Genomic DNA, 57,671 nt, shown 5'->3' on the forward strand with positions numbered 1-57,671 from the left:
AATATCCAAAACAGCTATTCCTGCTGTACATGCTAGATGGCTTCCGCCAAAAGTGGTTCCTAGGAGTCCATGACTAGCTTCGAATTTTGGGGAAATCAAAACGCCTCCAATTGGGAAACCATTTCCCATCCCTTTGGCAGTAGTGACAATATCAGGATTGATACCGTGGTGTTGAAATGCGAAAAACTTCCCACTTCTTCCATAACCAGATTGCACTTCGTCTAATATAAGAACAGCTTGGTATTTATCGCACATTTTTTCCAAAGCTTGAAAGAATTCGGTTGTTCCTTCATCTAAACCTCCCACACCTTGAATTCCCTCAATGATGACACAGCAAACATCTCCTTTTTTTAATTCGGTTTCCACCAATTCAATTTGGTTTAAAGGCAAAAATGTGACGATTTGCTGCGCGTTTATTGGAGCAACAATTTTCTTGTTATCGGTTGCCGCAACGGCAGCTGAAGTTCTTCCGTGAAAAGAATTATCAAAAGATAGTATTCTAGATTTATTCGTGTGAAAAGAAGCTAGCTTTAAGGCATTTTCATTGGCTTCAGCCCCTGAACTACACAAGAATAAACTGTAATCTTCTAGACCAGATGCCTTTCCTAGTTTTTGAGCCAATTCTGTTTGCAATGGATTCTGAATCGCATTCGAATAAAAACTCAATTGGTCCAATTGATTTTTAATTTGTGCTACATATTCCGGTTGCGTGTGCCCGATGGAAATAACTCCATGGCCACCATACAAATCTAGGTATTCAACTCCGTTTTCGTCAGTAATGGTGCAATCTAATGCTTTTACAGGAGTGATGTTATATAAAGGGTAAACGTCAAATAAGTTCATTTTTGTAATTATTTAATTCTTCAATCTTTTAATTGTTTTTAGAAACCAGATGGTTTCAAATGCAATCCTGTAGTTTCATCCAATCCAAACATTAAATTCATATTTTGAATGGCTTGTCCAGAAGCACCTTTTACTAGGTTATCAATTACTGAGGTTATCAATAAACGGTTTCCTTTTTTCATTAAACTAATAATGCATTTGTTCGTTTGCACTACTTGTTTCATATTGATGTTAGTTGTAGTAACAGTTACAAATGGCTGGTCTTTATAGAACGCTTCGTATTTGGCCACTACATCTTCTAAACTTTCCTCAACTGTTGTGTACAGTGTTGCGAAAATTCCTCTTGCAAAATCCCCTCTGTTGGGAACGAAAATTAATTCGTTTTTATAATCAATTTGTAATTGATTGATACTTTGGTTTATCTCTCCTAAATGTTGGTGATCAAAAGCTTTGTAATGCGACATATTGTTTGCTCTCCAACTGAAATGTGTAGTTTCTGATGGGCTGACTCCAGCTCCCGTGCTTCCCGTTGTGGCATTAATATGAACATCATTATTCAATAATTCATTTGCTGCAAGCGGTAATAAAGCGAGTTGAATTGCTGTAGCAAAACAACCTGGATTAGCGATATATTTAGAGGTTTTTATACTGTTTTTATTCAGCTCAGGTAAGCCATAAACAAAAGATTTTCCTTGAAATTCTTTGTCTTTTGTCAATCTAAAGTCATTTCCTAAATCGATGATTTTTGTAGCATCAGAAAACTGATTTTGTTCTAAAAAAGAAATTGATTTCCCGTGACCTAAACACAAGAAAACAACATCAACGTCTGTATTCACTGTGTCGGTAAAATTCATTTCGATATCACCCATTAAATCATGGTGCGCTATAGAAAGTGGTTTTCCAGCATTGGTTGTGCTATAGACAAAATCAAGTTTTGCATTAGGATGAAACATCAATATTCTAATAAGTTCACCTGCGGTATATCCCGAACCTCCTATTATTCCAACATTAATCATAAGTCAAGTCGTTTACAGATGAAAATATATTTTGAGCGTTTCCTAAAATTTTGATGAATCCTTTAGCATCATCTGACGTCCAAGCGTTGTTCATTTCTCCATACTGACCAAAACCTGTATTCATCAAATCATTATCTGATTCAATTCCGTCCAATGAGAAATGATATGGTTTTAAGGATACAGTTACAGTTCCGTTTACTGTTTTCTGGGTGTCTTCAAGGAAAGCCTCGATGTTTCTCATTACAGGATCAAGGAATTGTCCTTCGTGAAATAACATTCCGTACCAGTTTCCTAGTTGTTCTTTCCAGTATTGTTGCCATTTACCAAGGGTATGTTTCTCCAATAAATGGTGTGCTTTGATAATAATTAATGGAGCAGCAGCTTCAAACCCAACTCTCCCTTTAATTCCGATTATTGTATCACCCACATGCGTATCTCTACCTATAGCGTATGCATTAGCTAATTTTTCAAGGATAACAATGTTTTTTACCGGAGCGTTTTTAGTTCCGTTAATACCAACTAATTCCCCTTTTTCAAATTGTAAAGTCACTTTTTCTTCACCCTCTTTTTGCAATTGAGAAGGGTAAGCTTCACTAGGTAAAGCTTGATGAGAAGTTAAGGTTTCTTTACCACCAACACTAGTTCCCCAAAGTCCTTTATTGATTGAATATTGTGCTTTTTCCCAAGAATAATGCACACCGTTTTTTGACAAATAATCCACTTCTTCTTGTCTTGATAATTTCAAGTCTCTGATAGGAGTTATTATTTCAATTTCGGGAGCTATGGTTTGGAAAATTAAATCAAAACGGATCTGGTCATTTCCTGCGCCAGTACTTCCGTGAGCGATAGCTTCTGCACCAACAGATTTGGCGTATTTTATAGCTTCAATAGCTTGAAAAACTCTTTCTGCACTTACTGACAGTGGATAGGTGTTGTTTTTTAGAACATTACCATAAATTAAGTATTTAATAGCTTTGTCATAGTATTTATCTACGATAGTAAGGTTTGCGTGTTTTGCACTACCTAATTCATAAGCTCTTTCTTCAATAGCAGTTAACTCTTCATCATCAAATCCACCTGTATTGATTAATACAGTATGAACCTCATATCCTTTTTCGTTTTTTAAATATTTTAGACAGTATGAAGTGTCTAAACCTCCACTATATGCTAATACAACTTTTTTCATTTTATATGTTTTTAAGCTTTTTACTAATTAATTTCTAATAGTTATAAGCTGATTTATTATTTTATTTGTCCTCTAAGAAAAGAGCTTGTTTTATCTTTTTTAACCTATTCCATATCCGGACATTAAATGGATGTTTTGGCGGGATTTTAAGTTTTTCTTTTGGATCGTAAAGCATTCCTGTACACAAGCACATTTTATTGTCTTTGCTTTTTAGAATTTCGTAATTAGTACATGTTTGACATCCTTTCCAAAAGCTTGGATCTGTTGTCAATTCAGAAAAAGGTACAGGTTTATATCCTAAATCCGAATTAATTTTCATTACTGCTAAACCTGTAGTAATTCCAAATACTTTTGCATCAGGATATTTTTCTAATGAATACTCAAACACTTTAGATTTAATTTGTTTTGCTAAGCCTAAGTTTCTGTAATCAGGATGTACGATAAGACCTGAATGGGCCACATACTTTCCGTGCTCCCAGCTTTCGATATAACAAAAACCTGCAAATTTTCCGTTGTCTAATGCAATTACTGCATCCTTGTTTTCCATCTTTTTTTGGATGTATTCAGGAGTTCTTTTTGCAATTCCAGTTCCTCTCAATAGAGCAGATTCTTCAATAGTATCACATACTATTTGCGAATATTTAAAATGCTCTTCTTGTGCTATAATTATTGAGATATTCATTTTAAGATATAAATAATTGGTTAAAAAATGAGGTGTAAAGTTTATACCAAAAATCAAAGTTATTGATTTTTAGTTTATTAATTGCTATATAAGACATTGTTAAACAAGTTGTTGAGTTTAAAAATAAAAAATGGTTACAAGTAGATTTTGGATATAATAATCCAATAGTAAATAATTGAAATTTCAAAATAGAATATAGAAAAAATGAATAAAAATAGAACGAAACAGTCGTTGGGTACTATATAGATAGTATCCGTACTTCGGGAGAAGCCGTAGGTCTGTTTATCCGTGAGATAGAAGTTATATTTACACTTGTATTATTCATTGGTACAAATGTACACTAATTTTTGATTCACAATATCAAATTGATGTTTTGTAACAAAATCATCAGTCAGTGTTATTTTTTATAACAAACAAAAACTCCTCCAAAAAAAATGTTTTTCAAGGAGGAGTTCAATGCTATATGGGATTGTTTATTAGTTTCTAAATTTATTTCGACTAATAATATCTTTTAATTTTAATTTTAAATCTTCTCCAGTATCATAAACCATTTGTTCATTAGAAGGAAATGGAACAGCTCTTCTATCAAAATTAGAGTAATAAGAATCATCAGAAGCACGTTTGTCTCCTTTATAAGTGGCATACATATTTTCAAAAACAAACTCCGTTGTCAGTGGAAAAGATTCTAATAATTGATTATTTTTAAAATTCACATAATCGACTTTAGCGTTAATTTGACACGCCTTAAACTGATTGAATTCATAAATGCTAACGCGAATGGTTTTGAAATTATCTACTTTAATAGCGTTACCGAGGCTGTCTTTTATCACTTTTCCTTTGCTGTCAACAAGTGTTTTTACTCCGTCCTTTATTTGTTTTTCCTTGATGAATTCTTTCTCTTTAATTTGCTCAGGGGAGATATTAATTTGTCTGAAATTAACAATCAATCCATAATCATATTTTGTCCCTTTTTGTAAGCTGCTATGATAAACGGTCCATTTGTCATTTAAACCGAAAGTACTAAAATCTAAAAGATCATTTTCTAAACCAACAGGGATTACCATATTCGTTTCGTTTTTCATAGATACGTTAACGAAATCAGTTCCCTTGAATTGAGCCTCGTCCATCAATTTTAAAACATCTCTATAGTTTGGATTAATTTTATTTAAGTAAACTAGATCATCGTACGCTTTTCTATAATCCATTTTATTATTGGAAGATAATAAAGTTTTGGTGTTGGCATACAGGTATTTTGACAATGTATTTTTACTATCAATTATCTGACTGTTATAATTGTTAAAAGGGAATTTAGCATTTCGACCTTCCTTCATCAATTTTAATGGCAATAGTGGAGTAATTAATTCCTGACGGTTGTTTAATTGCAAATAAAGATTGTAAATTTTTTCAGAATTTGCAGGATTGCCGTCTTGTGTCAATAAATTTAATGAGTTCAAATCTCTTTCTTTCGCTTTTGCAAATGCTTCTTCGAGAAGGTATATATAATCTTGTTTTCCTTTTTTGTCTTTATTGGAACGTAAATTTGACACAGCATTATCAATAGCTTCATCATAATTTCCTGAAGTCAACATATTACGGGTTTGTTTTACACCGCAAGAAAGAATAAGTACAATTAAAGAGAGTAGGAGTATAGTTTTTTTCATATTCATTAAGTTTAAGCAAATATATTTTTTAAAACTTAAAATTCAATTATGATTCCATAAAAAAACCATCAAACCTTAATTTGATGGTTTAATATTCAAGTGTAATTGGTCTAATTTTAGTTGGTGACTTGAATTAAAATTAATGTCCTCCAGCTATTTTAGCATCAAAATTAATTCCTTGACTTTTAAGAATTCCGCTAACTTTCCAAGCATAAAACACTAAATAAAAGAAGCATAAAACGCCCACAATATAACTGTTTTGAATTCCGATACTTTCTGATACATATCCTTGAAGCCAACTTATAATTCCTCCACCCATAATCATCATAATAAGGAAACTACTTCCTTGACTGGTGTTTTTTCCTAATCCGCTTACCGCCAAAGTAAATATACAAGGCCAAAGTGTACTACAGAACAAACCAACACTTGTTATGGCATATACACTTACCATTCCACTTGTTGCCATTCCTATTACAAGTGCTACAATACCTAAAGATGAAAATATAAGCAACATTCTTGCGGGATTTCCTTTGCTTGTAATATCGGCAGCAATAAGTACTAATATGATTAATCCATAAACATAAAAAGGAGTTAGATCGTGTTTCGCGATTGCATTTACAGCTAAGAACACTCCAAAAGCTAAATATGGAGCTAAAAAGCGCAATATTTTTCGCAAACTCAAATCGTTTGTAAATGCTTCAACAGCACCTGTCCAACGACCAATCATTAAACTCGCCCAATATAAAGAAATGTATGGAGCCACATCTTTTGTTAGAAAACCAAGGTTTGTCTCCATATAAGCAGGCAAATTACTTGCTGTTGAAACCTCTACACCTACATATACAAAGATTGCAATCATTCCTAAAACTAATTGTGGATACTGCAATGCTGATTTTTTAGTAATTGCAGCATCATCAGCAACTTCAATTATTGTTTTTGGTTTGTCAGGTAAAGATGAAAATTTTAATAATATGGCAACTAGTAAGAAAGCCAATCCTAGTACTAAATAAGGAATCTTTACACTTTCAATACTCATATTAGTATTGCTGTTTGTATTAGTTCCAAAAATGGCAAAACTGACAATTAATGGACCAATAGTTGTTCCAAGATTGTTAATACCTCCAGCCATAGTAAGACGTTGAGATCCTGTGGTAATAGGACCTAAGGCAATGGCTAATGGATTTGCAACAGTTTGTTGTAATGAAAAACCCAATGCAACTATAAACAATCCCGATAACATCAATGGAAATGAACCCGTATTTGCCGCAGGGTAAAATAATAAAGTACCTAATGCAGAAATGGCTAATCCTAAAGCTAATCCATTTTTATACCCTATTTTATTTACTAAGTCTTCTTTTATAAGTACCGAAACTCCCATATATATTAAGGAACCAACAGTGTAAGCGATATAAAAGGCTAGAGATACAAGTTGACTTTCTCCTTGAGAAAGATCGAATGCTTTTTTAAATACGGGAATTAAAATGTCATTACTGGCAGCAACAAACCCCCAAAAGAAGAATACGATAGCTAGGGGGATAAATTGCCCCCATTTTGTTTGTGAATTTTCTGAATTCATAATTAATTAAATGGTTAATTTTTTGTTTTAGTTCAGGGTAAATATATTAGTTAAGTAAATAATAAAAAAATTATTACGTACAAAAAATATACATTTTAAACCAACAGTGTTATTTGTTCCACCAACAGTTATTTTCCAAAGTAATTGCATAAATTAAAACTTGTTAGTTTTGGTTTAAGAATGATGATCGTAATAAGAGTGTTTTTAAATTTAGATGAAGATTTAACTCTTGTTTGATACAGTGTCTTGATGCTTTTTAGAGATGTAATTATTAATTAGATTTGATGATTTTTCCAGAATTTTATTTTAAAAGCATTTTAAACCTAACATAAGTTCAAGATAGTAAATCAGTATTTTTTTTGTACTTTTGCAAAAATTTTATAAAAAGACATTCATGTTAACAGTTAATAATTTATCAGTTCAGTTTGGCAAACGAATTTTGTTTGACGAAGTAAATACCACTTTCACTCATGGTAATATTTATGGAGTTATCGGAGCTAACGGTGCTGGAAAATCTACCTTTCTTAAAATAATTTCAGGCGAAATGGATCCTACTTCAGGACACGTTCATTTAGAGCCAGGAAAACGTATGTCGGTTTTGAATCAAAACCACAATATGTTTGACGAACACACAGTTTTGGAAACCGTAATGATGGGGAACAAGGTTTTGTACAAGGTCAAAAAAGAAATGGACGAACTCTATTTAGATTATAACGATAAAAATGCGGATAGAATAGGGGAGTTACAAGTTCAATTTGAAGAAATGAACGGTTGGAATGCAGATTCAGATGCTGCTTCCATGCTATCCAATTTAGGGATATTAGAGGAACATCATTATACTTTAATGGGAGATCTTGAAGGAAAAATAAAGGTTCGTGTGCTTTTGGCTCAGGCGCTTTTTGGAAACCCTGATTTACTTATTATGGATGAGCCTACCAATGATTTGGATTTTGAAACTATTGCTTGGTTAGAGAATTTCTTGGCAAACTATGAGAATACTGTAATTGTTGTTTCGCATGACCGTCACTTTTTAGATTCGGTTTGTACGCATATTTCTGATATTGATTTTAGTAAAATAAACCACTATTCAGGAAATTATACTTTTTGGTATGAATCTAGTCAGTTAGCTGCTAAACAAAGAGCGCAACAAAACAAAAAAGCAGAAGAAAAGAAACAAGAATTAGAAGAATTTATACGTCGTTTTAGTGCGAATGTGGCCAAATCAAAACAAGCTACCTCTCGTAAAAAAATGATTAGTAAATTAAATATATCAGACATTAAGCCATCGAGTCGTCGTTACCCAGCGATTATTTTTGACCAAGAGCGTGAAGCAGGTGACCAGATTTTGAATGTACAAAATTTAGGAGCATCAATTGATGGAGATGTTTTATTTAAAGGTGTTGATTTGAATATGGCTAAAGGCGATAAAATCGTTCTTTTCTCTAAAGATTCACGTGCAACTACCGCTTTTTACGAAATTTTAAACGGAAACCAAAAACAAGATTCAGGGGAATTTGATTGGGGTGTAACTACTATCCAATCGTACTTGCCTGCTGAAAATCATTCTTTCTTTGAGAATGATTTGACTCTTGTAGACTGGTTGCGTCAATGGGTAAAAACGGAAGAAGAACGTGATGAGGTAAATATTCGTAGTTTCTTAGGGAAAATGATTTTCTCTGGAGAAGAAGCTTTAAAAACCTGTCGAGTATTATCAGGAGGGGAAAAAGTTCGTTGTATGCTGTCTCGTATGATGATGCAACGTGCTAACGTACTAATGCTTGATGAACCTACAAATCACTTGGATTTAGAGTCTATTACTGCGTTTAATAATTCATTAAAAAACTTCAAGGGTTCAATAATTTTTACCACCCATGACCATGAGTTTGCACAAACTGTAGGTAATAGAGTAGTGGAATTAACTCCAAAAGGTGTGATCGACAGTTATATGACTTTTGATGAATATTTAGAAGATGAAAAAATTCAGGAATTAAGAGTGAAAATGTATTCTTAAATTGAGTTTCAAAAATAATATTAAACCCTGAGTACTAACTCAGGGTTTTTTTATACTTTTTAAATTTCACCAAAGTCTTTGTTATCTTTTTAGTTCAGAATTAAAAAAAAGATGTGTTAAAATAGATAAAATTGGTATAAATAAAAGAATAGAATATCTTTGACTAAACCAATTGTAGATTTCGATTAGAATTTAATAAATGATATTATTTTCGAGGTTTATAATATATAAATCATAAAACGGAATTTGTATATTTGCAAAACCAAACACAACCCTTTACTATGACCCAAAAAGTATTGCTCAATTCCAAAGAAGTCAATATCATTCTAAATCGTTTGGCTTGTCAGTTAATTGAAAAACACCTTGATTTTTCGGATACGGTTTTAGTTGGAATTCAGCCAAGAGGGACTTTCCTGGCGGAACGTCTAAAGGAATTATTAGAAAAAGAATACAACACACCCGAAATTACTATAGGTTATTTAGATATCACCTTCTTCAGGGATGATTTCCGTAGAACCGATAAACCATTAGAAGCCAATAAAACCAAAATTAATTTTATTGTCGAAAATAAAAAAGTCATTTTTATTGATGATGTTTTATTTACCGGTAGAAGTATTCGGTCAGCCTTGACTGCAATACAGTCTTTTGGAAGACCTTCTGAAATAGAATTACTGGTTTTAATCGACAGACGTTTTAGCCGTAATTTACCAATTCAGCCTGATTATAGAGGAAGACAGGTGGATGCTATAAACAACGAGAAAGTAAAAGTGAACTGGAAAGAAAATGAAGGGGAAGACGGTGTTTTTTTAATTAATAATAATCAATAAATAAAGATGAGCGAACTAAGTGTAAATCATTTATTAGGAATAAAATACATTAACAAGAATGATATTGACCTTATTTTTGAAACCGCCGATCATTTTAAAGAGGTCATCAATCGTCCTATAAAGAAGGTGCCTTCCCTAAGGGATATTACTATTGCCAACATATTTTTTGAAAATAGTACAAGGACTAAACTTTCTTTTGAATTAGCTCAAAAAAGATTATCAGCAGATGTTATTAGTTTTTCGGCAGCACAATCCTCAGTTAAAAAAGGAGAAACGCTAATAGATACGGTTAACAATATTCTTTCGATGAAAGTGGATATGGTGGTGATGCGTCATGCTAATCCCGGTGCTGCTTATTTTTTGTCTAAAAACGTTAAAGCTAGTATTGTAAATGCTGGGGACGGTGCACATGAACATCCAACTCAAGCTTTACTTGATAGTTATTCGATTAGAGAAAGATTAGGAGATGTAGCCGGAAAAAAAGTGGTTATAGTGGGTGATATATTGCATTCGAGAGTGGCGCTTTCTAATATATATGCCTTGAAAATGCAGGGAGCTGAAGTGAAAGTTTGCGGGCCAAAAACCTTGATTCCTAGATATATTGAATCTTTGGGAGTTACAGTGGAACCTAATTTACGCAAAGCCCTTGAATGGTGTGATGTAGCCAATATGTTGCGTGTGCAAAATGAACGTCTTGATGTCAATTATTTTCCTTCAACTAGAGAATATGCTCAGCAATACGGATTAGATAAAACTTTATTAGATTCACTGAATAAGGAAATCGTAATTATGCATCCAGGACCAATCAATAGAGGAGTAGAGATAACCTCTGAAGTAGCCGACTCACAACAATCCGTGATTTTAAATCAGGTTGAAAATGGTGTGGCAATAAGAATGGCTGTAATCTATCTTTTAGCTTCAAAAATTCAATAATATTTTCAAATAATACTTAGTTTATAAGAACTGAGGAATTCTAAAAATTAATAGGTTATGAAAGTAGATCAAAAAGGACATACAACAACAATCAAAGATACTCAGGGGGATTTATCTTCGTTTATAAGTAAAATTACCAGTCAGAGTATTACATTTGAAAAAACCAATTTGATTATTGATCTTTTACCTTATGATTCATTAAAAGTAACTGATATTAAATTATTTTCACCTCTTTCTAAACAATTTAATAAAGCCAAAAAATCATTTGTAATTGTTGTTTCAGATACTGATTTTAATGCGATTCCTGAAAGTTTAACGGTTGTCCCTTCTTTGCTTGAAGCTCATGATATTATTGAAATGGATGAGATTGAAAGAGATTTAGGCTTTTAGAATAAAAGTATATCCCAATAAAGTTATGGGTTAAAAAACTAACTCATAACCCATAACTAAACGAATGAAACTAACCATACTCGGTTGCTATGCTGCAACACCTCGTACTTTTACCAATCCAACTTCACAAATTTTAGATATAAAAAACAGATTGTTTCTTATAGATTGTGGAGAAGGAACACAAGTACAACTTCGTAAAAACAAAATAAAATTTTCTAAAATTAACCATATCTTCATTTCACATTTACATGGAGATCACTTTTTTGGATTGATAGGTTTAATTTCTACATTTATGCTGCTAAATCGCACAACTGATTTACACATTTATGGGCCTAAAGGTATAAAGGAAATTATAATGCTTCAATTGAAATTATCTAATTCATGGACAAGTTACGGTTTGTATTTTCATGAATTAGTTTCAAAAGAGAGTGAAGTTATTTTTGAAGATGATAAAGTATTAGTTAAGACGATTCCTTTAAAACATCGTATATATACCAATGGTTTTCTTTTTCAGGAAAAGAAAGATAAAAGAAAGCTAAATGTTGATGCTGTGCAAACTTATGAAATTGAAGAATGCTACTTTCAAAACATTAAAAACGGAAAAGATATTGTACTTGACGATGGTAGGGTTATTGAAAATGATAAATTAACGTTTGATCCCGTTGCTCCTATGAGTTACGCATTTTGTTCGGATACGGCGTATGATGAAAGTATTATTCCAACAATCAATGAGGTGGATGTTTTATACCATGAATCCACTTTTTTAGAGTCAGAATCTGCCTTGGCTAATAAAACGATGCATTCCACCGCTAAAGAAGCGGCTACTATAGCATTAAAAGCAAAAGTTAAAACATTAGTTTTAGGACATTATTCGACACGATATGAAAGCATAGATAAATTTAAGGAAGAAGCGATAAGTATCTTTCCAGAAATCCTTCTAGCGAACGATGGTAAATCATTCGAATTTAAGAATGATAATTTTTAAAATTAGGCTATTATAATCTAACAATATAAAGAATGGAAGATTTAAGTAATTATAGAAAATCATATGAAAAAAGCGAATTATTAGAATCTTCTATTCCAGAAGATCCAATTAACCTTTTTAACAGATGGTTTCATGAAGTGGAAGATTTTGGAGGCAATGAAGAAGTTAATGCTATGACAGTTGCTACAATTGGTTTAGATGGCTTTCCAAGGTCTCGTGTTGTTTTGTTGAAAAAATATACAGAAGAAGGATTCATTTTTTATACCAATTATAATTCCGAGAAAGGGAAGGCTATTTCAAATAATCCAAAAATATGTCTGTCTTTTTTTTGGCATAGTATGGAGAGACAAGTGATCATAAAAGGAATTGCTGAGAAGACATCCGAAATCACTTCTGATAATTATTTTGATTCAAGACCAGATGGGAGTAAATTAGGCGCAATTGTTTCTAATCAAAGTACTGTAGTTTCTTCAAGGTTATTTTTAGAAGACAATTTAAAACAATTAGAAAAGGAATTTGAAGGTAAAGTAATTGCAAGACCACAACATTGGGGAGGGTTTATTGTAAAACCTATAGAAGTTGAATTTTGGCAAGGAAGAGCCAATCGATTGCATGACAGAATTAGATACAGCTATCAAGACGACTTTTCTTGGTCTATTGAACGATTAGCTCCATAATACGATTTATTATAAATTTTTAACCGCCTTTTGGCGGTTTTTTTTGTTCTTAATTTTTTTTGTTATTAAAATATTATTAACATTAACTGAAATTCAAGTTAAAGAAATACAATTTTTAATCATATTGTAAGAAAAAAGTGTTTTATAATTAATTTTTGTGTAGTTCATCGATTAAATTAAGTTATTAAACGATAATAGATGTAAGTTTGAGAAAGAAACAAAAGCAATTTTGATTATTAATATTAAAGAAGTTTGCCCCACAATCTACTTTAAACTTAAACTACTTATTATGAAAACAAATTTACTTAGAACAGTATTGTTCGTGGCTATGTTATGCACTTTGAATTCCTGTTCAGCAGATGCCTCAGAAGATACAACAGTAGAAGCGAAATCTCAAGTAGTTGTTAATTACGAATATAACTCTATTGAATTGGAAACAATGAGTATGATCAATGCTTACAGGGTAAGTGTTGGATTAAATGAGCTAAAGCAAATAAATCATATATCTCATAAATCAGAGGAACATGATAATTATATGATTGCAAATAATGTTGTAAATCACAATGATTTTGTTGCTCGATCAGAAAATATTATTAAGCTTCTAGGGGCTAAAACTGTAAGTGAAAATATAGCTTATAACTTTAGCACACCAGAATCGGTTGTAAAAGCTTGGCTAAACAGTCCTTCACACAAAGAAAACATTGTTGGTAATTTTACACATTTTGGAATTGCAATTAAAGAAAATCCTGCTAACGGTAAAAAATATTATACAAACATCTTCGCTAAAATATAATTTTAATTCCTATAATAAGGCTGCCTTCTCACAAAGGCAGCCTTTTTTTTTGTTATATAAGGGATTATAGTTTAATTCAATTCTTAAAAAAAAAACAGAAGTCCATAAAACTTATAGATTGCCTGTTTAAAGAGATTTAATAGATTACTGATAACCGCTATTATATAATTGAAGGGCAGTTATAAGAGCAAAAAATAGATTTAAATCATAAATATAACTTGATTATTATTAACAATTGCTCTTTCAAAAAAGGAAGTTTATAAAAACAGAAACCTCGGAAAAAAAATTCCCGAGGTTTCTGTTTTTATAAAGTAGTCTTGTAAATTATAAGTTTAAATTATAGTATTATAATGCAATAATAATAAATTCGCTACGTCTGTTCAATTGATGCTCTTCTTCTGTACATTCAATATCGTCAGCGCATTTATTTATTAATTGTGTCTCACCATATCCTTTTCCAGTTAATCTTTTTGGATTCACACCGTTTTTAACAAACCAACTAATTGTCGATTTTGCTCTTCTGTCAGATAAAGATTCATTGTATTTATGCGAAGCTCTACTGTCAGTATGCGAACGAATATCTAACTTCATCGTTGGATATGATTTTAATACGTCTAATATTTTTTCTAAATCTAATGCTGCTTCTGAACGGATATTTGATTTGTCTAAATCAAAATAAATCATTTTGATTCCGAAACACCTTCCTAAATCATCTCCATTAGTTACTTTACACTCTTCCTTTTCAAGAGTTATAGGTAAATTAGTTTTACCATTTTCAGAAACTATAGTTACTTTTTCTTCTTTTGATGTATAATCGGTTTTTTGAAATCTTAAAATATAAGTTTTACCACATTCTACAGTAAAGGAATATATTCCTTTTGCATCTGAAACTGTTGTATTAACTAAGTTAAATTTATTATCATATAAAGTAACCTTAGTATTTGGTAAAATTTGTTTTGAAACTAAATCAGTTATTTCTCCATATAATTCTTGTTCACAAGAAAGTTTTTTGGTTTCTAAGAATTTGTAAATATCATCATATCCTTGTCCGCCATCCCTGTTAGAAGTAAAAAAACCTCTTCGAGATTTAGTGTCAATCAAATAAGCAAAATCATCTTTTGGAGAATTAATATCGCCTCCTAAATTTCGAATTTCATTTAATGTTCCATCTAAATTTATTTTAGACATAAACACATCAAGTCCTCCTAGTCCCGGATGTCCATCTGATGCAAAATATATTTCGTTTTCATCATTTACAAACGGAAAAGTTTCTCTACCCGCTGTGTTTATCTTTGATCCTAAATTTTCAGGGGTGCCAAAGCTTCCATCTACATTTATTTTTACTTTAAATATATCGGATTGACCTAAGGTACCAGGCATATCAGAAGCAAAATACAAAGTGTTTTCATCTGAACTTAATGAAGGATGAGCTGTACTGTAATTATCATTATTAAATGGAAGTTCAGTTATGTTTTCCCATTTTCCATTTTCAAGACTTGCTTTGTAGATTTTAATTAAAGTAACATTATTAGCATCTTTTCCTTTTTTACCTCCATTATAATTATTTCTAGTAAAATACATAGTTTTACCATCTTTAGTAAAAGTAGGTGTAGACTCATTATACTTAGAATTAATTTTTTCATCAAATTTATCTGGATTTCCAGGAGTCTTTGATTCGTCTAAATCGGCAATGTATAAATTTGTAAAATATTGGTTAGTCCAAGTGTGTTTTCTTTGTGTTAAACTACCTGTATCTCTAGACGAAGCAAAAACTATTTTATTTAAATAAATAGCAGCTCCGTAATCTGAATATTTTGAATTAACTCCAGCATCTTGTATTTCATATCTTCCTGAATTTGCTTTTATTTCATCTAGGTAATTCTTGTTTTTCTGGAATAGTTTAGACCTATCATCGTTTCCAGATAATTGATTAAATTTCTCCATCATTAGATCTGCCTTGGAATTTTCACCTATAGCTCTTAATGATTGCGAATATCTGTAATAATACTCGGAATCTACCTCTGATGTAAGTGTAAATAGCTCAGTATACCATTTGGCCGCACTTTCTAGTTTGGCATTGAAGTAATATGCGTTTCCTAATTTCTGAAACATTGCCGCAGATTTATACCCTTTTTCTGCAATTCTCTCATATGTTTTTATGGCATCTATATAAGCATAATTATCATATTTTTTGTCAGCTGAAGTTACTTTATTTGTTTGTGAATAACTGTTATAAGAGAAAGTACTTAATATAGTTATGTATAGAATGATATATTTTTTCATGTTAATTATATTAGAAGAATCTTGGAGTGGTTATTTTTTTATCCTTTTTGAATAATTCATAGCGTAGAAATATCTCGTGTGATCCCGAATTATAATTTCCTAATTTAGTAGTATCAAGGTCATATCCGTATCCTATGTATATAGCATCGGATACTTGGAAACCAGCCATTGCACTAAAAGCAGCACTCCATCTGTAAGCAAGTCCAACAGAGAATTTATCGTTAAACATAAAATTTCCTGAAACATCAACCTGAAGTGGGGCACCTTGAACCATTTTAGTAAGCAATGCAGGTTTAAATTTTAAAGTATTATTTAAATCAAAAACGTATCCTGCTATTAAATAATAATTTATTTTTTCTTTGAAAATTGCTACTTCACTTGCATCATAACGATTACTTTCAATAAAATTAGGAACTGATAAACCGATATAAGCTTTGTTGGAATGGTAGTAAATACCCGCACCAATATTAGGTGAAAATCTATTGTTAAAATTATGTAGTTTTGGATCATCTTCCGCAGGGTTTAATCTTGTAACATCTAAATTAAATACATTTGCTGTTCCTTTAACTCCAAAAGAAAGTTTAAAATCTTCAGAAGTTGGTATGGAATAAGACAAATCTGCTGAAAAAGTATTTTCATTAGTTGGGCCTATTCGATCATTAATAATAGAGATTCCTAAACCTAAATTACTTCCATTTATAGGGGTATTCATTGAGGCTGTATTTGTAACTGGTGCGCCATCTAAACCAACCCATTGAGTACGGTGCAAGGCAAAAACACTAAGTACCCCTCTAGAACCGGCATATGCTGGATTTACATTAATGGTGTTGTACATATATTGTGTAAATTGTGCATCCTGTTGTGCAAAACTTGCAATAGTTGTAAACATCAAAACGATTGAAACTAATTTTATTTTCATAGTAGATATTTGAAATTTTTTTAAAGAATTCCATTTTTATTTGAAATCCGATTTAGTTTTAAAAAGCAATTTTTAAATACCTAAGGGGTTTTTGCCCCTCAGGTGTATTAGATACTTATCTTGTTAAATATAAAAAACCGTCTTTTTTGTTGGTTATTATTTTATTATTTCCGTCAAATGAGGTGTAATTCAAGATATAAAAGTAAGTTCCTGTTGGTAAACTAGTAGATTGAGTAATGGTAGTCCTACCTTCTGAATAACCTCTAAATGCTTTATTTACATTGTCATAGCCTTTAGTCTCAAAAACTAAAACTCCCCAACGATTATATATCTCAACAGTATTATCAGGGTAGCAGTTTGTATCTTCTATATTATCTATAAGAAATGTTTCATTGATTCTATCACCATTTGGAGAGAAAGCATTATGAACAGTTATAGTTCCACAACCTAATACAATAGACTTATCAATTTCTACAGTTCCACTTGCTCCTATCGGTTTGTTATCAGGCGTAAATCCATTTGCATAAGCGATATTGACTACTGAATCTTTAAATAAGTCACTTTCTGTAATCGTATAGTTTTGAATAAATTCTTTAGAAAACCCAGGTTCTAAAAGAGATATAATGCTATTTAAACCTGTTAAAGGATCTGTAACTACTATATTGTTAAGTGAAACATTACCCGTGTTTTTTACCTGTATAGTATAAATGATGACTTCACCAACACTACTATAACTTGTTGTATTAGCCGTTTTGATAACAACCAATCCAGGATTCTGATCCAAAACAGTAATAGTACACGGAATACAAGTAGGATCCACCACACAAGTAGTACAAGGAGTTGGATCGGTAGAAGTACCCGTTACTTTTGGACCTTTTGGAGGAGTTCCAGTAGCCGTAGCCAAATTGTAAACAATTCTAGCATCGATATCCGCTTGAGTAATCGTATGGATAGCCGTAAAAGTAGTACTGTCAGAAGCACCAGGAGCAAGAGATACAATAGGACCTCCGGTCACCACCGCGTTATTATCAGTTACCGTTACGTTAGTCAAAGCTACATCACCAGTATTCGTTACCACGAAGTTGTATTTCACTACATCTCCAATGTTAGTTTTACCGTCATTGTTCACATCCACATAAGTGCCGTCTTTAGTAATTTTTATAGAAGGATTTTCAGGTAAAACAGTAATAGTACACGGAATACAAGTAGGATCCACCACACAAGTAGTACAAGGAGTTGGATCGGTAGAAGTACCCGTTACTTTTGGACCTTTTGGAGGAGTTCCAGTAGCCGTAGCCAAATTGTAAACAATTCTAGCATCGATATCCGCTTGAGTAATCGTATGGATAGCCGTAAAAGTAGTACTGTCAGAAGCACCAGGAGCAAGAGATGCAATAGGACCTCCGGTCACCACCGCGTTATTATCAGTTACCGTTACGTTAGTCAAAGTTACATCACCAGTATTCGTTACCACGAAGTTGTATTTCACTACATCTCCAATGTTAGTTTTACCGTCATTGTTCACATCTACATAAGTACCGTCTTTAGTAATTTTTATAGAAGGATTCTCTGGTAAAACAGTAATAGTACAAGGGATACAAGTAGGATCCACCACACAAGTAGTACAAGGAGTTGGATCTGTTGAAGTACCCGTTACTTTTGGTCCTTTTGGAGGAGTTCCAGTAGCTAAAGCCAAATTGTAAACAATTCTAGCATCGATATCCGCTTGAGTAATCGTATGGATAGCCGTAAAAGTAGTACTGTCAGAAGCACCAGGAGCAAGAGATGCAATAGGACCTCCGGTCACCACCGCGTTATTATCAGTTACCGTTACGTTAGTCAAAGTTACATCACCAGTATTCGTTACCACGAAGTTGTATTTCACTACATCTCCAATGTTAGTTTTACCATCATTATTCACATCTACATAAGTACCGTCTTTAGTAATTTTAATTGAAGGATTTTCAGGTAAAACAGTAATAGTACAAGGAATACAAGTAGGGTCAACCACACAAGTAGTACAAGGAGTTGGATCTGTTGAAGTACCCGTTACTTTTGGTCCTTTTGGAGGAGTTCCAGTAGCCGTAGCCAAATTGTAAACAATTCTAGCATCGATATCCGCTTGAGTAATCGTATGGATAGCCGTAAAAGTAGTACTGTCAGAAGCACCAGGAGCAAGAGATACAATAGGACCTCCGGTCACCACCGCGTTATTATCAGTTACCGTTACGTTAGTCAAAGTTACATCACCAGTATTTGTCACCACGAAGTTGTATTTCACTACATCTCCAATGTTAGTTTTACCGTCATTGTTCACATCGACATAAGTACCGTCTTTAGTAATTTTAATTGAAGGATTTTCAGGTAAAACAGTAATAGTACAAGGGATACAAGTAGGATCCACCACACAAGTAGTACAAGGAGTTGGATCGGTAGAAGTACCCGTTACTTTTGGACCTTTTGGAGGAGTTCCAGTAGCCGTAGCTAAATTGTAAACAATTCTAGCATCGATATCCGCTTGAGTAATCGTATGGATAGCGGTAAAAGTAGTACTGTCAGAAGCGCCAGGAGCAAGAGATGCAATAGGACCTCCGGTTACCACCGCGTTATTATCAGTTACCGTTACGTTAGTCAAAGTTACATCACCAGTATTTGTTACTACGAAGTTGTATTTCACTACATCTCCAATGTTAGTTTTACCATCATTGTTCACATCTACATAAGTACCGTCTTTAGTAATTTTTATTGAAGGATTTTCAGGTAAAACAGTAATAGTACAAGGAATACAAGTAGGATCCACCACACAAGTAGTACAAGGAGTTGGATCGGTAGAAGTACCCGTTACTTTTGGTCCTTTTGGAGGAGTTCCAGTAGCCGTAGCCAAATTGTAAACAATTCTAGCATCGATATCCGCTTGGGTAATCGTATGGATAGCCGTAAAAGTAGTACTGTCAGAAGCGCCAGGAGCAAGAGATGCAATAGGACCTCCGGTCACCACCGCGTTATTATCAGTTACCGTTACGTTAGTCAAAGTTACATCACCAGTATTCGTCACCACGAAGTTGTATTTCACTACATCTCCAATGTTAGTTTTACCGTCATTATTCACATCTACATAAGTACCGTCTTTAGTAATTTTAATTGAAGGATTCTCTGGTAATACCGTAATAGTACAAGGAATACAAGTAGGATCCACCACACAAGTAGTACAAGGAGTTGGATCTGTAGAAGTACCCGTTACTTTCGGTCCTTTTGGAGGAGTTCCAGTAGCCGTAGCCAAATTGTAAACGATTCTAGCATCGATATCCGCTTGAGTAATCGTATGGATAGCGGTAAAAGTAGTACTGTCAGAAGCACCAGGAGCAAGAGATGCAATAGGACCTCCGGTCACCACCGCGTTATTATCAGTTACCGTTACGTTAGTCAAAGTTACATCACCAGTATTTGTTACTACGAAGTTGTATTTCACTACATCTCCAATGTTAGTTTTACCGTCATTGTTAACATCTACATAAGTACCGTCTTTAGTAATTTTAATTGAAGGAAGATTAACTCTAACAGTAACCGTAGCAGAATCACAGTTATTAGGATTTAATATTTCACAGATTTTGTATACCAAAGTATAATCACCGGCAGGCGTACCCGCAGCAACATTTACATTAGTTCCAGAAAGCGTGATACCAGTATGTGTAGCCGAAACAAAAGTGGTGTTCACCTTAGTTGGATCAACCAATACACCGTTCAGTTTGTCATTAACCAATACATTAGTGAAAGCAGTTCCGCCAACAAGTCCGTTAACTGCTGTTCCGTTATCATCGATTGCATCGATAAGAGCAGGGTTCACTTTAACAGTAACCGTAGCTGAATCACAGTTATTCGGATTTAATATTTCACAGATTTTGTATACCAAAGTATAATTACCGGCAGGCGTACCCGCAGCAACAAGTACATTAGTTCCAGAAAGCGTTATTCCAGTATGGGTAGCCGAAACAAAAGTGGTATTCACTTTAGTTGGATCAACCAGTACACCGTTCAGTTTGTCATTAACCAATACATTGGTAAAAGCAGTTCCACCAACAAGACCGTTAACCGCCGTTCCGTTATCATCGATTGCATCGATAAGAGCAGGGTTCACTTTAACGGTAACCGTAGCCGAATCACAATTGTTAGGATTTAATTTTTCACAGATTTTGTATACCAAAGTATAATCACCGGCAGGCGTACCCGCAGCAACATTTACACTAGTTCCAGAAAGCGTTATTCCAGTATGTGTAGCCGAAACAAAAGTAGTGTTCACTTTAGTTGGATCAACCAATACATTGTTCAGTTTGTCATTAACTAATACATTGGTGAAAGCCGTTCCGCCAACAAGACCGTTAACCGCCGTTCCATTATCATCGATTGCATCGATAAGAGCAGGGTTCACTTTAACGGTAACCGTAGCTGAATCACAATTATTAGGATTTAATTTTTCACAGATTTTGTATACCAAAGTATAATCACCGGCAGGCGTACCCGCAGCAACCAGTACGTTAGTTCCAGAAAGTGTTATTCCAGTATGTGTAGCCGAAACAAAAGTGGTGTTCACCTTAGTTGGATCAACCAGTACACCGTTCAGTTTGTCATTAACCAATACATTAGTGAAAGCAGTTCCACCAACAAGTCCGTTAACTGCTGTTCCGTTATCATCGATTGCATCGATAAGAGCTGGATTTACTTTAACAGTAACCGTAGCTGAATCACAGTTATTAGGATTTAATATTTCACATATTTTGTATACCAAAGTATAATCACCGGCAGGCGTACCCGCAGCAACATTTACATTAGTTCCAGAAAGCGTGATACCAGTATGTGTAGCCGAAACAAAAGTAGTGTTCACCTTAGTTGGATCAACCAATACACCGTTCAGTTTGTCATTAACCAATACATTAGTGAAAGCCGTTCCGCCAACAAGTCCGTTAACCGCCGTTCCGTTATCATCGATTGCATCGATAAGAGCAGGGTTCACTTTAACAGTAACCGTAGCTGAATCACAGTTATTCGGATTTAATATTTCACAGATTTTGTATACCAAAGTATAATCACCGGCAGGCGTACCCGCAGCAACAAGTACATTAGTTCCAGAAAGCGTTATTCCAGTATGTGTAGCCGAAACAAAAGTGGTGTTCACCTTAGTTGGATCAACCAATACACCGTTCAGTTTATCGTTAGTAAGTACATTGGTAAAAGCCGTTCCGCCAACAAGACCGTTAACCGCCGTTCCGTTATCATCGATTGCATCGATAAGAGCAGGGTTCACTTTAACGGTAACCGTAGCTGAATCACAGTTATTCGGATTTAATATTTCACAGATTTTGTATACCAAAGTATAATCACCGGCAGGCGTACCCGCAGCAACAAGTACATTAGTTCCAGAAAGGGTTATTCCAGTATGTGTAGCCGAAACAAAAGTAGTGTTCACTTTAGTTGGATCAACCAATACATTGTTCAGTTTGTCATTAACTAATACATTGGTGAAAGCCGTTCCGCCAACAAGACCGTTAACCGCCGTTCCATTATCATCGATTGCATCGATAAGAGCAGGGTTCACTTTAACGGTAACCGTAGCTGAATCACAATTGTTAGGATTTAATTTTTCACAGATTTTGTATACCAAAGTATAATCACCGGCAGGCGTACCCGCAGCAACATTTACATTAGTTCCAGAAAGCGTTATTCCAATATGTGTAGCCGAAACAAAAGTAGTGTTCACCTTAGTTGGATCAACCAATACATTGTTCAGTTTGTCATTAACCAATATATTAGTGAAAGCCGTTCCGCCAACAAGACCGTTAACCGCCGTTCCGTTATCATCGATTGCATCGATAAGAGCTGGATTTACTTTAACGGTAACCGTAGCTGAATCACAGTTATTCGGATTTAATATTTCACAGATTTTGTATACCAAAGTATAATCACCGGCAGGCGTACCCGCAGCAACATTTACATTAGTTCCAGAAAGCGTTATTCCAGTATGTGTAGCCGAAACAAAAGTGGTGTTCACCTTCGTTGGGTCAACCAGTACACCGTTCAGTTTGTCATTAACTAGTACATTGGTAAAAGCCGTTCCGCCAACAAGACCGTTAACCGCCGTTCCGTTATCATCGATTGCATCGATAAGAGCTGGATTTACTTTAACGGTAACCGTAGCTGAATCACAGTTATTCGGATTTAATATTTCACAGATTTTGTATACCAAAGTATAATCACCGGCAGGCGTACCCGCAGCAACATTTACATTAGTTCCAGAAAGCGTTATTCCAGTATGTGTAGCCGAAACAAAAGTGGTATTCACTTTAGTTGGATCAACCAGTACACCGTTCAGTTTGTCATTAACTAATACATTGGTAAAAGCCGTTCCACCAACAAGACCGTTAACCGCCGTTCCGTTATCATCGATTGCATCGATAAGAGCAGGGTTCACTTTAATGGTAACCGTAGCTGAATCACAGTTGTTCGGATTTAATATTTCACATATTTTGTATACCAAAGTATAATCACCGGCAGGAGTACCCGCAGCAACATTTACATTAGTTCCAGAAAGCGTTATTCCAGTATGTGTAGCCGAAACAAAAGTAGTGTTCACCTTAGTTGGATCAACCAATACATTGTTCAGTTTGTCATTAACTAATACATTAGTAAAAGCCGTTCCACCAACAAGACCGTTAACCGCCGTTCCGTTATCATCGATTGCATCGATAAGAGCAGGGTTCACTTTAACGGTAACCGTAGCTGAATCACAGTTGTTAGGATTTAATATTTCACATATTTTGTATACCAAAGTATAATCACCGGCAGGCGTACCCGCAGCAACATTTACATTAGTTCCAGAAAGCGTTATTCCAGTATGGGTAGCCGAAACAAAAGTAGTGTTCACCTTAGTTGGATCAACCAATACATTGTTCAGTTTGTCATTAACTAATACATTAGTAAAAGCCGTTCCACCAACAAGACCGTTAACCGCCGTTCCGTTATCATCGATTGCATCGATAAGAGCTGGATTTACTTTAACAGTAACCGTAGCTGAATCACAGTTATTAGGATTTAATATTTCACATATTTTGTATACCAAAGTATAATCACCGGCAGGCGTACCCGCAGCAACATTTACATTAGTTCCAGAAAGCGTGATACCAGTATGTGTAGCCGAAACAAAAGTAGTGTTCACCTTAGTTGGATCAACCAATACACCGTTCAGTTTGTCATTAACCAATACATTAGTGAAAGCAGTTCCGCCAACAAGTCCGTTAACCGCCGTTCCGTTATCATCGATTGCATCGATAAGAGCAGGGTTCACTTTAACAGTAACCGTAGCTGAATCACAGTTATTCGGATTTAATATTTCACAGATTTTGTATACCAAAGTATAATCACCGGCAGGCGTACCCGCAGCAACAAGTACATTAGTTCCAGAAAGCGTTATTCCAGTATGTGTAGCCGAAACAAAAGTGGTGTTCACCTTAGTTGGATCAACCAATACACCGTTCAGTTTATCGTTAGTAAGTACATTGGTAAAAGCCGTTCCGCCAACAAGACCGTTAACCGCCGTTCCGTTATCATCGATTGCATCGATAAGAGCAGGGTTCACTTTAACGGTAACCGTAGCTGAATCACAGTTATTCGGATTTAATATTTCACAGATTTTGTATACCAAAGTATAATCACCGGCAGGCGTACCCGCAGCAACAAGTACATTAGTTCCAGAAAGGGTTATTCCAGTATGTGTAGCCGAAACAAAAGTAGTGTTCACTTTAGTTGGATCAACCAATACATTGTTCAGTTTGTCATTAACTAATACATTGGTGAAAGCCGTTCCGCCAACAAGACCGTTAACCGCCGTTCCATTATCATCGATTGCATCGATAAGAGCAGGGTTCACTTTAACGGTAACCGTAGCTGAATCACAATTGTTAGGATTTAATTTTTCACAGATTTTGTATACCAAAGTATAATCACCGGCAGGCGTACCCGCAGCAACATTTACATTAGTTCCAGAAAGCGTTATTCCAATATGTGTAGCCGAAACAAAAGTAGTGTTCACCTTAGTTGGATCAACCAATACATTGTTCAGTTTGTCATTAACCAATATATTAGTGAAAGCCGTTCCGCCAACAAGACCGTTAACCGCCGTTCCGTTATCATCGATTGCATCGATAAGAGCTGGATTTACTTTAACGGTAACCGTAGCTGAATCACAGTTATTCGGATTTAATATTTCACAGATTTTGTATACCAAAGTATAATCACCGGCAGGCGTACCCGCAGCAACATTTACATTAGTTCCAGAAAGCGTTATTCCAGTATGTGTAGCCGAAACAAAAGTGGTGTTCACCTTCGTTGGGTCAACCAGTACACCGTTCAGTTTGTCATTAACTAGTACATTGGTAAAAGCCGTTCCGCCAACAAGACCGTTAACCGCCGTTCCGTTATCATCGATTGCATCGATAAGAGCTGGATTTACTTTAACGGTAACCGTAGCTGAATCACAGTTATTCGGATTTAATATTTCACAGATTTTGTATACCAAAGTATAATCACCGGCAGGCGTACCCGCAGCAACATTTACATTAGTTCCAGAAAGCGTTATTCCAGTATGTGTAGCCGAAACAAAAGTGGTATTCACTTTAGTTGGATCAACCAGTACACCGTTCAGTTTGTCATTAACTAATACATTGGTAAAAGCCGTTCCACCAACAAGACCGTTAACCGCCGTTCCGTTATCATCGATTGCATCGATAAGAGCAGGGTTCACTTTAATGGTAACCGTAGCTGAATCACAGTTGTTCGGATTTAATATTTCACATATTTTGTATACCAAAGTATAATCACCGGCAGGAGTACCCGCAGCAACATTTACATTAGTTCCAGAAAGCGTTATTCCAGTATGTGTAGCCGAAACAAAAGTAGTGTTCACCTTAGTTGGATCAACCAATACATTGTTCAGTTTGTCATTAACTAATACATTAGTAAAAGCCGTTCCACCAACAAGACCGTTAACCGCCGTTCCGTTATCATCGATTGCATCGATAAGAGCAGGGTTCACTTTAACGGTAACCGTAGCTGAATCACAGTTGTTAGGATTTAATATTTCACATATTTTGTATACCAAAGTATAATCACCGGCAGGCGTACCCGCAGCAACATTTACATTAGTTCCAGAAAGCGTTATTCCAGTATGGGTAGCCGAAACAAAAGTGGTGTTCACTTTAGTTGGGTCAACCAGTACACCGTTCAGTTTGTCATTAACTAATACATTAGTGAAAGCCGTTCCACCAACAAGACCGTTAACCGCCGTTCCGTTATCATCGATTGCATCGATAAGAGCAGGGTTCACTTTAACAGTAACCGTAGCTGAATCACAGTTATTCGGATTTAATATTTCACAGATTTTGTATACCAAAGTATAATCACCGGCAGGCGTACCCGCAGCAACATTTACATTAGTTCCAGAAAGCGTTATTCCAGTATGTGTAGCCGAAACAAAAGTGGTGTTCACTTTAGTTGGGTCAACCAGTACACCGTTCAGTTTGTCATTAGCAAGTACATTAGTGAAAGCCGTTCCGCCAACAAGACCGTTAACCGCCGTTCCGTTATCATCGATTGCATCGATAAGAGCAGGGTTCACTTTAACGGTAACCGTAGCCGAATCACAATTGTTAGGATTTAATTTTTCACAGATTTTGTATACCAAAGTATAATCACCGGCAGGCGTACCCGCAGCAACATTTACATTAGTTCCAGAAAGTGTTATTCCAATATGTGTAGCCGAAACAAAAGTGGTGTTCACTTTAGTTGGGTCAACCAGTACACCGTTCAGTTTGTCATTAACCAATACATTGGTAAAAGCCGTTCCGCCAACAAGACCGTTAACTGCCGTTCCGTTATCATCGATTGCATCGATAAGAGCTGGATTTACTTTAACGGTAACCGTAGCAGAATCACAGTTGTTCGGATTTAATATTTCACAGATTTTGTATACCAAAGTATAATCACCGGCAGGCGTACCCGCAGCAACATTTACATTAGTTCCAGAAAGTGTTATTCCAGTATGTGTAGCCGAAACAAAAGTAGTGTTCACCTTCGTTGGATCAACCAATACATTGTTCAGTTTATCATTAACTAATACATTAGTGAAAGCCGTTCCACCAACAAGACCGTTAACCGCCGTTCCGTTATCATCGATTGCATCGATAAGAGCAGGGTTCACTTTAACGGTAACCGTAGCCGAATCACAATTGTTAGGATTTAATTTTTCACAGATTTTGTATACCAAAGTATAATCACCGGCAGGCGTACCCGCAGCAACATTTACATTAGTTCCAGAAAGCGTTATTCCAATATGTGTAGCCGAAACAAAAGTGGTGTTCACCTTAGTTGGATCAACCAATACATTGTTCAGTTTGTCATTAACTAATACATTAGTAAAAGCCGTTCCACCAACAAGACCGTTAACCGCCGTTCCGTTATCATCGATTGCATCGATAAGAGCAGGGTTCACTTTAATGGTAACCGTAGCTGAATCACAGTTGTTCGGATTTAATATTTCACATATTTTGTATACCAAAGTATAATCACCGGCAGGAGTACCCGCAGCAACATTTACATTAGTTCCAGAAAGCGTTATTCCAGTATGTGTAGCCGAAACAAAAGTAGTGTTCACCTTAGTTGGATCAACCAATACATTGTTCAGTTTGTCATTAACTAATACATTAGTAAAAGCCGTTCCACCAACAAGACCGTTAACCGCCGTTCCGTTATCATCGATTGCATCGATAAGAGCAGGGTTCACTTTAACGGTAACCGTAGCAGAATCACAGTTATTAGGATTTAATTTTTCGCATATTTTGTATACCAAAGTATAATCACCGGCAGGCGTACCCGCAGCAACAAGTACATTAGTTCCAGAAAGCGTGATACCAGTATGTGTAGCCGAAACAAAAGTAGTGTTCACTTTAGTTGGATCAACTTTGTTACAGTTTAAAAAGTCGTTAGTCAATACATTAGTAAACGTGGTACCGCCAACGTATCCATTAATTGTAATTCCTGTATCATCGTTAGCAATAATATTATTTGTTACGTTTAATTCGGCAACACATGTGGTTTCGTTACCACATAAATCTTTTACTGTTAAAGTAATATTTGTGACACCAGTTCCAACTTTTGTTCCTGCAAGTGGGGATTGAGATATTATTAAAGAGTTTGATGTTGTACAATTATCGCTTGCTGTAACATCAAAGGTGAAATCTGGCACTAGAGCTTCGCAATTTGAATTTGAAGTAATAGTTTGTTTTTTTGCACATGATAAGATTCTTGGAGTTACAATATCCGTCACATTGATGGTTTGGGTAAACTCGGTACTTGTATTGTTACATAAATCCGTTGCTACCCATTTATTGATATACGTTCCTCCACAACTATTAGGTAGAAAAGAACCAGATGTTTTTGTATAAGTTATATTGGAGTTGCAATCAGTCGCTAATGGTTTTAATGCTTGGGCTTCAGCTAAAGTTGTCGAATTCCCACATTCTACTGTCCTATTCAAAGATCCCGCAACGCTTGTCCATACAGGTGCAGTAACATCTTTTATTGTATAGGTGTAAGTCCAATTACGGGTATAGGTTCCCGTACTTGGGCTACACGTTGAATAATCATTATAAGACCAAGTATAGGATTTAGTTGTGTTACATGGTGAATTAGGGTTAGCATCAACTATGGATGGACCCGTAAACAGAATGGTATTTCCGCAATTATCTTTAAAGCTGGGTGTTGTAGGTGTTGTTGCTTGAGAAACGCAACTAACCGTAGCCCCTCCATTCATGAATACTGAAATAAAATTAGTTCTTCCACATGAATCGGTCACTTTTAACCTAATAGCAATATTTCCAATAACTGAAGGTGCAGTATAGGTAGGAGATGCTGAATTTATATTTGAAAATGTTCCGCCTCCAATGGCTGACCATTCGTATGTAGTTGATCCAATATTACCATTTATAGTTGCACTTAATGGATAAGTGGTATTTGGGGATAAGGCTGATGGGAAATTAGTTGCAAGTGTTATGGATAATTGTTTTTTCACACCCGATAATAGCAAAAAGTTAAAGAAAGCCCTTTGAGAGGCTATTTTCTCTTCTGTAGTTCCGTCATTTAAATGGTGTCCCGCCTGATACATAACCATTCCTTTACTCTCGTCTCCATATGTTGGTCCATAAGCTATATATGCAGCAGGTTTTGAAGGGAAATTATAAGTAACGCCACTGTCATAATAATTATCTTGATAAACGGCAACCTTAGTGGTTGATCTCCATAATGATCCTGATTTTGGAAGGTAAATCTGTTCTGACCCGTTTAATGCACCACCCGTTTTACCAATAAATTGCATTACGGGGTCAATGGAAACGGAAGAATTGTATGATTCAGATATTGATGTTGAAGGTTTGTTATGATTATCCCAAGGTACAAGACCATTTGTTGTAAGGAAATTAAAAGGATTTGGTGAAATCAAGTCTAATGCGCTTACAGCATGACAACCTGCCCATAAGTATCCCCCTTGATCCATATAATTTCGTAAAGCTGTTATATAATTTGAGGGCCATTTTTTTTCTTCATGAGGATCAGCATGTGGTAAAACATATATGTCATCACAACTGCTAAGCTGGGTTGGATTCCCTTGAGTTATATATGAAGTTGAAGGAACTCCTGCATTGGCATAGTTAGGAGTTATTAAAGAACTATTATTAGAGTCTAATACTGCTCTTGGCCAATAAGTAATTTTATTATAGATTGGTGCTGTAAAAGCAGTTGCTATTGGTCCATCGACAACAACACCATTAGCTCTCCAAGTAGCTATTAAATTTCCTAAAGAGGAAGCGTCTTCAGAAGAAATTATAAAAGGGCCTCCTTTATAACTCTTTCCGCCTGCTGATGATGGGAGTGTAAAATCTACACCATCTTTAATTTTGGATGAATTAATGGACCAGTAAACAGGGACATTATTATCACGAATAAGACTATAAATCAAACCATAAGGTTTTAATCCTTTGTCCATAGTTGTATTCTGTCCCATATCGATGATATAGGCGCCTGCATTAAACGTTTGTGATGAATTTTGGGAATGTATATTACTAACAAACATAAAAAATGCTAGCAATATGAAAGTAATTTTTGCTTTCATATAATCAAATTTTTAATTTAATGTTTTAAAAATATTTTTGGAATTAAAATATTTGCATATAATTATCACCAATAGAATGTAGATTTCTATTATTATTTTACTTAATGCTATTTAAAAACAGCAAAAATGCAAAGTGGAATAATTAAAGTAAATAAGTCAAGGTTTATTAAAAAGGAAAAGTGTTCTTTTTAGATGAATAGGGAAGTGTAATTGTTGTAGGTAAAATTCTTTAATAATAGTTTTCATTTAAATTTGGGATAAAATATAAGTAGGTTTAGTAACGTCAAAATTTATTAATATGCGAATCTAATTTTTTACATTTAGATTGTTAATACATCTTCGATTAATAACATAATTACTCGTTAAAATACATTTATATAAGTTTGCCGAGCTAAACGATTGATATTAATATAAAAAATTGTAAGTATATTTGTGTTTTGGCTATTATAAATATTTTAACAAGATAAGTTATTCATTAATTGAAATTTTATAAAAAAAAACCATTGTGAGAAATTATCAAGATAATTTCTCACAATGGTTTAACATAATAGTTTTATAAAATATTCTGCTCTATTTTTTTACAAGTGGAGATTCAAGTTTTGCAACAAATTTTGTGTCATACTTTTCTAAGAATTCGCTTGCTTTATTATTTTGTCCAGTTAATTTCAATGAGTGAGCATATTGTTGATAATATTTTTGATCTAAATCAGTGGTCATTTTGAATAATTCACCATACCATCTCGCTGCTTTTTCATATTCGAAATTTTCATAAAATGAGTTTCCTAATTTTTGAAACATATCAATAGATTTATAGCCTTTTTCAGCTACTCTTTCATAGGTGCTTATTACATTTATAGATACAAATTTAACTTCATTTGTTCCAAGGTCTGAGTGATTTGATTTTTGACCAAACATACTTAATGAAATGACACTAAATAGAGTGATATAAATTAAAGTGTTTTTTTTCATATGAAGTCTTTTTTAGTAGGTATTTAGGGTTTAGTTTTTTCTTACTAAAGATATAAACGCATTATACTTTTAAATTATTTTAATCTTTATATAATTAATATAAAATTTTATATCTTTTATTAAAGTTATAATTAACATTTTGAGATAGCGAATTTATAATATTTTGTATTAGGATTATGAAATTTGATTGATTTTTTGTGAAAAACATCGGTAAACTACATGAATATTGAAAAATAACAGGCGTAAACTTACTTAGTTATGCAGTTTAATTTCATGGTATTTTCTAAATAATAGATGTATTAATTAGGTACTTTTTTGATTATCTCTATAATTTTTCTCTTATTGAATTTGATTTTTATAATAATATTTACATAATTAATTGTATCTTTCTGTTACAAATAGAAAATGAGAATGGTAAGTAAATCTTTTTTAATATGAAAAACTTAATATTAATTAGACATTCAAAATCAAGTTGGGATTTACCTATTCAGGACAAGGATAGGCCATTAACTAAAAAAGGAATTAAAAAAGCTCATTTAGTTTCATCAAACATCTTAGGTTTTTTACCTAAAACGTTTGTGATTTGGAGTAGTACAGCTAAACGTGCTTCGGATACCGCAGTTATTTTTGCTCAAAACATTCAATATCCTGAAGAAAGTATAGTATATAAAGAGAATCTTTACACTTTCGATGAAAATCAATTGGAAAAAGTAATTAAGTCATGTGATAATGATTTTGACAGTATTATTCTTTTCGGACATAATGCGGCTATTACAAATTTTGTTAATAAATTTGGGGATGTTTTTGTTCATAATGTTCCTACAGCAGGATTTGTATCTATACAATTTGATTCGGATGACTGGGATAAAATAAATAAAGGCAAAACAATTAAAATAATATTTCCTAAGGAATTAAAATAAAAAGAGTGTTAGATAGAAAATATATAGATAGAGAAAAAAGTTGGTTAGCGTTTAATGCCAGAGTACTTCAAGAAGCAGCAGATGATTCAGTACCACTTTTAGATAGGTTGCGTTTTTTAGGAATTTTTTCCAATAATTTAGATGAGTTTTTTAGAGTTCGTTTTGCAGCTATAAGAAGGTTAAGTTTATTAGGTATCTCAGGAGAGAAAGTTCTTGGGAGGATTTCAGCTGAGCAATTAGTAAAAGATATTACTGAGATTGTTATAGAACATCAAACAGAAAGTTTACTGATTTTAAAAGAAATTGAAACAAAACTAGAGTCTGAAAATATTTTCATAATTAATGAAACAGAAATTTCAGATGTGCAGGAAGTGTTTTTAAAAGACTTCTTTATACAGAAATTGAGCCCAGAGCTTGTTACAATTATTTTAAATGATTTGGCCGAGTTCCCATTACTAAAAGATAATTCAGGCTATTTAGCCATAAAATTAGTAATGAAACAAAATTCGGAAGTTCGTTATGCAATTATTGAAATTCCCAAAACAATGAATCGTTTTGTTGTTTTGCCTTCGAGTAGTGAGAAACAATATGTGATATTGATCGATGATGTGATTAGGCATAATTTAGAAAACATCTTCAGTATTTTTGATTATGATTCTATATCAATGCATATGATTAAAATAACTAGAGATGCACAATTAGAAATAGATAGTGATTTGAGTAAAAGTATGCTCGAGAAAATATCATTAGGAGTTAAAGAAAGAAGGATTGGTGAGCCAGTTCGATTTATATATGACCAATTAATTGAAAAAGATACTCTTGAGTTTTTCCTTGACAAAATGAAAATTGTCTCTACTGATAGTATTATTCCTGGTGGGAGATATCATAATAGAAGGGATTATATGAACTTCCCGAATCTTGGAAGATATGATTTGCTTTATAAAACAAATGTTCCTTTGCCAATACCTGGGTTAAGCCTTGATGGAAGTATATTACAACAAATAAGTAAGAAAGATTATTTATTGAATGCACCATACCAATCTTTTTCTTATCTCACAAGATTTTTAAGAGAAGCAGCACTTGATCCAAAGGTAACATCAATAAAAATCACATTATATAGATTAGCCAAAAACTCCCAAATTATTAGTTCGCTTATTAATGCTGCAAAAAACGGAAAAAAAGTAATTGTTCAAATTGAATTACAAGCTCGTTTTGATGAAGCATCTAATATTTCCTATGCTGAACAAATGCAAACCGAAGGAATTGAACTTATTTTTGGTATAAAAGGACTTAAGGTACACAGCAAAATTTGTGTAATTGAAAGACTTGAAAATAATAAAACAAAACGCTACGGTTTTATTTCTACGGGGAATTTTAACGAACAGACAGCTAAAGTTTATACTGACGTTACACTATTCACTTGTCACCAACAGATATTAAAGGATATTAATAAAATATTTGAATTTTTTGACATTAACTATAGGATTCATAGGTATAAACATCTTATTGTATCGCCACATTATACTAGGGTACGTTTTTATAAATTGATTGATAGAGAGATATTGCACGCCCTTGCTGGTAGGAAGACTTATATCAAATTAAAAATGAATAGCCTATCTGATCTTGGTATGATTGATAAATTATATGAAGCGAGTAAAGTAGGGGTGAAAATTCAACTACAGGTAAGAGGAATTTGTTCCTTAATACCAGGAGTTAAAGGATTGAGTGAAAACATCGAAGCGATTAGTATCGTTGATAATTACTTGGAACATTCTAGAATTTATATTTTCGGGAATGTTGGTCAACCGGAAGTGTATATATCATCTGCGGATTTTATGACTAGAAATTTAGATGGTAGGGTAGAAGTAAGTTGTCCAATATACGATGAATCAATTAAAAAGGAGTTGATTGATAATTTTGATATAGGATGGAAAGGGAATATTAAAGCACGGTACCATTCAAGTGAATTAGATAATAAATATAGAGAAAGAAATGGAGATCCTGTATTTAGAGCACAATTAGAGATGTATAAATATTATCAAAAGAAGGTTGATTTGTTAGATGAAAGTTTTTAATATTTCATTTGAATTTATAATCAATTAAAAAATACTCAAAATCATATTAAAGAATGATTAAAATAAAAAAATATGCCGCAATTGATATTGGTTCTAATGCCATGCGTTTATTGATTGTGAATATTGTGGAACAAAATGGGAAAGAACCCCAATTTAATAAAAGCTCACTAGTTCGTGTGCCTATTCGTTTAGGGCAGGATGCATTTACTGTAGGAGAAATATCAGAGGAAAATATAGATAGAATGTGTGATGCCATGAAAGCATTCAATCTATTAATGAAAGTTCATAAAGTAGAAAGTTATAGAGCATTTGCCACATCAGCGATGAGGGAAGCCTTCAACGGAAAAGAAGTGGCTGATATTATCAAGAAAAAAGCAAATATAAAAATAGAAATTATTGATGGTAAAAAGGAAGCTGCAATTATTGCTTCTACTGATTTACTACATCTTTTAAATACAGATCAAACCTATCTTTTTGTGGATGTGGGAGGAGGAAGTACAGAGTTTACTTTGTTTTCAAACGGGAAAATAATTACTTCAAAATCATTCAAGGCCGGTACTGTACGTTTACTTAATGAAATGGTAATTGATGTAGTTTGGGAAGAAATAGAAAAATGGATTAGATTAAATACTCAGGAATTTGAAGAGATTACTCTTATAGGTTCAGGAGGGAATATTAATAAATTGTTTAAAATGTCCGGTAAGACACAGGAAAAACCTTTGTCATACATTTATATTAACTCACAATATGCTTTTTTAAGTTCACTTACATACGAGCAAAGAATATCCGAATTAGGGTTAAACCCCGATCGTGCCGATGTAATTATTCCTGCGGTGAGAATTTATCTCAATGCTATGAAATGGAGTGGAGCAAGAAATATTTACGTTCCTAAAATTGGACTTTCTGATGGTATCGTAAAAGCGATGTATTTCGGAAAAATATAAATAAGAGCCTTTATTTTAGATAAAAATACCCAGCTGTAAATTGAAAGTGCAATTTACAGCTGGGTATTTTATTTTAGAATAATTAGATAAAAAATATAGAATGGTTTATTTTTCCAATAAAACTTTTAAATTGGCAAGTCCTATTTCTAAGTCTTTTCCAATCATTTCATCCATACCCATAAACGGAAGCATAAGATTCATAGGGTAATTCATATCGCCATTAAAGCCCCATTTAACCTTTGTTTCGTTAGTAGAAATAGTTTCTGTAGTCATATATGCACTAGCTGTTGATTCAAATGGGGACTTAAAACGTAATTCAAAATCAATACGTTCCCCTTCTATAATTTTTTTGATTTCTTGTTCTCCTACACCTACATTTTCATTTTTACTGTCCCATGAAGAAATTGCTCCAACAGTTCCATCAACGCCCGAAAATGTCTTTTTCATTTCAGGATCTGTTTTTGCCCAAATACTAAAGTTGTCTTGGTTTTTCAAGTACTTAATATAGGTAAAAACACTGTCTTTGGGTTGATTGATACTGATTTCTCTTTCAACAGCATATTCTTTTGGCATAAATAGAGCCACAATTAATGCGAGAGCAATTAATCCTAATAATGCAAATAAAATCCTTTTTAAGATTCTCATAGTTTTAAATTTAGAGGTTAGTGTTTATTTTGATTTTTTAAATTGGGATTCATAACATATTATCCATTCTTCTACTGACATTTTTTGGACAAGTTCTTTAATTAATTGAAAAGGGATTTGATCTATTTTTTTGAATCTTATGCAGCTTTTTCCCATATCCAGTTTTAGTTTAGAATGTTTTGGAAATTCATCAGTAAACCATTTTAACAGTTCGGGTTTTGCGTAAATACCCATATGATACAAAGCAATGAAATTTTTTTGTGAGGCAATATTAAGAAAAGGAAGAGGTAGCTTTGGATTGCAATGATAGCCATCAGGATATAAACTATGGGGAACGACATATCCTATCATTCCATAACTCATTTCTTCTATGAAACCTTTTGGGATATTCTTTAAGATTATTTCTCGAAGTTTATCAATTACTTCTTTTCTTTCTTCTGGAAGATCTTTTAAATAGTCTTCAACCGTTTCGGCTTTTGATTGCATATTGAATTTGATATAAAGTAAAGTTAATAAAAAAGCTGTAATTCAAAATTAGAATTACAGCTTTTAAAATTTCTAAGAAACAGTTGAATCTTTAATTAGGTTTTATAATTGACCAAATGAAAGTAAAATATAGAATTAATTAGATATTGATCTATTTTACATCTATGGTATAGCCCCGATAGCAGCGATATCCCACGCTTTTTTGCGTGGATTTAGCGTATAGCGGGAATAGCTCCTTATACTATTTGAAATAAGAGAATGTCTCGTTATTTTCTAATTTCAATAGTGTTTCATAGATTAGTTTAATCACATTTTCAACATCGTCACGGTGTACCATTTCTACAGTGGTATGCATATAACGTAACGGAAGCGAAATTAAAGCCGAAGCTACACCGCCATTGCTATATGCAAAAGCATCAGTGTCTGTTCCAGTAACTCTTGATGAAGCTAAGCGTTGAAAAGGAATTTTCTTTTCTTCGGCAGTATCAAGAATTAATTCTCTTAAATTATTTTGTACAGCAGGAGCGTAAGTTACCACTGGTCCTTTTCCTATTTTAGTTTCTCCTTCAATTTTCTTTTCAATCATAGGAGTTGTAGAGTCATGACATACATCAGTTACAATGGCAACATTAGGTTTGATGGTTTTTGTGATCATTTCAGCACCACGCAATCCTACTTCTTCTTGAACCGAATTTGTGATATACAACCCGAAAGGTAATTTTATTTTGTTTTCGTGTAATAGACGAGCCACTTCGGCAATCATAAAACCACCCATACGATTATCAATAGCACGACAAACGAATTTATTTTCATTCAAAATCATAAATTCATCAGGGTAGGTGATAACACAACCTACATGAACTCCCATTTTATCAACTTCTTCTTTGGTTTCACAGCCTATGTCAATGAATAAATTGCTGATTTTAGGATTCTCTTCTTTATCTTTATTACGTGTATGAATAGCTGGCCATCCAAAAACACCTTTTACGATTCCTTTTTTAGTGTGAATGTTAACGCGTTTTGAAGGAGCTATCTGGTGATCTGAACCACCGTTTCTAATAACATAGATTAATCCATCATCTGTAATGTAATTTACATACCATGAAATTTCATCAGCATGACCTTCTATAACAACTTTGTATGGAGCATCAGGATTAATGATTCCCACCGCGGTACCATAGGTGTCGGTTATAAATGTATCCACATAAGGTTTCAAATACTCCATCCATATTTTCTGTCCTTCAGCTTCAAAACCTGTTGGGGAAGCATTATTTAAGTATTTTTCTAAAAAGGTAATGGAGGATTTTTTTAATATCGATTTAGTGCTCATAAAATTATTTTTTTGCTAAATTATAAATTTGGTATTACAGTTGTGTATATAATGTATAATTTTACAAATAAAACTTTTACCCCAATGAAGATTATTAAATATTTTTTAGGTTTGTTTTTTATGTCCATAGCTGTCCAAGCTCAAGTAATTCAAAAGGATACCATTAAGATGGGATACGAATTATTGGAATCTGACGATATTGTAAATGACACCATACAACTGGAGGAAATTGTGGTTTCTAAGATAAAACTAGATCCTGAAGCAAAGAAGCAATTTCTTATTCTTCAAAACAGGGTATATAAAACCTATCCCTATGCCAAGTTAGCTTCCGAAAGACTGATACTGCTTAATAAAGGTATGGCCAGACTTTCCACTAATAAAGAAAAGAAAAAGTATTTCAAGATTGTTGAAGATTATCTCAATAACGAGTTTGAAGCTAAGCTTAAAAAGCTATCACGTAAACAGGGACAAATTTTGGTGAAATTAATTCATAGACAAACAGGGATTACAACCTTTGAATTAGTAAAAACGCTAAAGAGTGGCTGGAAAGCATTTTGGTCTAACTCTGCTGCTAGTTTGTTTGATATTAATTTGAAAACAAAATTCGCACCTTATGATGTCAATGAGGATTACCTGATAGAAACAATTTTGGTTAGAGCTTTCGAATCTGGTAGGTTACAAAACCAACCGCCTGCTGATGTTGTAGATTATGATAAACTTTCTGATTTTTGGTTAGAGAAAGCACAAAATCCAAATCTATAATTGTATTTGGGCGTTCCCCATTATAAAAAAAAAGAGACTATACCTATATATAAGGTATAGTCTCTTTTTTTTTTATAATAGGTCGGGCTATCCGTTACAAGTCCTCGTCCCGAAAAAAAATCGGGACTGTGGGCTTTTCACTTCTATCCCTAACGCAATCTCTGAATCTAAACTTCTTTTTAAAAAGACACCTATATATAAGATAGAGGATCCGGTACGTTGCTTATATGATTATAAATTGGAACTTCTATAATAATATAGGCTGATTAAATTTGTAATTCAAATTGAGTTGTTTTCATAATAGATAGTTCGGTATTCATATTTCATTGGTTGTTGTGTCTAATTTCTTAGGTTTTGATAAAAACAGAGGAAATATATAAATTCAACAACCACGTTTTAAGCAATTTAAAACAAAAGATAAAAAAACGTCAAATAAAAGCGTTTAAAAAGCTTGAATAACTGAAAAAAGGAGGTAGTTTTGCACCCGCAATAGCAAACAAGTTCTTTAACAAATTGAGTAAGCGAAACACGGGAAACCGGGTTTAAAAAGAAAGAAAAAGAGAAACGAAAGTTTCTAAAAAAAAACTTTTCAAAACGCTTGCGAGAATGAAAAGAAGTTGTACTTTTGCACTCGCTTCGAGAAACACCTTAGGTGTTTATTGAGACGAAAAAACAAGAAGAACACGTTCCTAGACATATTGAATTGACAGCCGTTTTTGAGAGAGATTTCAAGAACACAAGAATAAAGAGTAATGAATCGAGAGATTTGAAAAAACCGATAGATCTTCAGTCAAACATAAATAGAATCAAAGCAATTTGATTCGCATAATATACGATGAAGAGTTTGATCCTGGCTCAGGATGAACGCTAGCGGCAGGCTTAACACATGCAAGTCGAGGGGTATAGGGAGCTTGCTTCCTAGAGACCGGCGCACGGGTGCGTAACGCGTATGCAATCTACCTTTTACAGAGGGATAGCCCAGAGAAATTTGGATTAATACCTCATAGTATTACGACCTGGCATCAGGATGTAATTAAAGTCACAACGGTAAAAGATGAGCATGCGTCCCATTAGTTAGTTGGTAAGGTAACGGCTTACCAAGACTACGATGGGTAGGGGTCCTGAGAGGGAGATCCCCCACACTGGTACTGAGACACGGACCAGACTCCTACGGGAGGCAGCAGTGAGGAATATTGGTCAATGGGCGCAAGCCTGAACCAGCCATGCCGCGTGCAGGATGACGGTCCTATGGATTGTAAACTGCTTTTATACAGGAAGAAACCCTCCGACGTGTCGGAGCTTGACGGTACTGTAAGAATAAGGATCGGCTAACTCCGTGCCAGCAGCCGCGGTAATACGGAGGATCCAAGCGTTATCCGGAATCATTGGGTTTAAAGGGTCCGTAGGCGGTCAGATAAGTCAGTGGTGAAAGCCCATCGCTCAACGGTGGAACGGCCATTGATACTGTCTGACTTGAATTATTAGGAAGTAACTAGAATATGTAGTGTAGCGGTGAAATGCTTAGAGATTACATGGAATACCAATTGCGAAGGCAGGTTACTACTAATTGATTGACGCTGATGGACGAAAGCGTGGGTAGCGAACAGGATTAGATACCCTGGTAGTCCACGCCGTAAACGATGGATACTAGCTGTTGGGAGCAATCTCAGTGGCTAAGCGAAAGTGATAAGTATCCCACCTGGGGAGTACGAACGCAAGTTTGAAACTCAAAGGAATTGACGGGGGCCCGCACAAGCGGTGGAGCATGTGGTTTAATTCGATGATACGCGAGGAACCTTACCAAGGCTTAAATGTAGTTTGACCGGTTTGGAAACAGATCTTTCGCAAGACAAATTACAAGGTGCTGCATGGTTGTCGTCAGCTCGTGCCGTGAGGTGTCAGGTTAAGTCCTATAACGAGCGCAACCCCTGTTGTTAGTTGCCAGCGAGTCATGTCGGGAACTCTAACGAGACTGCCAGTGCAAACTGTGAGGAAGGTGGGGATGACGTCAAATCATCACGGCCCTTACGCCTTGGGCTACACACGTGCTACAATGGACGGTACAGAGAGCAGCCACTACGCAAGTAGGAGCGAATCTACAAAACCGTTCTCAGTTCGGATCGGAGTCTGCAACTCGACTCCGTGAAGCTGGAATCGCTAGTAATCGGATATCAGCCATGATCCGGTGAATACGTTCCCGGGCCTTGTACACACCGCCCGTCAAGCCATGGAAGCTGGGGGTGCCTGAAGTCGGTGACCGCAAGGAGCTGCCTAGGGTAAAACTGGTAACTAGGGCTAAGTCGTAACAAGGTAGCCGTACCGGAAGGTGCGGCTGGAACACCTCCTTTCTAGAGCCTTAGTGTTAGTTGATTTATCAACACGCTAGGGAAAGAGACGAAAAGAGAAATTGGAAACAAAGATTAAAATTTATTACTCTTGCTGTTAGTTCAAATAATACAATTTAAGAATAAGAGTGTCTCGTAGCTCAGCTGGTTAGAGTACTACACTGATAATGTAGGGGTCGACAGTTCGAGTCTGTCCGAGACAACTATTTATACTTAAATAAAAGAAGAATCTAGAGTTAGCAATTCACAACTCATTTGGATGTAAAGTAAAGTTACTGAAAACTGAATACTGAACACTGCCAACTGTATTGGGGAATTAGCTCAGCTGGCTAGAGCACCTGCCTTGCACGCAGGGGGTCAACGGTTCGACTCCGTTATTCTCCACTAATTTAGTAATTAGACAAAAGCCAATAGGCAAGAGTTTAAAATCTAGATAACGAAGCGATACTAATGCCTTTTGGCTATTACCTATTGCCTAGAAAAAAGTTCATTGACATATTGAGATAAGAAAATAATAAAAAGTAGAAAGCAGATTTACTATTTATTTAGTAAATCGAAAAAAAACGGTCTTAATTGATTTTAAGATTGGTACAATAAGCAAAATAAGGGCGTATGGGGAATGCCTAGGCTCTCAGAGGCGATGAAGGGCGTGATAAGCTGCGAAAAGCTACGGGGACGAGCACACATCGATCGATCCGTAGATACCCGAATGGGGCAACCCACTATGTTGAAGACATAGTACACCGATAGGTGAGCAAACCCGCTGAACTGAAACATCTAAGTAGGCGGAGGAGAAGAAAACAAAAGTGATTCCGTAAGTAGTGGCGAGCGAACGCGGATTAGCCCAAACCAATGTTGTTACGGCAATGTTGGGGTTGTAGGACCACGTTATTTGTTGCGGATAGAATTAGAATCTACTGGAAAGTAGAGCCAGAGAAGGTGATAGCCCTGTATAAGTAATAGAAGATAACGATAGTGGTATCCTGAGTAGGGCGGGACACGAGAAATCCTGTCTGAATTTGGCGGGACCATCCGCTAAGGCTAAATACTCCTGAGAGACCGATAGTGAACCAGTACCGTGAGGGAAAGGTGAAAAGAACCGTGAATAACGGAGTGAAATAGATCCTGAAACCATACGCTTACAAGCGGTCGGAGCCCTTTCGTGGGGTGACGGCGTGCCTTTTGCATAATGAGCCTACGAGTTAACGTTGCTGGCAAGGATAAGTGGTTAAGCCACGGATCCGTAGCGAAAGCGAGTCTGAATAGGGCGCTTTAGTCAGTAGTGTTAGACGCGAAACCGTGTGATCTACCCATGGGCAGGTTGAAGCTGTGGTAACACACAGTGGAGGACCGAACCGGTTGACGTTGAAAAGTCTTCGGATGACCTGTGGTAGGGGTGAAAGGCCAATCAAACTCGGAAATAGCTCGTACTCCCGAAATGCATTTAGGTGCAGCGTTATGCGTAAAGTTATATAGAGGTAGAGCTACTGATTGGATGCGGGGGCTTCACCGCCTACCAATTCCTGACAAACTCCGAATGCTATATAATGTTTCATAACAGTGAGGGCTTGGGTGCTAAGGTCCAAGTCCGAGAGGGAAAGAACCCAGACCATCAGCTAAGGTCCCCAAATATACGCTAAGTTGAAAGAACGAGGTTTGTCTGCATAGACAGCTAGGATGTTGGCTTGGAAGCAGCCATTCATTTAAAGAGTGCGTAACAGCTCACTAGTCGAGCGGACGAGCATGGATAATAATCGGGCATAAGCGTATTACCGAAGCTATGGATTTCATATTAAATTATGGAGTGGTAGGGGAGCATTCTCACAGGGTAGAAGGTGTATCGTAAGGTATGCTGGACTGGTGAGAAAAGAAAATGTAGGCATAAGTAACGATAATGCGGGCGAGAAACCCGCACACCGAAAGACTAAGGTTTCCACAGCTATGCTAATCAGCTGTGGGTTAGTCGGGACCTAAGGCGAACCCGAAAGGGACAGTCGATGGACAACGGGTTAATATTCCCGTACTACTTATTACTGTGATGGGGTGACGGAGTGATGAAAGCGCCGCGAACTGACGGAATAGTTCGTTGAAGTACCTACCTATAAGATCTGCAGGCAAATCCACAGATCTTGGGGAAATACGATAGTACTCGGAGTCTTCGGACAAAGAGATAGTGCGCCTAAGGGCTTCCAAGAAAAACCTCTAAACTTCAGGTAATGAGTACCCGTACCGCAAACCGACACAGGTAGTCGAGGAGAGAATCCTAAGGTGCTCGAGAGATTCATGGCTAAGGAATTAGGCAAAATAGACCCGTAACTTCGGGAGAAGGGTCGCCACGCTTTGCGGCGTGGCCGCAGTGAAGAGGTCCAGGCGACTGTTTATCAAAAACACAGGGCTCTGCAAAATCGTAAGATGAAGTATAGGGCCTGACACCTGCCCGGTGCTGGAAGGTTAAGTGGAGATGTTATCTTCGGAGAAGCATTGAAATGAAGCCCCAGTAAACGGCGGCCGTAACTATAACGGTCCTAAGGTAGCGAAATTCCTTGTCGGGTAAGTTCCGACCTGCACGAATGGTGTAACGATCTGGACACTGTCTCAGCCATGAGCTCGGTGAAATTGTAGTAACGGTGAAGATGCCGTTTACCCGCAGTGGGACGAAAAGACCCTGTGCACCTTTACTATAGCTTAGTATTGACCTTGGACAAATGATGTGTAGGATAGGTTGGAGACTGTGAAGTGGCGTCGCTAGGCGTTGTGGAGTCATTGTTGAAATACAACCCTTTGTTTGTCTGAGGCCTAACCCCGCGAACGCGGGGGACATTGCTTGGTGGGTAGTTTGACTGGGGTGGTCGCCTCCAAAAGAGTAACGGAGGCTTCTAAAGGTTCCCTCAGTACGCTTGGTAACCGTGCGTAGAGTGCAATGGCATAAGGGAGCTTGACTGAGAGACATACAGGTCGATCAGGTACGAAAGTAGAGCATAGTGATCCGGTGGTTCCGCATGGAAGGGCCATCGCTCAAAGGATAAAAGGTACGCCGGGGATAACAGGCTGATCTCCCCAAGAGCTCATATCGACGGGGGTTTGGCACCTCGATGTCGGCTCGTCACATCCCGGGCTGGAGAAGGTCCCAAGGGTTGGGCTGTTCGCCCATTAAAGTGGCACGCGAGCTGGGTTCAGAACGTCGTGAGACAGTTCGGTCTCTATCTACTGTGGGCGCAAGAAATTTGAGTGGATCTGATTCTAGTACGAGAGGACCGAATTGGACAAACCTCTGGTGTATCTGTTGTTCCATGAGCATCGCAGAGTAGCTACGTTTGGAAGGGATAAGCGCTGAAAGCATATAAGCGCGAAACCCACCACAAGATGAGATTTCTTTTAAGGGTCGTGGGAGATGACCACGTTGATAGGCTATAGATGTAAAGGCAGTAATGTCATAGTCGAGTAGTACTAATAACCCGTAAGCTTATGTACACTTTTCCCCTGCTTCGGCGGGGGAAGAAACTTTCTAAAAAATACTTTTTTCTTTATCTCAGTATGTTAAGATATTTTGTAATTGATAGTTAACTTTAGTTAATTAATAATTATGATAATTGCCCAAAGCAATTATAACAACCTTAAGGTGGTTATTGCGGCGGGGCTCACCTCTTCCCATCCCGAACAGAGTAGTTAAGCCCGCCTGCGCAGATGGTACTGCAGTTATGTGGGAGAGTATGTCGTCGCCTTTCTTTTGAAAACCCTATCCAAACTGGATAGGGTTTTTTGTTTTTCATAGGATCGACGTGTTCGCCTAACGGCTCGGCTTGTCGTCTTTCTTTAATCTGGACTTGTTACAGATTCTAAAACCCGTTTCTTACGAAACGGGTTTTTTTATTTTATACTCTTTTGATTTTATATTAAATCCTCCCCAGGTTTTGTTCCTGATCCTGATTATTCTGTATTTTGATTTATTGATTTATCATTTTTTTTTATTTATTAAACGGATGTAATATGCAGTTGAGTCTCTTAAAATAAAACAGGAATAGGGTGTGGTTTAGCGTTTGATAGTTTTAAAAAGAGGACTTGATTGTTGCTGCAAAGTAATAACTAAGGATAGTTTAAAGGGGGTATTGGTGCTGTTTTTTTAATTTATGCAATTCAGCTTTGTGGTAACTATGGGGATTGGGTATGTTATTGTTGTTTTTAATGACGGTGTCTAGAGAAATTATTTGGATTATGAGAGAGGTTAATAGTTGTTTTATGAGTTTAGAAAGGGTCTGATATGGCTTTTTAATTGTTTAAATGATAATTTACGGCAAAGAGTATGAATTGCAAAACACACGATATCAACTATATATAGTTTTAATTGAAAAAACATAAAATAAAACGGTTCAAAAAGCTTGAATAACTGAATAAAGTGTCTACTTTTGCACCCGCAACAGCAAACAAGTTCTTACTTTTTTAATGAAAACCAAATCAAAATTAACTGAATAAAATCGGAAAAAAGATTTGTGAGATTAGAAAGAAGATAGTATCTTTGCACCCGCTTCGAGAAACACCTTAGGTGTTAAACGAGACGAAAAAAACAAGAAGAACACGTTCCTAGACATATTGAATTGACAGCCGTTTTTGAGAGAGATTTCAAGAACACAAGAATAAAGAGTAATGAATCGAGAGATTTGAAAAACCGATAGATCTTCAGTCAAAAATAAATAGAATCAAAGCAATTTGATTCGCATAATATACGATGAAGAGTTTGATCCTGGCTCAGGATGAACGCTAGCGGCAGGCTTAACACATGCAAGTCGAGGGGTATAGGGAGCTTGCTTCCTAGAGACCGGCGCACGGGTGCGTAACGCGTATGCAATCTACCTTTTACAGAGGGATAGCCCAGAGAAATTTGGATTAATACCTCATAGTATTACGACCTTGGCATCAGGATGTAATTAAAGTCACAACGGTAAAAGATGAGCATGCGTCCCATTAGTTAGTTGGTAAGGTAACGGCTTACCAAGACTACGATGGGTAGGGGTCCTGAGAGGGAGATCCCCCACACTGGTACTGAGACACGGACCAGACTCCTACGGGAGGCAGCAGTGAGGAATATTGGTCAATGGGCGCAAGCCTGAACCAGCCATGCCGCGTGCAGGATGACGGTCCTATGGATTGTAAACTGCTTTTATACAGGAAGAAACCCTCCGACGTGTCGGAGCTTGACGGTACTGTAAGAATAAGGATCGGCTAACTCCGTGCCAGCAGCCGCGGTAATACGGAGGATCCAAGCGTTATCCGGAATCATTGGGTTTAAAGGGTCCGTAGGCGGTCAGATAAGTCAGTGGTGAAAGCCCATCGCTCAACGGTGGAACGGCCATTGATACTGTCTGACTTGAATTATTAGGAAGTAACTAGAATATGTAGTGTAGCGGTGAAATGCTTAGAGATTACATGGAATACCAATTGCGAAGGCAGGTTACTACTAATGGATTGACGCTGATGGACGAAAGCGTGGGTAGCGAACAGGATTAGATACAGTAGTCCACGCCGTAAACGATGGATACTAGCTGTTGGGAGCAATCTCAGTGGCTAAGCGAAAGTGATAAGTATCCCACCCAGGAGTACGAACGCAAGTTTGAAACTCAAAGGAATTGACGGGGCCCGCACAAGCGGTGGAGCGTGGTTTAATTCGATGATACGCGAGGAACCTTACCAAGGCTTAAATGTAGTTTGACCGGTTTGGAAACAGATCTTTCGCAAGACAAATTACAAGGTGCTGTACGGTTGTCGTCAGCTCGTGCCGTGAGGTGTCAGGTTAAGTCCTATAACGAGCGCAACCCCTGTTGTTAGTTGCCAGCGAGTCATGTCGGGAACTCTAACGAGACTGCCAGTGCAAACTGTGAGGAAGGTGGGGATGACGTCAAATCATCACGGCCCTTACGCCTTGGGCTACACACGTGCTACAATGGACGGTACAGAGAGCAGCCACTACGCAAGTAGGAGCGAATCTACAAAACCGTTCTCAGTTCGGATCGGAGTCTGCAACTCGACTCCGTGAAGCTGGAATCGCTAGTAATCGGATATCAGCCATGATCCGGTGAATACGTTCCCGGGCCTTGTACACACCGCCCGTCAAGCCATGGAAGCTGGGGGTGCCTGAAGTCGGTGACCGCAAGGAGCTGCCTAGGGTAAAACTGGTAACTAGGGCTAAGTCGTAACAAGGTAGCCGTACCGGAAGGTGCGGCTGGAACACCTCCTTTCTAGAGCCTTAGTGTTAGTTGATTTATCAACACGCTAGGGAAAGAGACGAAAAGAGAAATTGGAAACAAAGATTAAAATTTATTACTCTTGCTGTTAGTTCAAATAATACAATTTAAGAATAAAGAGTGTCTCGTAGCTCAGCTGGTTAGAGTACTACACTGATAATGTAGGGGTCGACAGTTCGAGTCTGTCCGAGACAACTATTTAAACTTAAAAAAAAAAAAAAAGAAGAATCTAGAGTTAGCAATTCACAACTCATTTGGATGTAAAGTAAAGTTACTGAAAACTGAATACTGAACACTGCCAACTGTATTGGGGAATTAGCTCAGCTGGCTAGAGCACCTGCCTTGCACGCAGGGGGTCAACGGTTCGACTCCGTTATTCTCCACTAATTTAGTAATTAGACAAAAGCCAATAGGCAAGAGTTTAAAAACTAGATAACGAAGCGATACTAATGCCTTTTGGCTATTACCTATTGCCTAGAAAAAAGTTCATTGACATATTGAGATAAGAAAATAATAAAAAGTAGAAAGCAGATTTACTATTTATTTAGTAAATCGAAAAAAAACGGTCTTAATTGATTTTAAGATTGGTACAATAAGCAAAATAAGGGCGTATGGGGAATGCCTAGGCTCTCAGAGGCGATGAAGGGCGTGATAAGCTGCGAAAAGCTACGGGGACGAGCACACATCGATCGATCCGTAGATACCCGAATGGGGCAACCCACTATGTTGAAGACATAGTACACCGATAGGTGAGCAAACCCGCTGAACTGAAACATCTAAGTAGGCGGAGGAGAAGAAAACAAAAGTGATTCCGTAAGTAGTGGCGAGCGAACGCGGATTAGCCCAAACCAATGTTGTTACGGCAATGTTGGGGTTGTAGGACCACGTTATTTGTTGCGGATAGAATTAGAATCTACTGGAAAGTAGAGCCAAAGAAGGTGATAGCCCTGTATAAGTAATAGAAGATAACGATAGTGGTATCCTGAGTAGGGCGGGACACGAGAAATCCTGTCTGAATTTGGCGGGACCATCCGCTAAGGCTAAATACTCCTGAGAGACCGATAGTGAACCAGTACCGTGAGGGAAAGGTGAAAAGAACCGTGAATAACGGAGTGAAATAGATCCTGAAACCATACGCTTACAAGCGGTCGGAGCCCTTTCGTGGGGTGACGGCGTGCCTTTGCATAATGAGCCTACGAGTTAACGTTGCTGGCAAGGATAAGTGGTTAAGCCACGGATCCGTAGCGAAAGCGAGTCTGAATAGGGCGCTTTAGTCAGTAGTGTTAGACGCGAAACCGTGTGATCTACCCATGGGCAGGTTGAAGCTGTGGTAACACACAGTGGAGGACCGAACCGGTTGACGTTGAAAAGTCTTCGGATGACCTGTGGGTAGGGGTGAAAGGCCAATCAAACTCGGAAATAGCTCGTACTCCCCGAAATGCATTTAGGTGCAGCGTTATGCGTAAAGTTATATAGAGGTAGAGCTACTGATTGGATGCGGGGCTTCACCGCCTACCAATTCCTGACAAACTCCGAATGCTATATAATGTTTCATAACAGTGAGGGCTTGGGTGCTAAGGTCCAAGTCCGAGAGGAAAGAACCCAGACCATCAGCTAAGGTCCCCAAATATACGCTAAGTTGAAAGAACGAGGTTTGTCTGCATAGACAGCTAGGATGTTGGCTTGGAAGCAGCCATTCATTTAAAGAGTGCGTAACAGCTCACTAGTCGAGCGGACGGCGTGGATAATAATCGGGCATAAGCGTATTACCGAAGCTATGGATTTCATATTAAATTATGGAGTGGTAGGGGAGCATTCTCACAGGGTAGAAGGTGTATCGTAAGGTATGCTGGACTGGTGAGAAAAGAAAATGTAGGCATAAGTAACGATAATGCGGGCGAGAAACCCGCACACCGAAAGACTAAGGTTTCCACAGCTATGCTAATCAGCTGTGGGTTAGTCGGGACCTAAGGCGAACCCGAAAGGGACAGTCGATGGACAACGGGTTAATATTCCCGTACTACTTATTACTGTGATGGGGTGACGGAGTGATGAAAGCGCCGCGAACTGACGGAATAGTTCGTTGAAGTACCTACCTATAAGATCTGCAGGCAAATCCACAGATCTTGGGGAAATACGATAGTACTCGGAGTCTTCGGACAAAGAGATAGTGCGCCTAAGGGCTTCCAAGAAAAACCTCTAAACTTCAGGTAATGAGTACCCGTACCGCAAACCGACACAGGTAGTCGAGGAGAGAATCCTAAGGTGCTCGAGAGATTCATGGCTAAGGAATTAGGCAAAATAGACCCGTAACTTCGGGAGAAGGGTCGCCACGCTTTACGGCGTGGCCGCAGTGAAGAGGTCCAGGCGACTGTTTATCAAAAACACAGGGCTCTGCAAAATCGTAAGATGAAGTATAGGGCCTGACACCTGCCCGGTGCTGGAAGGTTAAGTGGAGATGTTATCTTCGGAGAAGCATTGAAATGAAGCCCCAGTAAACGGCGGCCGTAACTATAACGGTCCTAAGGTAGCGAAATTCCTTGTCGGGTAAGTTCCGACCTGCACGAATGGTGTAACGATCTGGACACTGTCTCAGCCATGAGCTCGGTGAAATTGTAGTAACGGTGAAGATGCCGTTTACCCGCAGTGGGACGAAAAGACCCTGTGCACCTTTACTATAGCTTAGTATTGACCTTGGACAAATGATGTGTAGGATAGGTTGGAGACTGTGAAGTGGCGTCGCTAGGCGTTGTGGAGTCATTGTTGAAATACAACCCTTTGTTTGTCTGAGGCCTAACCCGCGAACGCGGGGGACATTGCTTGGTGGGTAGTTTGACTGGGGTGGTCGCCTCCAAAAGAGTAACGGAGGCTTCTAAAGGTTCCCTCAGTACGCTTGGTAACCGTGCGTAGAGTGCAATGGCATAAGGGAGCTTGACTGAGAGACATACAGGTCGATCAGGTACGAAAGTAGAGCATAGTGATCCGGTGGTTCCGCATGGAAGGGCCATCGCTCAAAGGATAAAAGGTACGCCGGGGATAACAGGCTGATCTCCCCCCAAGAGCTCATATCGACGGGGGGGTTTGGCACCTCGATGTCGGCTCGTCACATCCTGGGGCTGGAGAAGGTCCCAAGGGTTGGGCTGTTCGCCCATTAAAGTGGCACGCGAGCTGGGTTCAGAACGTCGTGAGACAGTTCGGTCTCTATCTACTGTGGGCGCAAGAAATTTGAGTGGATCTGATTCTAGTACGAGAGGACCGAATTGGACAAACCTCTGGTGTATCTGTTGTTCCGCCAGGAGCATCGCAGAGTAGCTACGTTTGGAAGGGATAAGCGCTGAAAGCATATAAGCGCGAAACCCACCACAAGATGAGATTTCTTTTAAGGGTCGTGGGAGATGACCACGTTGATAGGCTATAGATGTAAAGGCAGTAATGTCATAGTCGAGTAGTACTAATAACCCGTAAGCTTATGTACACTTTTCCCCTGCTTCGGCGGGGGGAGAAACTTTCTAAAAAATACTTTTTTCTTTATCTCAGTATGTTAAGATATTTTGTAATTGATAGTTAACTTTAGTTAATTAATAATTATGATAATTGCCCAAAGCAATTATAACAACCTTAAGGTGGTTATTGCGGCGGGGCTCACCTCTTCCCATCCCGAACAGAGTAGTTAAGCCCGCCTGCGCAGATGGTACTGCAGTTATGTGGGAGAGTATGTCGTCGCCTTTCTTTTGAAAACCCTATCCAAACCGGATAGGTTTTTTTTGTTTTTATCAATTTCCTATAAAATAAATAATATTCGAGTTATAATTTAGAGCTTTCTATTTTTTTTAAGATTATTTTAGCTTGTTGGATCTAATAGTAGACGTATATTTAGTGATTGTCCTTTTTATATTATTACTATCATTAATTACGTATGAATGAAATTGCAAAATAGTTGTTTTTATTTATTTTTTATTTTTACATACTCCCTGTTTGGACAATATTTGCCTTCCAAAAATTATACTACCGCTGATGGTTTGCCTAATAATGCGGTTCGGTCATTATTTTTGGACTCGAGCGACATTTTATGGATAGGAACTGAGAATGGTGTTTCCAAAATGGAAAATGGTGTGTTTTCTAATCTGGATGAATCCGATGGATTAGGGCATAACAGCTGTTGGGATATTTGTCAGGACAGTAACGGAAATATGTGGTTTGCAAGTTATGGAGGAGGTATTAGTAAATATGATGGTAAAAAATTTACTGTGTTTACAACAAAAAATGGCCTACTATCGGATAAAACGCGAAAAGTATTTCCTTTTAAACATAAGATATATGTGGGTACGGAGCAGGGAGTTTCAATCATTGATATAAACACAAATAAATTAGTAACACCAAAAGTACCTTTTCATAAAGAAGATTTTATTAGTATTTCGTTTTTTGAATACGGAGATGAAATTTATTTTGCATCTATTTTTAATGGTTTGTTTAAAATTGATGAATCGGATGCTAATCCAAAAATTACCCCAATTTTTTTGCATAAAAACACATATGCATTAGCTATTTATGGATCAACAGTTTATAGTAGTAATGAAGGATTTATAGATAAATTTAATATAAATGATATTTTAAAAGATAAAATTACCAATACTAAATTCGGAAAATCTTTTGTTTGGCAATATGCCAAAGACAAAAGAAACTCAATTTATGCTGCTGCTTGGGGAGTGTATGCCCCAGATGGGGGACTTTACAAAATTGATAATGATATAATGATTGATGTTTCGGAACATTTCGGAATAGATTCCAAAATTTTATTAAATGTAGTGTATGATAAATCTAAAGATATTTTATATGTAGGTTCTAATGATAAAGGAATTTATGAAGTTCGTTTGGATAGAATAATTGATTACAATTTATTTGAGGCTAAATCAGTAATAGATTTCGAGAATTTAGGCAAACAGAAATTAATTTTGCACAACAAAGGTTTAACTATTTTAGATTCAAAGGAGAAAATTTTAAAAACTATTTCACTTGTTGAATTTAAAAATTTTGAATTAAATTTTTTAAAAAAAGGAAATAAAGTATTTAACAAGCAAGGAATTGAATCAAGAGATTTTGAATTAGATTTCACAATTCCAGTCAGTGGAATTGAGTTTTATGAAATGGTTAAAAATAAAAATTCTTTTTGGATAGGCAGTAACATAGGTATATTTGAAATAAACAGTTTAGGAAACATTATAAATTACTTACCTAAACATAGTTTAAAAATGGGATTTACGTATGATGATAAATTTATTGAGACTATTACTTATGCAGGCGTCAGATTATATGAAGATGTTCACAGTCCAAGCGTTAAACATTTTTCAAAGTTAAAAAAAAATACTCCACAATATATTGTTAAAATTGTTACCAACAAAGACAAAACGTATTTGTTGTCTGTTTTTAATGGTTTATATGTTTATAAAAACAATCAATTTCATTCTTATTTGGCTGAAGGTATTTGGAAAGAGAAAAAATTTAAACATATTACAATAAATAACAAAGGGCAATTGATTTTATCAGCTGAGTTTGGAGGTGTTTTTGTTGTAGATGATAGAAAATCATTCAAAATATTAGAAACTATCCATAAAGATAAAATCGTAGGAAAGTCCATATTGTTTCTAGAGGCTTACGAGGATTACATTTTTATTGGAACCGAAAAAGGAATTAATATTTATCATAAAGGGAAAATTCGATTAATTGATAATGAATTAGGATTGAATGATTGCGTATTCACTACTTCACAAATTTTTGATAAACAGTTGTGGTTAGGTACCAAAAAAGGATTTTTTACAATTGATTTGACTACTCTTTTAAAAAAACAGCCAACGGTTTCAAAGATGTCGATTAAAAACATAGCGATTAATAATGTTCCTATGGCTAAATCCAATTTCGATTGGTTCCGATATCCTACGGATGAATTGAGTCTTGATTATAATCAGAATTCCCTTTCTATTGACTTCATCCCTGAAGGACATGTTGTTCCTGATAAGTTGAAATTTAGATATAGATTAAATAGTACAAATAGATGGAGTCCGTATAGTGATAAAACTAGTTTATATTTAGCTTATTTACCATATGGAAATTATAATTTGCAAATTGAGGTTTTTGATTCAAATGCTGGAAAATTCACTCAATTCAACTTGCTTAATATTATTATTACTCCACCTTTTTGGTTAAGTTGGTGGTTTATTACCCTTGTTGTTATTTTTATTATTGGAATTGCTTTTTTCTATTATTTAAGATTGAAAAAGAAAGCAAAAGATAAAATAATTGTAGAAAAACGAATTGCGGAAGTGAAATTTGAAGCATTATCAAATCAGATGAATCCCCATTTTATATTTAATGCACTAAATTCTATTCAAAAATATATCGTTGCAAAAGACGAAACCACTTCTTCGTTATACATAAGTGAATTTTCAAGTTTAATGAGACAAACATTAAAAAATTCATCAAAACAAACTTTAAAATTAGAAGATGAAATTGAATATTTAAATAGTTATATTTTCATCGAAAATATGCAATATTCAGATCGTATATTGTGTAATATTAATGTTGATTTCTCTGTTGATCAAGCTAATTTAGAAATCCCACCTATGTTAATACAACCTTTTGTAGAGAATATATTTGTACATGCTTTTGATTTATTTTATCCTTCTCCAAAAATTAATATTGATTTTAATATGATTGAAGGATCAATTTTAGAATGTAAAATTAAGGATAATGGGAAAGGTTTAAAAGCAATAAAAAAATCAAAATTCCATATTTCAAGAGGTATTGAAATAGCTAGAGAACGAATTATTTTATTACAAAATTCTAATAAAAACCCAATTGATATTTCTATCACTGAAAACGAAGGAACTACAGTTACAATTAGATTAGTTGTTTAAATCCTATCAGTTCTATTTGGAATTTAATCATTTAACTTATATTCATTCAAAATTTGTTTTAGTTTTAAATACTAGGCACGCATAGTATATTTGGTTATATTTGTATCAATTAAAAATTTAAATAATGACAAAGCCTTCGCTTACTTCACTTTTACAGATTGATCGTCCATTAATAATGGCGCCTATGTTTCTGGTTTCTAATACTAAAATGGTCATTGAAGGAATGAAATCGGGTGTTGCGGGCTGTATTCCAGCTTTAAATTACCGTACACTAGATGAATTGCGTACTTCGATAATTGAACTTAGAGAGGCTAAAGTTGCTGGTGGAAGTTTTGGTTATAATTTAATAGTGAATAAATCGAATATCAAATACAAAGATCAATTAGCAGTTTTGTGTGAAGAAAAAGTAGATTTTATTATTACTTCTTTAGGTTCACCTGAGGAGACTATTAAACAAGCACATAAAGTTGGAATTAAAGTATTTTGTGATGTAACTGATTTGGCTTTCGCCAAAAAGGTTGAAAGTCTAGGTGGAGATGCCTTAATTGCTGTAAACAACGAAGCAGGTGGACACAGAGGGGATTTATCTGCAGAGGAATTAATAAAAGAATTGAATTTATACACTTCTTTGCCCGTTATTTCTGCGGGTGGTGTAAGTACAAAAATAGAGCTTGATAAAATGTTAAGCTATGGAGCAATAGGTGTATCTGTTGGAAGTCCTTTTATAGCTTCATATGAATCTGGGGTTTCAGAGGAATACAAACAAGCCTGTGTAGATTATGGTGCTAAAGATATTGTATTGACTGAGAAAATATCGGGAACACCATGTACAGTTATAAATACTCCCTATGTTCAAAAAGTAGGAACTCAACAAACATGGATTGAAAAGACATTAAATAAAAATAAAACTTTAAAAAAGTGGGTAAAAATGATTCGGTACATGATAGGATCGAATGCTGTTACTCAAGCAGCTACACAGGTTACTTATAAAACCGTTTGGGTTGCCGGTCCTACTATTGAAAACACGACTGAAATAACTTCAGTATCAAAAATTGTAGGCAGAATGTGTTTGTAATCAAGATTTTACATTCTATTTTGTTCCTGTTAAATTTAAAATAAAAGGAGCTAAAATCAAGTTATTTGATTTTAGCTCCTTTTATTTTAAATGAAAATTTTAGATTAACTATTTCTCATAAATACCAATCATCAATTCTCCTTTTGTATTTATTGAAGCTCTATACATTCCAGCGGTATTGAATTCCATTGTAATATTTCCATATTTATCCATAGCCACAATTCCTCCATCACCACCTAGTTTTGTTAGCTTTTTTTGAATTACTTCTTTAGCCGCATCCTCTAATGACAAACCTTTGTATTCCATTAATGCCGAGATATCATAAGCAACTACATTTCTAATAAAAAACTCTCCCCAGCCTGTTGATGAAACTCCGCAAGTATTATTATTAGCATATGTTCCGGCTCCTATGATGGGAGTATCACCGATGCGTCCCCATTTTTTATTAGTCATTCCACCAGTTGAAGTACCAGCGGCAAGGTTTCCGTTTTTATCTAATGCGACACAGCCTACGGTTCCAAATTTATTATCTTTAATAAATGGATCGTAAAAAGAAGTCTTTCCCGAATGGTCTAATTCAATTTTGTCTTTCTCTTGGGCTTTTAATAAAGATTTGTATCTATTTTCAGTATAAAAATAAGAAGGGTTGACTAATTCAATTCCGTTTTCTTTAGCGAAATATTCTGCGCCTTCTCTTGCTAACATAACATGTTCTGATTTTTCCATAACTGCTCTTGCAAGATTTATGGGATTTTTCACAGTGGTTACTCCGGCTATTGCACCCGCTTTTAATGTTTTTCCGTCCATAATGGAAGCGTCTAGTTCATTTTTTCCCTGATTAGTGAAAACGGCACCTTTTCCAGCATTGAATAATGGGGAATCTTCCATCACATTGATAGTTTTTTCTACCGCATCGATACTTGATCCACCGTTTTTAAGTACTTGGTAGCCCGCTTTAACTGCTTCTTCGAGTTTGGCTTTGTATTCTGCCTCTAATTCGGGTGACATATTCTTTTTTAAGATTGTACCGGCACCTCCGTGAATTACAATTGCAAAATTTTCAGGTTGATTTGATTTGACACTTTTACATTGTGAAAATACAAAAGGGATCAAAAGTAGGACAGCATATTTTTTCATCGAATGGTTATTATTTATTCTGGTGGTTAATAGTTTTGTAAATATAATAATTTAAGTATCAGTTGTAAATGGATTTCAACAGAAACATTTTTTTTAAATTTATAGTATAAAATCTTGTTCTTGAATTAATTGGGCTATAAATATATTCAACTGTTTGCGTGAGGGGTAGAAGCGAAAAACCCGCAGCCTGACGAAGGAAGTGCGAGGATTTGTAACGAATGACCCGACCTGACTTTTTCATGAAGGTCACGCCATAAATAAATGTATGGGTTATTTTTGATTGTAATATTTGCATGAAGTTGTAATAGGACAGTCATTGCAATTGGGATTCGGGCGACAAATTTCCCTTCCCAGAAACGAAATTGCCATGCCAATTTCACCCCAAATAACTTTTGGCAACACTTGCATCAATTGTTTTTTGGTTTTATTTCCGTCTTGGATTTCAGGAATTATACCGATTCTTGGCGCAACCCGAATGACGTGTAAATCGGCTATGATTCCTTTGGCGGGTATATTTGACTCCCGAAGAATGACATTGGCCGATTTCCGACCAATTCCTTTTAATGCAATTAATGAACTCATGTTGAGCGGAATATTATCGTCTTTCTGAAGAATTTTGGCGATTTCAAGAAGCCAGTTGGCTTTGGTGCCGAAATTTGTAACTTTTGAGATATAAGGAAATAAGGCTTCGTTATTTGAAATCGCCAGGCTTTCCAGGTTTGGATATTTAGAAAACAGAGCAGGAGCTATCGAATTGATGTTGGCATCAGAATCCTGTGCCGACAATACAACCATAACCATTAACTGATACAAATTTTTATATTCCAAAGGGTGTCTCCGGTCTTTGTATTTAGTTAGAATTGGATTTAAGTTTGATACCCAATTATTTGTTTCTCCAAACAAATCCATATTTTATTCTTCTTTAAAATCTACTGAAAGGGAGTTGACGCAATAACGTTGACCGGTTTTAGTTGGGCCGTCATTGAAGATATGTCCCAAATGGCTTCCACAGTTAGCACAAACAATTTCTGTGCGTGTCATTCCATGGGTTTTGTCTAATATGTATTTTACTTTTCCGGGAATTGCATCATCAAAAGAGGGCCAACCGCAGTGTGCATCAAACTTGGAGTTGCTTTCGAACAGTGGTTCCGAGCAGGCACCACAACAGTAAGTTCCTTTTTCGAAATGAAGATTATAAGTTCCTGTATGGGGACGCTCAGTACCTTTTTGACGTAGAATGCGGTATCTTTCTTCACCTAATTCTTCTTTCCATTGTTCTTCGGTTTTTTCTAAAGGATATTCCATAATGATACTGTTTTTTATAAAGGTAGTAATTTGAATTTAGTGATTAGTAATAAATTTAACTACTCTATCAACTACTGCATGGTTTCCTAGAATTTTACGATGGCCTAAACCTTTTGTAATCATAAGCTCGCTGTTTTTTAAATGGTCATGAATATGAAGACCCGCTTTAACAGGAACTTCAAAATCTTGTTCATCATGAATGATTAATGCAGGAATTTCAATTTCTTTTGCTGCTCTATACGCAGAATAATCATCCATATTTCCTCCATATTTTTTTTCGAAATGAATTCGTAAACTTTTAGCGAGGGTAGGTTTTAATTCCAGTTTAAGCACGAAATCATCAATGATATCCTGAACGATATCTCCACTACCAATAATAGCTAGACTGTTAACTTTAAAACCTTCTTTTACTGCATTTAAAACAGACATTCCACCTAACGAGTGTCCTATAGCAGCTTCAAATGGGCCAAATTGCCTATCTATTTCTAAAATAGATGCGATAAATTCGACCATAATAGTGTTGTTTCCCGGAGATTTTC

Annotated in this window: 30 protein-coding genes, 4 tRNA genes and 6 rRNA genes (2 of these 40 only partly in view); 23 read left to right on the top strand and 17 right to left on the bottom strand. The window is 35.9% G+C overall.

Annotated elements, in window-relative coordinates; translation table 11 throughout:
- From FLAK523_RS10900 to FLAK523_RS10925, 6 genes are all read right to left on the bottom strand, one after another.
- Positions 1-843 carry the 5' portion of an aspartate aminotransferase family protein gene (locus FLAK523_RS10900; protein WP_248903352.1) on the bottom strand. Its footprint begins 324 nt before the window's first position, so only the first 843 of its 1,167 coding nucleotides appear in the window; the start codon lies at positions 841-843; its stop codon lies off the left edge, out of view.
- Between the two features lie 38 nt (positions 844-881).
- A complete protein-coding gene (gene argC / locus FLAK523_RS10905; protein WP_248903353.1) occupies positions 882-1,859 on the bottom strand; it encodes an N-acetyl-gamma-glutamyl-phosphate reductase in 978 nt (325 codons plus the stop codon).
- A complete protein-coding gene (locus FLAK523_RS10910; RefSeq protein ID WP_248903354.1) occupies positions 1,852-3,045 on the bottom strand; it encodes an argininosuccinate synthase in 1,194 nt (397 codons plus the stop codon). Before FLAK523_RS10910 ends, argC begins: the two co-directional genes overlap by 8 nt.
- Before the next feature lie 61 nt (positions 3,046-3,106).
- Entirely contained in the window at positions 3,107-3,727 is a 621-nt protein-coding gene (locus FLAK523_RS10915) for a GNAT family N-acetyltransferase (RefSeq protein ID WP_248903355.1), read from the bottom strand.
- A 476-nt stretch (positions 3,728-4,203) separates the two neighbouring features.
- Positions 4,204-5,388, bottom strand: coding sequence for a hypothetical protein (locus FLAK523_RS10920; RefSeq protein ID WP_248903356.1), 1,185 nt, complete (start codon positions 5,386-5,388; stop codon positions 4,204-4,206).
- A 139-nt stretch (positions 5,389-5,527) separates the two neighbouring features.
- Positions 5,528-6,964 (bottom strand): MFS transporter, encoded by a 1,437-nt coding sequence (locus tag FLAK523_RS10925; RefSeq protein WP_248903357.1) that lies wholly within the window; start codon positions 6,962-6,964, stop codon positions 5,528-5,530.
- 394 nt (positions 6,965-7,358) lie between these two features.
- Between FLAK523_RS10925 and FLAK523_RS10930 the strand changes: the two genes are divergently transcribed.
- From FLAK523_RS10930 to FLAK523_RS10960, 7 genes are all read left to right on the top strand, one after another.
- Positions 7,359-8,975 (top strand): ABC-F family ATP-binding cassette domain-containing protein, encoded by a 1,617-nt coding sequence (locus FLAK523_RS10930; RefSeq protein ID WP_248903358.1) that lies wholly within the window; start codon positions 7,359-7,361, stop codon positions 8,973-8,975.
- A 281-nt stretch (positions 8,976-9,256) separates the two neighbouring features.
- Positions 9,257-9,802 carry a bifunctional pyr operon transcriptional regulator/uracil phosphoribosyltransferase PyrR gene (gene pyrR, locus FLAK523_RS10935; RefSeq protein ID WP_248903359.1) on the top strand — a complete coding sequence of 182 codons (546 nt, stop codon included), beginning with the start codon at positions 9,257-9,259 and terminating at the stop codon, positions 9,800-9,802.
- 6 nt (positions 9,803-9,808) lie between these two features.
- A complete protein-coding gene (locus tag FLAK523_RS10940) occupies positions 9,809-10,735 on the top strand; it encodes an aspartate carbamoyltransferase catalytic subunit (protein WP_248903360.1) in 927 nt (308 codons plus the stop codon).
- 57 nt (positions 10,736-10,792) lie between these two features.
- A complete protein-coding gene (locus tag FLAK523_RS10945; protein WP_248903361.1) occupies positions 10,793-11,125 on the top strand; it encodes a ribonuclease Z in 333 nt (110 codons plus the stop codon).
- A gap of 64 nt (positions 11,126-11,189) precedes the next feature.
- On the top strand, positions 11,190-12,110 hold the full coding sequence (locus tag FLAK523_RS10950; RefSeq protein ID WP_248903362.1) for a ribonuclease Z: 921 nt from the start codon (positions 11,190-11,192) through the stop codon (positions 12,108-12,110).
- A gap of 32 nt (positions 12,111-12,142) precedes the next feature.
- A complete protein-coding gene (gene pdxH / locus FLAK523_RS10955) occupies positions 12,143-12,787 on the top strand; it encodes a pyridoxamine 5'-phosphate oxidase (protein WP_248903363.1) in 645 nt (214 codons plus the stop codon).
- Between the two features lie 289 nt (positions 12,788-13,076).
- Positions 13,077-13,580 carry a CAP domain-containing protein gene (locus tag FLAK523_RS10960; protein ID WP_248903364.1) on the top strand — a complete coding sequence of 168 codons (504 nt, stop codon included), beginning with the start codon at positions 13,077-13,079 and terminating at the stop codon, positions 13,578-13,580.
- A gap of 345 nt (positions 13,581-13,925) precedes the next feature.
- Here the strand turns inward: FLAK523_RS10960 and FLAK523_RS10965 are convergent, their stop codons facing one another.
- From FLAK523_RS10965 to FLAK523_RS10980, 4 genes are all read right to left on the bottom strand, one after another.
- Positions 13,926-15,863: an OmpA family protein gene (locus FLAK523_RS10965; protein ID WP_248903365.1), complete on the bottom strand. Its 1,938-nt coding sequence runs from the start codon at positions 15,861-15,863 to the stop codon at positions 13,926-13,928.
- A gap of 10 nt (positions 15,864-15,873) precedes the next feature.
- Entirely contained in the window at positions 15,874-16,782 is a 909-nt protein-coding gene (locus FLAK523_RS10970; RefSeq protein ID WP_248903366.1) for a type IX secretion system membrane protein PorP/SprF, read from the bottom strand.
- Positions 16,783-16,897: 115 nt separating this feature from the next.
- Positions 16,898-29,992, bottom strand: coding sequence for a gliding motility-associated C-terminal domain-containing protein (locus FLAK523_RS10975; RefSeq protein ID WP_248903367.1), 13,095 nt, complete (start codon positions 29,990-29,992; stop codon positions 16,898-16,900).
- Positions 29,993-30,562: 570 nt separating this feature from the next.
- Positions 30,563-30,961: a hypothetical protein gene (locus tag FLAK523_RS10980; RefSeq protein ID WP_248903368.1), complete on the bottom strand. Its 399-nt coding sequence runs from the start codon at positions 30,959-30,961 to the stop codon at positions 30,563-30,565.
- 434 nt (positions 30,962-31,395) lie between these two features.
- Here FLAK523_RS10980 and FLAK523_RS10985 point away from each other — a divergent pair, with 434 nt between their 5' ends.
- Genes FLAK523_RS10985 through FLAK523_RS10995 form a run of 3 tightly spaced genes read left to right on the top strand, consistent with a single transcriptional unit; the run spans position 31,396 to position 34,900 of the window.
- The gene (locus FLAK523_RS10985; protein ID WP_248903369.1) at positions 31,396-31,881 is read left to right on the top strand and encodes a histidine phosphatase family protein; all 486 of its coding nucleotides are present in this window, start codon (positions 31,396-31,398) and stop codon (positions 31,879-31,881) included.
- A gap of 5 nt (positions 31,882-31,886) precedes the next feature.
- A complete protein-coding gene (gene ppk1 / locus FLAK523_RS10990) occupies positions 31,887-33,956 on the top strand; it encodes a polyphosphate kinase 1 (protein WP_248903370.1) in 2,070 nt (689 codons plus the stop codon).
- Positions 33,957-34,009: 53 nt separating this feature from the next.
- Positions 34,010-34,900, top strand: a complete 891-nt coding sequence (locus tag FLAK523_RS10995; protein ID WP_248903371.1) for a Ppx/GppA phosphatase family protein — start codon at positions 34,010-34,012, stop codon at positions 34,898-34,900.
- 105 nt (positions 34,901-35,005) lie between these two features.
- Here FLAK523_RS10995 and FLAK523_RS11000 read toward each other — a convergent pair whose 3' ends face one another.
- The 3 genes from FLAK523_RS11000 to FLAK523_RS11010 form a co-directional block, all read right to left on the bottom strand.
- Positions 35,006-35,545: an SRPBCC family protein gene (locus tag FLAK523_RS11000; protein ID WP_248903372.1), complete on the bottom strand. Its 540-nt coding sequence runs from the start codon at positions 35,543-35,545 to the stop codon at positions 35,006-35,008.
- Positions 35,546-35,569: 24 nt separating this feature from the next.
- Positions 35,570-36,031 carry a DUF1801 domain-containing protein gene (locus tag FLAK523_RS11005; RefSeq protein ID WP_248903373.1) on the bottom strand — a complete coding sequence of 154 codons (462 nt, stop codon included), beginning with the start codon at positions 36,029-36,031 and terminating at the stop codon, positions 35,570-35,572.
- Positions 36,032-36,272: 241 nt separating this feature from the next.
- On the bottom strand, positions 36,273-37,361 hold the full coding sequence (locus FLAK523_RS11010) for a M42 family metallopeptidase (protein WP_248903374.1): 1,089 nt from the start codon (positions 37,359-37,361) through the stop codon (positions 36,273-36,275).
- 84 nt (positions 37,362-37,445) lie between these two features.
- On the opposite strand from FLAK523_RS11010, the gene FLAK523_RS11015 reads away from it, so the two are divergent.
- The 13 genes from FLAK523_RS11015 to FLAK523_RS11075 all read left to right on the top strand — a co-directional run bounded on the left by FLAK523_RS11015 (position 37,446) and on the right by FLAK523_RS11075 (position 54,690).
- A complete protein-coding gene (locus tag FLAK523_RS11015) occupies positions 37,446-38,123 on the top strand; it encodes a DUF4294 domain-containing protein (RefSeq protein WP_248903375.1) in 678 nt (225 codons plus the stop codon).
- 832 nt (positions 38,124-38,955) lie between these two features.
- Positions 38,956-40,471, top strand: a 16S ribosomal RNA gene (locus FLAK523_RS11020).
- Between the two features lie 126 nt (positions 40,472-40,597).
- Positions 40,598-40,671, top strand: a tRNA-Ile gene (locus tag FLAK523_RS11025).
- 107 nt (positions 40,672-40,778) lie between these two features.
- Positions 40,779-40,852 (top strand) — tRNA-Ala (locus FLAK523_RS11030).
- A 207-nt stretch (positions 40,853-41,059) separates the two neighbouring features.
- A 23S ribosomal RNA gene (locus FLAK523_RS11035) occupies positions 41,060-43,939 on the top strand.
- Positions 43,940-44,083: 144 nt separating this feature from the next.
- Positions 44,084-44,193, top strand: a 5S ribosomal RNA gene (gene rrf, locus FLAK523_RS11040).
- Positions 44,194-45,188: 995 nt separating this feature from the next.
- A 16S ribosomal RNA gene (locus FLAK523_RS11045) occupies positions 45,189-46,698 on the top strand.
- Positions 46,699-46,825: 127 nt separating this feature from the next.
- A tRNA-Ile gene (locus FLAK523_RS11050) sits at positions 46,826-46,899 on the top strand.
- A gap of 114 nt (positions 46,900-47,013) precedes the next feature.
- Positions 47,014-47,087 (top strand) — tRNA-Ala (locus tag FLAK523_RS11055).
- A 207-nt stretch (positions 47,088-47,294) separates the two neighbouring features.
- Positions 47,295-50,179: ribosomal RNA gene (locus tag FLAK523_RS11060) — 23S ribosomal RNA — on the top strand.
- Between the two features lie 144 nt (positions 50,180-50,323).
- Positions 50,324-50,433 (top strand): 5S ribosomal RNA (rrf, locus tag FLAK523_RS11065).
- The 16S, 23S and 5S rRNA genes sit together here with 4 tRNA genes alongside, the layout of an rRNA operon.
- Before the next feature lie 191 nt (positions 50,434-50,624).
- Complete coding sequence (locus FLAK523_RS11070) at positions 50,625-53,615, top strand: histidine kinase (RefSeq protein WP_248903376.1); 2,991 nt, start codon at positions 50,625-50,627, stop codon at positions 53,613-53,615.
- A gap of 124 nt (positions 53,616-53,739) precedes the next feature.
- Positions 53,740-54,690 (top strand): nitronate monooxygenase family protein, encoded by a 951-nt coding sequence (locus FLAK523_RS11075; protein ID WP_248903377.1) that lies wholly within the window; start codon positions 53,740-53,742, stop codon positions 54,688-54,690.
- 108 nt (positions 54,691-54,798) lie between these two features.
- Here the strand turns inward: FLAK523_RS11075 and FLAK523_RS11080 are convergent, their stop codons facing one another.
- The 4 genes from FLAK523_RS11080 to FLAK523_RS11095 form a co-directional block, all read right to left on the bottom strand.
- A complete protein-coding gene (locus tag FLAK523_RS11080) occupies positions 54,799-55,827 on the bottom strand; it encodes an isoaspartyl peptidase/L-asparaginase family protein (protein WP_248903378.1) in 1,029 nt (342 codons plus the stop codon).
- 270 nt (positions 55,828-56,097) lie between these two features.
- Positions 56,098-56,736, bottom strand: a complete 639-nt coding sequence (nth, locus tag FLAK523_RS11085; RefSeq protein ID WP_248903379.1) for an endonuclease III — start codon at positions 56,734-56,736, stop codon at positions 56,098-56,100.
- Positions 56,737-56,739: 3 nt separating this feature from the next.
- The gene (gene msrB / locus FLAK523_RS11090) at positions 56,740-57,132 is read right to left on the bottom strand and encodes a peptide-methionine (R)-S-oxide reductase MsrB (protein WP_248903380.1); all 393 of its coding nucleotides are present in this window, start codon (positions 57,130-57,132) and stop codon (positions 56,740-56,742) included.
- 36 nt (positions 57,133-57,168) lie between these two features.
- Positions 57,169-57,671: the 3' portion of an alpha/beta fold hydrolase gene (locus tag FLAK523_RS11095; RefSeq protein WP_248903381.1), read on the bottom strand. 364 nt of this gene lie beyond the right edge of the window; 503 of the gene's 867 nt are visible here — the last part of the coding sequence; its start codon lies off the right edge, out of view; it ends in the stop codon at positions 57,169-57,171.

Origin of the sequence: Flavobacterium sp. K5-23 (assembly GCF_023278045.1) — a bacterium.
In the GTDB taxonomy this organism is placed as follows: domain Bacteria; phylum Bacteroidota; class Bacteroidia; order Flavobacteriales; family Flavobacteriaceae; genus Flavobacterium.

Coding starts and splice junctions, on each gene's coding strand:
- FLAK523_RS11000 (WP_248903372.1), bottom strand. CDS start 35,545: ATGAGAATCTTAAAAAGGATTTTATTTGCATTATTAGGATTAATTGCT.
- pyrR (WP_248903359.1), top strand. CDS start 9,257: ATGACCCAAAAAGTATTGCTCAATTCCAAAGAAGTCAATATCATTCTA.
- FLAK523_RS10920 (WP_248903356.1), bottom strand. CDS start 5,388: ATGAAAAAAACTATACTCCTACTCTCTTTAATTGTACTTATTCTTTCT.
- FLAK523_RS10940 (WP_248903360.1), top strand. CDS start 9,809: ATGAGCGAACTAAGTGTAAATCATTTATTAGGAATAAAATACATTAAC.
- FLAK523_RS11010 (WP_248903374.1), bottom strand. CDS start 37,361: ATGAGCACTAAATCGATATTAAAAAAATCCTCCATTACCTTTTTAGAA.
- FLAK523_RS10945 (WP_248903361.1), top strand. CDS start 10,793: ATGAAAGTAGATCAAAAAGGACATACAACAACAATCAAAGATACTCAG.
- FLAK523_RS11005 (WP_248903373.1), bottom strand. CDS start 36,031: ATGCAATCAAAAGCCGAAACGGTTGAAGACTATTTAAAAGATCTTCCA.
- FLAK523_RS11080 (WP_248903378.1), bottom strand. CDS start 55,827: ATGAAAAAATATGCTGTCCTACTTTTGATCCCTTTTGTATTTTCACAA.
- FLAK523_RS11075 (WP_248903377.1), top strand. CDS start 53,740: ATGACAAAGCCTTCGCTTACTTCACTTTTACAGATTGATCGTCCATTA.
- FLAK523_RS10975 (WP_248903367.1), bottom strand. CDS start 29,992: ATGAAAGCAAAAATTACTTTCATATTGCTAGCATTTTTTATGTTTGTT.
- FLAK523_RS10980 (WP_248903368.1), bottom strand. CDS start 30,961: ATGAAAAAAAACACTTTAATTTATATCACTCTATTTAGTGTCATTTCA.
- FLAK523_RS11015 (WP_248903375.1), top strand. CDS start 37,446: ATGAAGATTATTAAATATTTTTTAGGTTTGTTTTTTATGTCCATAGCT.
- msrB (WP_248903380.1), bottom strand. CDS start 57,132: ATGGAATATCCTTTAGAAAAAACCGAAGAACAATGGAAAGAAGAATTA.
- FLAK523_RS10950 (WP_248903362.1), top strand. CDS start 11,190: ATGAAACTAACCATACTCGGTTGCTATGCTGCAACACCTCGTACTTTT.
- FLAK523_RS10995 (WP_248903371.1), top strand. CDS start 34,010: ATGATTAAAATAAAAAAATATGCCGCAATTGATATTGGTTCTAATGCC.
- FLAK523_RS10925 (WP_248903357.1), bottom strand. CDS start 6,964: ATGAATTCAGAAAATTCACAAACAAAATGGGGGCAATTTATCCCCCTA.
- pdxH (WP_248903363.1), top strand. CDS start 12,143: ATGGAAGATTTAAGTAATTATAGAAAATCATATGAAAAAAGCGAATTA.
- FLAK523_RS11070 (WP_248903376.1), top strand. CDS start 50,625: ATGAAATTGCAAAATAGTTGTTTTTATTTATTTTTTATTTTTACATAC.
- FLAK523_RS10985 (WP_248903369.1), top strand. CDS start 31,396: ATGAAAAACTTAATATTAATTAGACATTCAAAATCAAGTTGGGATTTA.
- FLAK523_RS10965 (WP_248903365.1), bottom strand. CDS start 15,863: ATGAAAAAATATATCATTCTATACATAACTATATTAAGTACTTTCTCT.
- FLAK523_RS10930 (WP_248903358.1), top strand. CDS start 7,359: ATGTTAACAGTTAATAATTTATCAGTTCAGTTTGGCAAACGAATTTTG.
- FLAK523_RS10915 (WP_248903355.1), bottom strand. CDS start 3,727: ATGAATATCTCAATAATTATAGCACAAGAAGAGCATTTTAAATATTCG.
- nth (WP_248903379.1), bottom strand. CDS start 56,736: ATGGATTTGTTTGGAGAAACAAATAATTGGGTATCAAACTTAAATCCA.
- FLAK523_RS10910 (WP_248903354.1), bottom strand. CDS start 3,045: ATGAAAAAAGTTGTATTAGCATATAGTGGAGGTTTAGACACTTCATAC.
- argC (WP_248903353.1), bottom strand. CDS start 1,859: ATGATTAATGTTGGAATAATAGGAGGTTCGGGATATACCGCAGGTGAA.
- FLAK523_RS10970 (WP_248903366.1), bottom strand. CDS start 16,782: ATGAAAATAAAATTAGTTTCAATCGTTTTGATGTTTACAACTATTGCA.
- FLAK523_RS10960 (WP_248903364.1), top strand. CDS start 13,077: ATGAAAACAAATTTACTTAGAACAGTATTGTTCGTGGCTATGTTATGC.